Origin of the sequence: Vibrio penaeicida (assembly GCF_030689305.1) — a bacterium.
Lineage (GTDB): Bacteria > Pseudomonadota > Gammaproteobacteria > Enterobacterales > Vibrionaceae > Vibrio > Vibrio penaeicida_B.
In genome coordinates this window covers 173,015-230,685 of sequence record NZ_JAUYVM010000001.1, presented here as the reverse complement: position 1 = coordinate 230,685, position 57,671 = coordinate 173,015, and the positions used below count along the sequence as shown (strand labels likewise).

Genomic DNA, 57,671 nt, shown 5'->3' with positions numbered 1-57,671 from the left:
TAGAAGACATTATCGTGCTTGATTACGTCCCAACATATTAAACCATTGGCTCTTATGAGCATGAAAGAGGGGGGAGCTTGGTATTGTTACGTTACCAGCTCTACTCCGAAAGAAGTTCCTTTATTAGCAGAAGATTTTTCCAATAAACTTTCATTTTTGAACCGCGAAAACAGTTACGTTAAAAAACATTGACCAAAACGTGGTTATTTATAGAATGCATTCCCTAAGTTGTATTGATAATTTTAATTAAACAAATGAATCGAAATCTTTTTGCTGTCTCTCTGTTGATGTTCAGCAGTCAATTACCTTCTCTTGCTTACGCTAATTCTATTCTCTACGATTCCTGCGACCGAAATTCGCATGCTTATTCCACTACCAACTGCAATGAAGGCTCGAAGAAAGAAAATGGCTTCGAATACGAAGGATCCATATGGGAAAGCGATGAATCTGACGAACCACTTATCACGTTTATGGACCGAGGACGTTCTCCAACCGATAGCGATTGGGAAGCGATGGATATCGAAGATAAGGTACTGAACGAGCAAAGAAACGATTGTGCCCGTCGTGACGCTAATGATTGCATCATTTACGAGAATGATTAGGAAAGGGTGTTATCCCTCAACTGTATTGTGCCTACCTATTTTGCTTGGGAAATAAAATCGGCCGCTTAAATCGTTAAGATTCTCCGCGAATCCATCCAAGAGTTTGGGTACACTTTGTTTTTTCTCAAGGTGTACTCAAAACCATGACGACTCATCACGCAACAATTCGTTGGCAAAAATCGGAAAATCAAACGTTTACTGATAGCCAATTCAGCCGTGCACATTCTTGGGAATTTGACGGTGGACTATGCCTACAAGCATCTTCTTCTCCTTTAGTTATTCCTTCTCCTTTGTCAGATGAAACGGCCGTTGATCCAGAAGAGGCGTATGTTGCCACGCTTTCGAGCTGCCATATGATGGCTTTTTTGGCGATTGCCGCTAAGCGAAGATATGTGGTGGAGCATTACGAAGACAAAGCGTTCGGAACATTGTCGGAAGGTGAAGACGGAAAGCAGTGGATTAGTAACGTGTCATTAAACCCAACTGTGGCTTTTTCTGGAAGTAAAATCCCAACCCCAGAACAACTTCAAAAGCTGCACGCAATGGCTCACAAAAACTGCTTTATCGCGAATTCAGTGAAATCCAAAATCGAAATCCATTCGTAAGATATATACTCAAGCTACCTCAGCTCTGAGGTTATTTACCTTTTAATACTGTGTCGGGGAATCAATGAAAATTATCGGAGTGGCTTTATCCATACTATTTTTGAGTGGCTGTTTAGGTATGCCAGACAAAGTACAACCAGTGCAAGAATTTGCTGGTGAGCGATATTTAGGGAAATGGTATGAAATCGCGAGGTTGGATCATTCGTTTGAGCGTGGATTAGAGCAGGTAACGGCGGAATATTCTTGGCGCGACGATGGCGGTATTCGCGTTATCAATCGTGGTTATTCCCTTGAAGATAAAGAGTGGAGCCAAGCAGAAGGTAAGGCGTACTTTGTTGAAGGCGATGATCAAGGTTACTTGAAGGTGTCATTCTTTGGTCCGTTTTACGGTTCTTACGTGGTATTTGAACTGGAAAAAGAAGGATATGATTACGCTTTCGTTTCAGGACCAGATAACTCCTACCTTTGGTTGTTGTCTCGTACATCTGAAGTTAGCCAAGAGATTAAGGACAAGTTTGTAGAGATCTCTAAAGCAAAAGGTTTTAACACCAATGAGCTGATATTCGTGAATCAGCAACCTTTCAAATAGACCTATCTAATGCCGCCTCAAAGCATTTATACCTGAGCTGGATATATACCCAAGTGACTTCAAGATGCAGGATTCAGAGCCTCATATTTTGTTTCAATTCAAGCCTTTCCACTTCAAAATCAGGAACGCAGCGGAATGACAAGTCCTTTCCAAGTTCTTAGACGATGAAGTGGGGCAGAATATGGGCTCCCAAGGGCGAGTTTAACTGGCTTTCATACTGCGTTACCGATTCTTGATTTAGAACCACTAGATCTTCAAATCGATGCCTTGCCTGAAAGCCAGTTAACTCTCGCTGAACCTAGCATCTTGAGGATACTTGGGTATAAATGCGAGATGGCTCGGATGTTCCATTCAAGGTGCTCAATAGGCTCTTAAAATCGAAACACAAGTCAAACTACACATATTGAATTTGTGGCATATTTTTGTTCAAACCAGAATATGTATAGGCGAAAAATGGCTAAGTTATGGGTCAGTGCGTTAGGAGCAGCACTATTGCTGAGTGGGTGCTCCGATGCCAGCAAAATAAATCAGTGCCTCGGCTTCGATGCGCAAGACACAGTTTTTGTGATTAATGCTGACGACATTGGGATGCATCCCGATATGGATAAGGCTGTGTTTGAAATGTATGAGCAAGACATTGTTCAAACCTTTTCTTTAATGGTTCCAACACCAAATTTCAATTTCTCTGCACGTTATGCTATCAGCAATAAAGCACCAGTTGGCCTGCATCTAACACTGACCAACGAATGGCAAGAAGCCAACAGTTGGACGCCATTACTCAGTCAAGAAGAGGTCCCTTCGCTATACAACGAAAAAGGCTTCATGTGGCCAACGGGAGATGAACTCGCAGAGCACGCAAATATCAAAGACGTGCGCAAAGAACTGGAAGCGCAAATCGACCTCGCATTAGAAATGGGGCTCGATGTGACTCATCTAGACTTCCACATGCTGTATTGGGCATATCGAGAAGATTTCTGGGACGTCACCCTTAACATCGCAAAGCACTATAAACTGCCTATTATTGTTCAGCACCACTGGATGAGTCAGCGTGAGCAGCGGAGCCGAACCGCGACTCTGCAATGGAAAGGGTTCTTCTCTCCAGATGTTTTTTGGATGTATTACAATCCGACAGACAGGTTAATGGATGAAGGGTTAAGCCAAGTCCAATATCAAGAAATGTTTGAAGATGCCAAGCCAGCCCTTCATCACGTCGCGATTCACCCTGTACTTCGAACCGACAGTGCCAAGCAGCAATTCAGAGACGCTGAATTACGATTTGATGAATATCGCGTTTGGACCGATGGTTCGCTTAAAAAATCAATAAAAGAGAACAACATTCAATTTACGGATTATCGAGAGTTAAAAAAATTGATGACGGAAGGGAGTGACTGCTTAAAATAGCTTCTTCATTGACAGGTCAACCGATATGAAACGCCCATTGAATCAAATCAATGGGCGTATTGTTTTTATCTAAGGCTAACGCTTGTCTATTTGCCTTTTTCTATAAAAACTTAGCGGAAGAAGTTTATCGGCATTTCCAGCATTTTCCGTTGACCTTATTGCTAAACCAATCCGTGTTCGTTTTACCCCCAGATTCCGCCCATGTTTTTAAGTATGGGTATGCCACGGCAGCATCGGTATTTTCATTAGGATGCAGCCATTCACTTTGAACATCAAGCGCCCAAGGTAAGCCTGCAGATGTTTGGTAGAAGCGTTCTGCTACTGAATCAGAGTTATCGGCTCCAGATCCAAATAGGCTGGTATCTGCCAAATCGGTATTGGGTTGATTCATTAAATGTACTTCTGTTCCTCGGTTGTAAGTCGCATAAATAAAGGGGTTTATGATGGAGCTAGAGAACGACTCAAGTGCCGTGCTCAGCACAACCGAAACCCGATAATCGACGCCATCTCGCTCATCGGTGTTGTTGGTATTGAAGAAACTGAATGACCCATTGGAAGGCAGTATGTCGTGGATATTACTGAATGCAATGAAGACCATTTCGCCGCTATGTCCGATTTCAGGTGACAAGCTGGATTGGACCCCTGCAACAGTTTTCGTCATGCTCGATACATGGCTTGCTTCAATACCGCTAAGTGAAACGCCAAAGCCATTCGCTCGGCTAGCACCACGAGCGACAGCCTGCCCAATGTAATCGAAGCGCGTCATTTCATTATCGGCATTGGTATAGACTTCGTAAGCGTATCGCGTAACAAAATCGTTTAGGTCGTAATCGCCTTCATTTGGCCACTGATCCTCAAAGCTTAAAGTATACCAACCAGAGGTTGGGGTGCGGCTATAGAATGCTATTGTTGGGTCGTTTGGAGCGTAGTCTTCTGCATCCATTACTCCATCACCATCGGTATCACCAATGGTCGGCCACGTGATTTCTGCGACGCCACTGATCAAACCGTTACTGTCTACGGCATACACCTGCACTTTCCACTGTTCGTTAAGACTCGTTTCGCTTGAAGGTAAAGTTGCGCCCGAGTTGTTGGACTTGCCAGCGAATTCGTCATCAACGAAATACCCTTGCCCAACGTCTACAAACCAACGATAGACGTAAGACACGCTATCGCCATCTGGGTCGGCAGGCGTAGGTCCTGTCACAGTGACCACAAGATCTTCGTTAACGCCCGTTCCCGTATTTCGGCTCAGCGTCGGAGTATAGGGTGGATCATTTGGAATAATGATATAGGTGACGGTCATTAGGCTGTAATTCAACGTTGTTTTCCACGTTCTTCTCGCCATGTCGATATCAAGATCTACATCGATGATGCCATCCGATAAAGAGGCTACTGGAAGGTCAAACACCGTTGTAGACCAAGTTCGATTCGTTCCTTGCAAAAAGCCGGGCGAGAGCATGGAGCCATCGACAGAAATGCTGTCGTATTCCCCGTTTTCGCCATGGCTGGGCTCTGAATCAATATCGTAGGCGTAAATGGTGAGTGTTGATTCCGTAACCTGAGCTCCTGTTGGCAAAGAAATACTGTGTTGCCAAGAGTAATCTTGGTCTTTACCGCTGTAGATATCAAACCCGTAGCCAGAAGGTGCAACATAATGCGGTGACGTACTGTTTGCGTTGATTTTTTGAGTGATAGTGACGGAACCATCATTGTTAGTTACGGTGTTATCCTCCGACGCAGCGCCTAACGCAGAGGTACTGCATAAAGCTAGCGAGAGAAGAAACCACGCAGTTTGATGTGTTTTTCTAATGATCATAGCAGCCTCCTAATCCGTGCCTAATACAAGGTCGCAACCCACATTAATCTGATTCGTTAAATCTGAAATGGACGTCACGCTAGTGCAGTTTTCTCCATCCACCGTGGTTGTCACTTTGATGGATTGCCAGTTGGATGAAAGCCGAAGTTCACTTTGTATTTGACCCATTGAATCGGTTCTTCCAGTGAAGAATGGAATGGGATCTGCGCTGGATGATGTCATGCTGTAGATTTTTAAAATATGGTGCCCACGTATGCTGGCGTTAACCCCATCGACTTGAGTCATGTTGCTGACGACACTGAATGTGATTTGTTGGTTGGACGAGCCTTTCCAATCAAACCCACTAGGCACCGTAATATCTTTAAATTCTGAGCTTGAAATTGGTGCTGAAGGGGAGGGTGACCCAGAACTGCTACTATCGCCGCCTCCACCACCACATGCTGAAAGTATCAAGGTGGCTATGGTTACTGAAATGGCATTTTGTGTGATTTTCATCATTCACCCCGCTAGCTAGTATAGATTTTGGATTTATTACTAATAGTGACTGCAGCAAGCGGTGTGCCAAATTTAATAGCTTGAATTTTAATGTTTTTTATTTTATCGAGTTGGGTTTTGTCTAATTGAGAATCAATTTTGATGGTCAAAAAGCGAAGTGGAAAGGAGGGAAATACAGTAGGAGAGCTGCCAATTTGGCTATCGATAAATACCGACACCACACTCCTACATTTAGAACTAAAATTGAATTGCGATCTGTGGTTACTGAGTAGCAGCCTTAGCAAAATTACTTAGGGCTTGTTTCACTTTACCGATAACTTTTTCACACTTATCCAATCCATGACGAGTGTTGAGATAGTCAGGGCTATTGTAAGACAACCAATTTTCCCCTGCTTCGTCTTGCCAAATGAGCATTTTTTGCGGCAAGTCGATAGCAGCGGTTTGGCTGCATTTCATCAATGGTGTGCCGACTTTTGGATTACCAAAAATAACAAGACGGGTAGGTCTGAGTTCCATTCCCACTTTCTTTGCACCTTCATCATGTTTGATTTGGGTGAAAACGGTCATGCCTTTTTTCTCAAGAACAGCCACAAGGTTCTGAGTTGTTTGATCGACATTGTGATTGCTTTTTATGGTTACAAGGCCGTTTTCAGCAATAGCCGAGTAGGACAAAAGGCATGAAAACACGCCAATAGCGATGGTTTTTTTCATTTTGATTCCTCTGGAAGTAAGGTCAATATTATTGAGTGCATTGACGTTCCTCCAATTCCCCATTCAGAGAGAACAATCGTTTAGAAGAATAAGGCAGAACATAGGTTCTGCCAAGATTCAACCTATTGAATTCGCTTGATTCTTACTTTGGCGACAGCGCCTTGCCAGTCATAGGCAGACTGCGCAAGATCGGCTTCACCGTGGATACCTGGGCTTGGGTAAACATAGCCTTCATCAGTGTCAGCTGCAGCAGAGAATGGCGAACCGCCACAGTGAGGACCAGGAATATTAGCGCATAATTCATCGTTGGCTTCTGTGCCAGCATCGTATGCGTGCATTTGGTAGGTTACCGATTTACCTATGTACCTAGGCAGTCGTTTTCCGCGGAGTGATACCATTGTGTCATTGGTGGGAAGCAGCATAGAAATAAGGCTCAATCGGCTATGCGGGCGAGTTGATGTGATTTCAAATGACACACTTTGGCCATTGTTGAGTAAGCCCTCTGATGGAGAAGTAGAAGAGACATAATTGGAGTCATCAAGTTGAGCTTGCAATGGCGCGATATCTCCCCCTTCGGCGACTCGTTCCACATTATCAGAGACAGGCTCCCCGAGCTTAAAAAGTTGGTGCCTTGGTAAATGGGTCGCACCTAGAAAAGGAGTAAATGAAATGCCCTTTGTAAGGTTCGTTACCGTGACTTCGTAAACTCTTTCTTGATGGTAGTAATAAGAGTTGGCCAGCAATGAAGGAGAAAGACTAAATAGTGCTAAAGAGATGAGTGTTTTTGTTGTGTTTTTCATGCGAAAACCTCGCGTGTCGTTATTAAAGTCATAACGACTATACGCTCAGCCTTTGCTCGAATAACTCACAGAAAGCTCACAAATGCATCACAAATGATGCTCGCGCTATCATTCTTAAGCGCGAGCAGTTTAAGTTGCAAGTGTATTCAATCGCAAGTACACCTATTCTCAAGGTCGCTTAATCCTGAGGTTTTCAATCACAAGTACACTCTACCGCAGAAGGCTAGTTCGACTTTTTGGTTTCCCAGTGCGTAATAAAAGCGACGGCACCAATAATAATGGCTGCACCAAGCCATAGCCGACCCGGAGGAACCCAGCCAAATACCATCCACCCAGCCAACACGTTTAGAGGAAGTTTGGCGTGATCAAAGGGTTGTACAAACGATGCATCGGCAACGGCGTAAGCTTTCACAATTGCCCATTGCGCTAGCGCTGTCATCGCTCCCGCGGCAATCAACACTGCCCATAAATTCCACGTGCTAGGCATAGAAAAATCGGGTAGTGCCAACAATAGATTAAATGGGGTGATCAGCAAAAGAAGGTACACGACCATAGTAGAAGGTGGATCGTTCACTGATAACTTTTTCACCATAATGGAATAACATGCCCAGAAAAATGCAGCACCGACGGGCAATAGTGTCGCCCAGCTAAAGTCGTCTGCCCATGGCTCTAAAATAATCATGGCACCTGCAAAGCCCGCCAATGTCGCAAACCAGCGAGCAGCCCCCACTTTTTCTTTTAGAATCAGGCCTGAACCAACGGTGGCGAAAAGTGGTGATGTCATTAGCAGTGCGATGCCTTGCCAAATAGGGACAGGGTAAGCCAGTGCCCACAGCCAAAGTTGTATACCAATAACGGAGAGAAAAACACGCATTGCATGCCACCCAAAATGTTGAGTTTTGAGTGATTGGCGAATGCCTAGCGTTCTTAGATACGGGAGAATAACCAATAGCGCAATCCCATATTGGAGCAGCGCTACGGTGGTGGACGGAACGCCAAAGTTAATACTTGCGACTTGAGCAAGGCTATTAACAATGGCGAAAGCCATTCCGGCGGTAAGCATCCAAGACGCACCGCGTATAGGGTTATGTTGTTGAGTGTGCATAAAAGTGGTGAATAAAAATTGTGTTTTTAAATCATACGTTTTATTCACCATTAAGCCAACGCTTGTGACACGACAAATCTATTCAAAAAAATTGAATGAATTTGGTGCTGGTCGAATATAAAGGCTTAACCAAGCTAAGCGCATAAGGCTTGGCTTGTTATCACCTCTCGGGTTCAGCTTTTCGCCTTTCGGATTGAGCCAATAGTGCTTCTTGGTATTGTTGTTTCGACTCGCCTTTGTCTAATACCGATTTGAGTAACTGTTTCATGGTTTGAGGCGCTAATTCACCAACGGGTGCGTCTGTATCTAAATTGGTGGGGAAAGAGTAACCATCAGCCGAGGCTGTAAGAATGGCGTCTTTTTCCAATTCGTTCAGTGTTCCTGATTGCCAATGCACACTTAGGTTATCGAAGAGCGTTGACGATACCTTGGCTAAATCTACCGTTTCCATCGGTTTCGCAAACGCAGAGGATATTTGAAGTAAGTTGGCGCAGCGCTGCACGTCTTGTGTGTCGTTTTGTCCTGCTGCGTGCACGATGGCTGGGTTAAAAAAGAGGGCATCGCCTTTGGATAACGGCAGTTGCACACAGTGATCTTCGAAGTACTGTTGAAATATGGGTTCTCTGCACGAGATATATCCTAAAGAGTAGTGTTGAGAGTACGGTAAAAGCTTGGTTGGACCGCTCTCTAGCGGCATATCACTGTGTGCGATAGCTCCTTGCAGAGTCAGTAATGCCGACATTTGCTGAGCATGAACGGGATATTGGCTTAACGTATCTGCGTGTTGAAAACCAAGGTGGTAATCGCGATGAGACTGTTGTGCACGCCCCCCAGGACGAACAATATTGACCTGAGCGGTAACTTGGTAGTTTCCGCCAAGCCAAGACTCTGAAACCAATTTAAGCAAAGGGTTCTTGTAGTAATTGATGAATACCTCTGGGTTCGCCAACGCACTTTTTTGAAACACATTCCAGATACGCCCATTGGCTGTTGCCCCTGCTTGAGCGAAATGATCGCCTTCACCAAACCCTAGCTCTGACGCCAGAATGTCATTAAAAACATGGCTCATTGAATCGACAATTTGGGTATCTGAGAAAAAGTGTTTAATGACGACGATACCACCTCCCATCAGAAAAATACTCGCCAATTCATCTTTGATGGTGTCCCAGTTTTCGGAATCAATTTGATGCGCATCGTATATGACAATACCTTGATGCACTTCAGATGGCCATTTGAGCGCAAATTCTGAAGAGGGAACACGACTGGCGACAAAGTCTTCTAAGCTGATGTTGTCTTTGTTCGCAAACATTGGAAATTTAGAGTTCGAGTACATGGGGTTTCTCCTTTTCCCTAAGTAGTGTCTTACCGTTGTTTTGCTGTGTCCGATGGATATCTGTAACCCTTTGATTTTTTATTTTCCGCCAGATGTTATTGCGCATTCTTATGCAAATGTACGGTTGAATTCTAGCCAATCATCACACTTTTGGGAATCACTTTTTGAATTAACTGTTTCGTTTGTGCTTTGTGTGAAATATTTGTTTCTATCAAAGACAACCCGGCACATACCATCAAGTTGTGCAGCAATGTGGAGAAAAAATGGATGTCTGATTTACTTTCTAAACGGAAAAATCGGGACGAACAGAACCGTATCCAGCACATTACGCCTAAATCGGCAGGTTGGACGTACATTGGTTTTGACGTTGTGCAACTCACGAGTGGTCAAGCTCAAAGTTTTGAAGCCGCGGAAGGACAAGAAGTTTGTGTTGTGCTGGTTTCAGGCAAGGCAACGGCGACATTAGCTGGGGAGAGTTTGGGGGAGATAGGGGAGAGAATGTCGCCATTCGACAAGATCAGACCTTATGCAGTTTACCTTTCAAGCGGAGCTGGATGTACATTAAACGCACAAACAGATTTAGAGCTAGCAGTGTGCCGAGCTCCCGGAAAAGGCACGTATCCATCGCGACTGATTTCTCCTAAAGACATAGGTGCCGAGCATCGTGGCAATGGCCGAAATCAGCGGTTTGTGCATAACATTTTGCCCGACGATGAACCAGCAGACAGTTTGCTGGTTGTCGAAGTTTATACCGATGAGGGTCACACTAGTTCTTACCCCAGTCATAAGCACGATCAAGACGATCCGCCGAATGAAACTTTGCTTGAAGAGACGTACTACCACCGGCTGAACCCAGAACAAGGGTTTTGTTTTCAGCGAGTGTACACCGATGATCGTACCTTGGACGAATCCATGGCGGTTTATGACCGCGATGTCGTTCAGGTACCTAAAGGTTATCACCCTGTCGCGACCGTAGCCGGTTACGACAGCTATTATTTAAATGTGATGGCTGGCCCAATAAGACAATGGTTGTTTACATGGGAAAAAGACCATCAGTGGGTCAATACTGACGAATATAAAAAGATGGACTAAAACATGTTTAATATTGCTCTATTTGGTGCCGGGCGCATTGGTCAGGTGCATGCTGCCAACATTGCTTCACACCCAAAAACTAACCTTACGGCGATTATCGACCCTTATGAAAAGGGCGCTCGTATGTTGGCAGAGAAATACGACGCGCAAGTTATGTCGATACAGGACGCGATGGAAAATCCCAGTATTCACGCGGTTTGTATTGGCTCGGCAACGGATACCCATGCTGATTTGATTGAACTTGCAGCGAAATCAAACAAGGCTATTTTTTGTGAAAAGCCAATTGATTTAAGCCTAGAGCGAGTGCGTCAATGTCTTGAGACTGTTTCTGCCCATCAAGTACCGATGTTGGTGGGGTTCAATCGCCGCTACGATCCTCATTTTTCTGCGTTCCAGCAACAGTATTCTAAAGGAGCGATCGGTAAGGCTGAGTCGTTAGTGATTACGTCTCGCGATCCCGCTCCACCGCCAGTTGAGTATGTCAAAGTCTCTGGCGGTTTGTTTCGGGACATGGCAATTCACGATTTTGACATGGCGAGATTCATACTGGGAGAGGATCCCATTTCTGTGATGGCCCACGGCAGTTGTATGGTGGATGAAGAGATCGGAAAAGCAGGTGATATCGACACGGCGGTAACGGTTCTCTCTTTCCCTTCAGGTGCTACTGCAACGATCATCAATAGTCGTCGATCTGGATACAGCTATGATCAACGCGCAGAACTTCATGGAAGCGAAGGGATGTTGCGTGTAGAAAATTTGCCGGAAAACTTAGTTCAGCAATGGGATGAATCTGGTGTGCAATCAGCGAAACCTCAGCCGTTTTTTCTAGAAAGATACGAAAAAGCCTATCAAGTAGAATGGCAACATTTTGTGGATATTCTCGAAAGAAAAACCGCGCCTTTGTGTAGTGGACATGATGGCGAGATTGCTTTAGTGATAGCTGAAGCTGCCACCGAATCCATGCGTTCAGGGCAGCCTGTTTCGCTATAAGAGAGTCGTAAATAGAGACACTATGAAGCCAATGAAACGGCAATGGTCTGTGCGAGACACAGCGTTGCAGACTGAGCTCTAAAGCCGTCTACATTGGCTTCATTCACAACAAAACTTACATCAGAAAGCTCTGCAATGGGGCTGACTTGGCTGTCTGTAATTGTGACCTGTTTTGCACCTTTCTGTTTAGCAGAGTTTACCCAGTCGTGTGTTTCCTGAGCGTACGGGGTAAAGCTGATCGAAATAACCGCATCTTTTTCTGTGACCATCGCAAGCTGTTCATTGTACATGCCACCCAATCCATCAATCAGCATGACTCGTTTGCCTAAATGACGTAAGGCATACACAAAGTAAGACGCCACACTGAATGAACGGCGCATTCCGACAACATAAACACATTCTGCTTCGTCCAACAGTTTGACTGCTTTGTTCAAATCATCTTCTTCGATTTTGTTTGCCAGCTGCTCTAGCGCGTGGGCATTAGCGTGTGCGAAGGAATGCAAGCGAGAAATCGGCGTGCTTGGTTTAACTTCGTCTGGGGACATGGCTTTTACAAGCTTAACCCTATCGGAATAATTGCTGGTTTCTTCCACCATGTTTTGGCGATACAACTGCTTTATTTCATTGAAGCCACTGAAGCCCAATGCGTTGGCAAATCGAATCAGTGTTGAAGGAGGAACACCGGCGTTACTGGCAATAACGGCAACTGTGTCAAATGCCACATTATCAGGGTTATCCAGTAGATACTGACCCACTTGTTGAAGGCGTCGGCTTAAGCTGCCGTATTCCTTTCGGATACGATCTTGTAACTCATTGAGTGTTGTTGCGGGTTTCATGTAGTGTCCAGATAAGTGAAAGAGATAAGGAAAATTCCCTTCTTTATTTCAATGTTACTTTATTTGGAACAAACATTTCAATTTTACATGTCAAATTCGTGAGAGCTGCCTCGATGCCTTGTTCTTTGATTCCGGCGGTCATTGTGATTAGACCGATTTCCGGGGGGATGCTTGTGTTGGTGGGATGGTTACCCGGTATTCCTGCGCTGCTTTAGGTCAAGAAATGCTTTAGATCTGGATTTGCTATTGCTCTAGAACTTTTCAAGCATAACCAGTTGTAAGTAAAGAAGAGGGAGAGTTCATACCCAATCGAGCTCTCCAAACTCAATTCGGGCTAAAGGGTGATTGTTTTGTCTTTGAACACCAGTTTTTCTATATGGCTTAAGTGATTTTTACCATCTATGCGTTGTTGCTTGTCTTTAACGGTAACTGATCCGTCGCTATGCTTTTCGATTGTGTAAGCTGAAGCGTTTCCTGAAAAGAACACTTTGTTTGTTGCTTCGTTTCCAGTGATGTCATTGTCCATAGAATTGACGATAACATTCGAAGGGTTCGACCCCGTTAATGTAATGTTTTTAAGGTATTGAGAATGGTGAGTATAGGGAACGGATTCGTTAAAACGTAAACTAAAGTCACCAGTAAAACTTTCATCAATTCGAGCATTGTATGTGAGATAAGAGTGGAAGAATTTATTGTTCATTAATTCCGCACCAAGGGTGTCTTCTAGGGCAATTTCTTTACGACTTTTGGCGGTATAAATCCCCCACATTCCATGCGTATTGCTTTCCGACCAAGCCCCCCATAAGCCGTAGTAGGAATCAATGACTGAAGCGAGATATTCTTGTGACAGGCTGTTTTCTTCCGTCAGTTCTTTAATCCAGTTTCTTTGGTCAATACCACCTCCCCATAATCGGTGCGCTAAGGCGTAATATTGCGCTTGTCGTATTTCAGCTTGAAATTCTGGCAGTGCCCCCATGAATGTGTCTTCTTGATCAACACCGATTCCGTAGTCGTGAACCAAGTGCAGAATTTCTTCAAATGTCGCGTCTCGATGATCGTAGTCTTGAGTGGTGTACCACTTGTGCCCTTCAACTTGGATTTCATTTTGGTACAGCGGCTGACCACCTAAATCCGAGGCAGGGTTAGAACCATCGTCCTCACCATTCAGAAGCAAGAGTACTGCATTGTTATCTGCCATTTTGTTGGCGACTTGGGTTTTGTCTGATCCAAACTGTGAATTGGGGAGAGGGGTTAAGTAATGCTCTAAGACTGATCTCGCACGAACAATTTGATTGTCTGATAGCTTGTCTTGCGCGATCAGATGTATTGCTTTTCCATTTGGCGCAAGTACTTTTGTGTAGCGATTGAATTTCATTTCAACGCTGTAGGTTTCTGAAAGTGTGTCGGGTACATCTTCAATTCCTAGGCTTTTTGTCTCTTCAGAAAGAGGAATAAAAACGGCTGAGGCATTACTTGTGCTGTTACAGCCAGTTAAGTTAAACGTGATGGACGTGGCAAGCAAACTAGTAAGAACGAAACGCTTCATTTTTGTATCCCGCTGTGCACTTCGTCAGAGGCGAAGTTCTGGCTATGTGGTTATTTGTATCATTAGACCTTAGCATTTCATGAATTAACCGAATGTTGGGTAAGCGAATGTAAGGATGGACTTTCTAATTTTTCCTCTTGTGTTTATTACTCTTAAAGAATATTAAATTATCGTTTTTCGATAATTTAATGTTGATCTTCGATTCTTTACGATTTAGTATGCGCTTATCCAATCAGATGAGAGTCACCTAATGTCAAAGATCCAAAATCAAAGCCGCCGCGTGCGAATTCTATTTCAATGTTTGTTTGCGCTTACACCTGCTTTGGTGTGTTACTACTGGCTAACAGTAGATACGTCGTATGATTTTTTAACTTCAATGGGCATCATTGAAATGAGTTTCAAGGCGAACGACTTCACCTCCCAACCTTTGGCGCTTAGCACTCGGCTGTTCGCAATGGTTGCGAGTTTATTGTTGTGCAGCATTATTATGTATGCGCTGACGCTGTTAATTCGGCTGTTCAAGAACTACGAACGCGATGAAATTTTTTCGTTGGAGAATGCCAATTATTACCAAAAGCTAGGCTACAGCTTGTTTTATTGGGTCGGCGGCTCGGTCATCTATGGCGCAGTAACATCAGTGATTTTGTCGTTCAACAACCCACCGGGTGAGCGTGTACTTGCAGTCACTTTTCAAGGTTTGGATTTGCTGACGCTTATGTTTGGCTTTATCGTGGTGATCATTTCTTGGGTTATGAAAGAAGGTCATGCACTTGCAGACGAAAACCGTCATACGATTTAAGGGCTTATCATGTCGATTTGTATTAATTTAGATGTAATGATGGCCAAAAGGAAAATGCGATTAAAGACGCTGGCTCAAGAAGTTGGGATTACCGAAGCTAATTTGTCGGTGTTAAAAAATGGCAAAGCAAAAGCCGTACGTTTTTCAACGTTAGAAAAGTTGTGTGAAGTACTCGAATGCCAACCGGGTGATATCTTGGAGTATCAAGCAGAGCATTCAGAGTGATTTTCTAAGGTCGCAGGAAGGTTGGACAAGAATAAAGGCGTGAAGGGAGATTCACGCCTTTATTGTCTGAATGGGTATACGCCATTCAGCGCGACAAATATCTTAGGAGGTTAGCGCAACCCATTGGCTGTCTGAATCTCTTGAGTTTAATGCCGCAAACACAAAAGCCATGCCTTCAGCACCTTCTTCCACACGAGGATATTCAAGGCACAGTGGGTTAGGTTCCTCTCCTGATTCCAGTGCCACAATGTGATTCGCCAAATCAAAATACAAATTAGCGAATGCTTCTCGATAGCCCTCCGGATGCCCGATAGCAACATGAGATACCCTTTGTGCTTCAGGCAATAATCCTTTACCCCCTTTGGTTAAGGTATATGCAGGTGCATCTAACGGTCTAACAACTAATTCATTGGGCTGTTCTTGGTTCCACTCTATGCCACCTTTTGTGCCATAAATCGTGAAACTCAAGCCATGTACGCCACCAGCGGCAGCTTGAGTGACAAATAGCTGACCTCGCGCACGATTTGAATATCGCAATTGCGCTCCACAATAATCGTCTGCTTGACGCCCATCCACCAAGGCAGTGACATCAGCACTGATTTTTTCGGGGATCATTCCTGATACATAATTAAGCAAGTGATAGCTGTGGGTGGCAATGTCACCCAGTATCAATGAAGGACCTGCTAACTCAGGTTTCATGTGCCAATTAGACCCATCAAGTTCGCTGGGTGTTAGCTCAGCCAAATGCCCTTGGATATAATTGCTTTGAAGCATTTTTATGTCACCGATGACACCATCTTTTATCATTGCACGCGCTTGGCGCACCATCGCATAGCCCGTGTAGCCGTATGCGACGCAATAACACCTCTTACTTTGCTTGGCTTTGGCAACAAGATGGTTCGCTTCTTCTTCGTTCATTGTGAGTGGTTTCTCACACATTACGTGAAAACCCATTTCTAGAGCTTGAATGGATAAGGCGTAATGGGTGTTGTTGGGCGTCATGATTGCAATCACATCTGCACCATCTGCTCGGCTTTTTTCCTGTGAAAATAACGCATCAGGCGAAGCGTATCCGCGAACACCCAAAGATTCAGCGGCTTTCAAAGAACGGTCCGGGTTCGAAGAAAAAACACCGGCCACGACGTCAAATTCTTCGTGCATAGTGGCAGCACTTCGGTGAATAGACCCAATAAACGAATCGGGACCTCCACCAATCACAGCAAGCCTTAACCTTCGTCCAAGTTTTTGTATCGAGAGGCTCATATTCTTTCCTTTTATCTGCTAGGAGAAAGGTGCGTGCACGTTAGTCCTGTGCAAAAACTGTTTATTCTGGAGCAAGAAAAATCTAGTCAGGCGCAAGAAGAGCCTAGTCTGGTGCAAGAAGTGACAGGACGCGCACGACTTCTTCTTGAAGTGTAGGCATTGCAGCCAGAGCGAATCGACTTCTATCGAAATGTAAGTCTTCCTCCATCAACGCACGAACTTTGCACCCCATTGCCATCCTAAGCGTGGTCCCTACGTTAAATTTTGCCACTCGGGTCCTTTTGAGCTTTTGTAGATCATCAGAGTGAATTCCCGATGTGCCATGAATAACCAAAGGAATTGGCATGTCTTCTTCAATTTCTTGCAAACGCTTAAAATCAATAGGGCTGTCAGTTCGTGTTTTACGGTGCACATTTCCAACGGATACCGCTAGCGCATCGACGCCACTCTCTTTTGCGTACTGCCAAGCCTCGTTTGCTGAGGTGAGAATCGACTGAATATGATCTCGACCTTCTTCATAGGGTACGGATCCTAGCTCTCCTTCTAAAGAGACACCCAGTGACTTAGCCACTTTTGCTACTTGTTGGGTACGCGCCAAATTCTCAGAAAAAGGCAATTGAGAACCATCAAACATAACGGAGCTGAAACCCGCATGCATCGCCTGATAAACGATCGATTCTTCATAGCAATGATCAAGATGAACAACGACGGGAACTTGGCTTCTCTTGGCGATTGGAACCAGCATTCCTGCCATCACTTCTACGCCAGCCAGATCCACCATGTCTTTATTAACGGCAAGAATTACAGGTCGGTTAATGGCTTCCGCTCCCTGAACAATCGCGATAGCTTCTTCGATTCCAAAAACATTGCAGCAAGCGATAGCGCCTGAGCTGTCAGCCGCTTGAGGAAGTATCTCATTGAGTGATACGAGCATTTTGTTTTCTCTCCCTTTTATTTGAACTTCGCGACCATGTCTTTAATACCCGGAATGGTTTCCACTTGGTATTCATGGTTGGGGTCGAAAAATTGCACCAAAGATTTGCTGGTTTCGCCTACGATAATGGTGAAGTAATACATTTCATAACCCGGTGCCGCCACGCTTGGGTGATAGCCTTTGTTTATCGCGATAACACTGCCTGTTTTAACGTGATAAACCGGTCCTTGATCATCATGGTGCTCATATAAAAACTGCGCACCAAAGCCATGTCCGGGGTTGAAACGAAATTGGTAAACTTCTTCATAACGGCTTTCAGTAGGGAGCCTATCTTCATCGTGTTTATGTGGTGGAAATCCTGACCAGCCACCGGCACCAACGGTGAAGAGTTCACTCACGAGCAAGCGCCCACGGTTGTCGGCGTTTTTTTGACCAAGGATGTGTTTGATTTTACGGTGAGTTTTTGTGTCATCACTGCCATATTGCACTTTGTCTACGTCATCAGGTGTGACAGCAAAAGGCTCGAGTTCTGGGCGATCTTTATCGCCGTAATACCCGCCAGCAATCAGTACATCAGCAGAGTCGCTCATACAGGTAATGTTGGCTGTTGAGCCGACGGGTACATAGACTGCGGAAGGGTCGCCTTCCCAAACCGAATTTCGTTTTCCTACGCCCGGAAACGACTGCTCGTTGACCGATATGTCGCAAGTTCCTCCTGCTAACACAACCACACTTTCATAGTTATCTAAGCTGTATTGGTAGGATTCACCCTGCTTCAACGAGACTGGGTTGAAGTAACACAACGGGGTTGTGTCATCATTAACATCAATGACGGGTTCGTTTTTGTTATTAAATGGTGGAATATGCTTACCCATGACACGACTCCTTGTTGGTTAGCAGTGAAAATTGAGGGGAAAATGGGTGATTGTGTGATTGCATGAAGTCAAGCAGTTCAGGTAATGTCGACATCGCATCAGAACAGGTATTCCCAGTCACATTAATGGCGGCATTTGCACTGCCCATAGCGACGCAGTCTTGCAGGGGCTGCCCATGCAATAGCCCAAAAATCAATGCTCCTGCAAAAGCGTCTCCTGCTCCATAAGGCTTTTTCGCAATGACATTGAATATGCCTTGAGTTGTGCTGGTGAGATTTTTGTTGCTGTCGGAACCAAAGATTCTGCACCCATTTTCACCCGCTTTCGCAACCACTAATTCGGCTTGTTTGCATAAAATCTGGGCGGCAATGAGTGCCATCTCTTCGCTGTCTTTATGGTGAAGCGCACTGCCTTGCATAACTTGATACTCTTCTTCGTTCCCGATGACGACATCACTTATCGACGAGGCTTTTTGGTAACATTCGGAAGCTTCCTCTGCGCTTTGCCATGAATAAACTCGGTAATCTAAGTCAAGCACGACCTTACAACCATGCGCTTTGGCTAATTTCATCGCTCGTAAAGTCGATTCACGGGAAGGAGATTGCGACAGCGCCGTGCCTGATACAATCAGAGCTCGAACGGCTGAGAAATTAACGGCATCAACGTGATCAAAATTCAAGGCGAGGTCCGCAGCTAAGTTTCGGTATATAACCACTTCAGGATTAGGATCAAACTCGGCCAACGCGAGGCTGGTTCGATACTCTCCCTGAACGGTAAATAAATACGTTGTGCCGATGGAATGCGCATTTAGCGTGTCTTTTACGTATTGCCCAACCCCATCTTCTGAGACGCAACTTAAAACCGAAGAATGCGCCCCCAGTTTAGACAGCGCAAAAGCGATATTCGCAGGAGAGCCGCCTACCGCTTTGTGGAAGGTTGATGTGCTTCCTAGAGTTGATCCGAAGTCATTGGTATACAGATCCATTCCAGCTCGTCCGAGGCAAAGTGCATCAATAGGGCGATCATAATGCTCGGCCCAATCACTTAACCGTATTTCATTTTGGGTGTTGGTATTAGTTGTCATCGTAGCTCACCCATATTGCGCCTTTATCGGCAGACTCAACACAGGACTCGACAAACTTAACGCCACTGATACCTGCATCAATATCTGGGTACCAATGGGTGGAAAGAAAGTCGGTGTCTTTGCGTTCAAAGGCGTCGATAGCTAAGGCATAGCGGTGGTAAAGGTTTGCCCACGATTCAAAGAACCCCTCGCCGTGACCTCCGCCAATACGCGAACTGCTCACACCAGCCGCGTCGTTATGAAGGTATGGCATTCCTCGCTCCATGACTTGGGCAGGTTGCCCTTGAATTTCATAACGCAATTGGTTCGGATATTCATCCCACCACTCTATGCTGGCTTTTTCACCGACAATGCGGATTTTTTGCTGATGCATCGATCCAGCGTTAATTGCACTTGCCCACATAGTGCCTGTCGCACCATTGTCGAAATTCATTATGACGTGCGCGTTATCTTCGAGTGGCGAGCGCGATTCAATGAATGATTGCCTAGCACATAAAAGGGACGTCACTTTTAGTCCGGTGATCAGTTCCGCTAAGTAGAAAACATGAGTGCCACAATCTCCAATGATAAAGCTTGGTCCAGAAACCTCAGGGTTCATGCGCCATTTCGCTCCGGGGGAGTTTTTTTCCACTTCTACGTTGTGATACCCATGGGCAAATTGCATTTGAATAACGCGAACCGCGCCAATATCGCCCCTTTGCACCATTTCACGCGCCTGCTGAACCATCACATGACCGGTATACCCATACATAACAGCCAACATGCGGTTATTTTGATGGGCTATCGCTTTAAGCTCTTCTGCTTCAGTGGCATGAAAAGTCACTGGCTTTTCACAAATCACGTGCAACCCAACTTCTAATGCGGCTTTGGCGATTTCGTAGTGCGTTGCGTTTGGTGTGGCAATGGAGACGGCTTGAATACCATTTTCTTTTTTGGCTTCTTCTTCGAACATAACCTTATAGTTGGCGTAGCATCGGTCTTTTTCTAAGCCTAGGTTGGTGCCAAAGTCTACGCAGCGCTGGTGGTCAATATCTAATGCACCAGCTACAAATTGAAACAGACGATCCCGAGCGGCAGCAGCACGGTGCGAATGACCAATTTCACTGCCTCGACCGCCTCCAATGAGCCCCCATCGAATAGGGGCATCAAAGTGTTTTTCTTCATTAAACATCTGGCTACTCCTAAATGCCTCGACGTTGATGACGTCGACCTTCATCCCATTTCTTTTTAGCTTTAACAACGTCTTCTCGATCGGTTATTTCTGGCAGTCCAACTTCCCACCACGCATCAACCGACGACCAGAGCGTTGGGTCGATATCAACCACAAGAACGTAAGTTTGACTTGCTTCTTTTGCACGATTAAACGCGTCTTCAAAATCCGTCAGGCTGTCGACCTTTTCCGCAATAGCCCCTAAGCCTTGAGCGTGCTTAACAAAATCAACTCTAGGAAGCTCTGCTTCTTGTCTGATTGACGTGCAGTCTTTCAGTAAATTGTTAAAACTCTCGTTGCCCGTGTTGTTTTGAAGTTTGTTGATCACTGCAAATCCACCGTTATCACAAACGATCACAATCATTTTGTGACCCGTTAAAACGGAGCTGTAAATATCTGAATTGAGCATTAAATAAGAGCCATCACCGACGAGAACAATGGCGTCACTGTTATCCAGAGCCATTTTCGCACCCCAGCCGGCCGCTACTTCGTAACCCATGCAAGAGAAACCAAATTCAATATCTAACTGACCTGGTTGGCTCGCTTGCCAGTTCATGTTGAGTTCTGCAGGTAAACCACCTGCAGCGGTTATGACTCTGTCGTCAGGCGAAGCCAGCTGATTCACTTTGCCAATAACTTGTGCGTAGGACGGCGTGGCTGTTTCCGAAGGTCGGGTACGTTCTGCAACGATATCCAACCATTTCTGTCTCTCTTGGCGAGCGAAAATCGACCATGTTTTGTCCACATTCCAGTGGGTTAGCATCGGGCTAATCTGTTCGAGTGCTGCTTTGGCATCGGCTTGAATTGGGTATGAAAGGTGCTTAATAACGTCGAAACGGCACGTGTTAACACTGATCAACTTCATGTTCTCATCGCGAAAAACGGTCCAAGATCCTGTAGTGAAATCTTGTAAACGTGTACCGATAGCTAATACCAAGTCTGCTTGTTCGGCGATGTTATTTGCGCTGTCGGAGCCCGTCGCACCAATTGGTCCACAATTTAAGGGGTGTGAGGCTGGTAAGAGAGTTCGACCTGCAATGGTTTCAATTACGGGGATGCCATACTTTTCAGCAAACTCTTGAAGCTGCTGTTGCGCCTCGCTGTAAAACACACCACCTCCAGCCACTATTACCGGTTTCTTGCTCTGCTTAATCAGTGTGGCGGCAGATTCTAAGTCTTCGAATTCAGGCTGAGGGCGTCGAATTCGGTGTACTTTTTTCTCAAAAAACACTTCAGGGAAATCCCAGGCGTCACCTTGAGTATCTTGAGGTAGCGCCAAGAAAACCGGGCCGCAATCACCAGGATCCAGCAAAGTCGCCATAGCTTGAGGCAAAGAGGCGACTAATTGCGCAGGGCTGGTAATGCGATCCCAATAACGAGTTACGGGTTTGAATGCGTCGTTAACCGTTAGAGTCGGGTTATTGAAATGTTCGGTTTGCTGTAAAACCGGATCCGGTAAGCGAGAGTTAAAGGTGTCGCCTGATAAAAGCAATAATGGCAGCCGGTTGGTGTGAGCCACACCCGCCGCTGTAATCATGTTCGTGGCACCCGGTCCGACCGACGATGTAGCAATACCAATGCGTTTTCTCTTGTTAGCACGTGCATAGGCTATCGCCGCCAGCGCCATCGATTGTTCATTCTGCCCGCGCCATGTTGGGAACACATCCTGATTTTCTAGAAGCTGTTGACCCAAACAGGTCACGTTCCCATGACCGAAAATAGCAAACGCGCATCCAAATAAGGATTCTTCTTTACCATCTATTTCTATGTATTGCGCTGCCAAGTAGCGAACGAGCGCTTGAGCTGTTGTGAGTCTTACCGTTGTCATTTGTACACTCCTTGTCTACTCACTATTCGTATTGACCAAATAATAACCTCGCCCTGAAAATGTTTTCAATACATTTGTTGATTCTTTGATCGAAATGAGCTCAATTTGTGCGTAATTGAGATCCTGACAAACAAATATGATTGTTTTTTGTCCTGTTTGTGTTGACATAATGAAAACATTTCCATTATTGTGACTCAAATGTTAATTGAATGTGAATTTTGTATAGGAAGTGACATTGTGGAATTGAAACTTGCAAATGCCCCGTGTTCGTGGGGAATAGAATTTCCAGATAACCCCGATAACCCGTCTTGGCAAACGGTCTTAAATGAGATCAGTACTTCGGGGTATAAAGCAACAGAGCTGGGACCTTTAGGCTATTTGCCGCAAGAAAAAGAAACACTGGGAAAGGAGCTGTCAGAAAGAGGGTTAGAGCTTATAGCGGGTACGCTGTTTGTTCATTTTCATCGAATGGATACCCGACAAGCGATATTGGATCAAACCAAGACAGTGTGTCAGATACTGCAACAGCAAAATGCTAAATATTTGGTCATTATTGACCACGTTTCATCCCCCCGCACTGACCAAGCAGGTCAAGTAGAAACAGCGACACGTCTATCAGACGAAAGCTGGAATTACATGATGGATACGCTGAAGGAAGTAGGACGTATTTGCGCTGACTTCGGCATTGTTCCTACCTTACATGCTCACGCTGGAACCTTCATTGAATATAGAGATGAGTTAGATCGTGCCATGAACGATCTACCGCCAGACTTGATGTCGCTATGCGTTGATACAGGTCACTGCATCTACGCAGGGATGGACCCGTGTGAAGTACTTACTACCTATCAAGATCGAGTTAAATACCTGCACTTTAAAGACATAAATCCAGATGTTCACGAAGTCTCTGTTGCAAATGGCGTCGATTTTTACAAAGCCATTGGCAACAATATTTTCTGCCCATTGGGTGAAGGATGTGTCGATTTTGAAAAAGTAAAACAGACTCTGATTGAAATTGATTTCAAAGGATGGGTAACCGTCGAGCAAGATACTGATCCGAGTGCAAAGAGTGATGCAAAAACCGATGCGGAAAGAAGTCGGGTGTTCATTGAACAAACAATTTTATCCTGAAGCTTCCTACACTAAACAGGCAGTACAACAGGTAAATGCGCGAAATAAAATGTGGAGTTTTTTATGACAGGGAAAGTATCTGCAGAAGCGGCCTCAGCCGCTTCGAGCAACGATGAACGGGTTCGCAAGGTCTCTGTGCTGAACCGATTACTATCAAGACCAGAGTTGGGGGCTGTATCTGGGACAATATTGGTATTTCTATTTTTTGCCATAGTGGCATGGGACTCAGGCATGTTTAATGCCGATGGCATCATGAACTGGACAACGGTATCTGCCCAGCTTGGCATTATTGCTGTTGGTGCCTGTTTACTGATGATTGCTGGTGAGTTTGACCTTTCCATTGGCTCAATGATTGGTTTCGCCGGAATGATGATAGCCATACCCTCTGTTTATTGGGGATGGCCGGTATGGCTAGCCATTATATTTGCCTTTGTTGGTGCGATGGCGATTGGCTTTATTAACGGCTACATCGTTGTAAAAACGGGGTTGCCTTCTTTCATTGTTTCGCTGGCTTTCCTTTTCATCCTGCGTGGGTTAACCATTGCGTTATCCATTATGTTGACCAATAAAACCATCCTTTCCGGCGTGTCTGAAGTCGCAGAGGGAGATATTCTTGCCGCCGCCTTTGGGGGGGAAATAGGCATGGGATTTTTCCAGTGGTTAGCGGACGTCGGTTTGCTTGAAGTTTATAGCGATGGCTCGCCGATCGTGAGCGGCATACCCATGGTCGTGATCTGGTGGTTCATCATTACCATTATCGCTTCATTTGTCCTGCTAAGAACCAAGTTTGGTAACTGGATATTTGCTTCTGGCGGCGATGCCAACGCAGCGAAGAATGTGGGTGTACCAACTGAAAAGGTCAAGATTTCACTATTCATGTTCACTGCGTTCTGCGCAACGGTCTTTGCTGCATGTCAGGTGTTGGAGTTTGGCTCCGCCGCTGCTGACCGAGGGTTGCTTAAAGAGTTTGAAGCGATTATTGCCGCGGTTATTGGCGGTGCATTACTCACCGGGGGGTATGGCTCGGTGATTGGTGCATTTTTTGGCGCTTTGATATTTGGTGTCGTGCAAATGGGGATCTTTTTCACAGGCGTCGATTCTGATTGGTTCCGAGTATTTCTGGGTGTGATGTTACTGATTGCCGTTCTTTTCAATAATTTTATTCGCAAGAAAGTGACCAGCGCACGTTAATACGTTTTCAAGGAGCAATTTATGGATAAGTACATTCTCGAGCTTAAAAACGTCAGTCGCTATTTTGGTTCTGTGATTGCGTTAAAAGACATCGATATGAAAGTGAAAATGGGGGAAGTGCATTGTCTGTTAGGTGACAACGGTGCAGGTAAATCCACCTTAATCAAAACCTTAGCGGGCGTGCACAAACCTTCAGAAGGCGAGTTCTTAATGAACGGATCACCCGTGAGGTTTGACTCGCCTCGCGATGCTCTGGACGCAGGTATCGCGACGGTATACCAAGATTTGGCGTTAGTGCCTTTGATGAGCGTGACTCGAAATTTCTTTATGGGTCGGGAGCTCACTAAAAAATGGGGACCGTTTGAAATATTTGATACCAAACAAGCGAATGAAATTGCGCGTGATGGTTTGGCTGATATGGGGATAGATGTAAGAGACCCTGAACATCCGATCGGTACGATGTCGGGTGGTGAAAGGCAGTGTTTGGCCATCGCTCGTGCCATTCATTTTGGTGCCAAAGTACTGATTTTGGATGAGCCAACCGCAGCGTTGGGTGTTAAGCAATCTGCGAACGTTCTTAAAGTGGTCGCGAGGGCACGAGGTAAAGGTTTAGCGGTGATTTTAATTACCCACAACGTTCACCATGCTTACCCTGTTGCGGATCGATTTACGCTGCTAAATCGAGGAAAAAGTTTAGGTTCATGGAAAAAAGATGAAGTCTCTCGTGAGGAGATTCTGGAAATGATGTCAGGTGGCGAAGAGTTAGAAACGTTGGAAGCGGAATTGGCCGAGTTTGCACGCGCAGATGCCGTGTCGAGTGTGGGTTAGGCAACACATTCTGTCGACAAAAATACAACAGAAGTGGAAGAACTGGATGACTTTCACTTCATTCACAACACATGGAGATATCCGGATGAACAACCTATTGAGCAACATAGCGAAAAAGGCATCGGTATTGGCGTTAGCCATTTGCGGAAGTGCAATAGCATTCACGCCTTTAACTGCATCAGCGGAAGAGCGTTTTGTTTTAGTTAGCCACGCCCCCGATGCTGATTCATGGTGGAACACGATTAAAACCGCGATTAAAGAAGCGGGGCAAAACATGGATGTATCGGTTGAATACCGAAACCCGCCAACCGGTGATCTGGCTGACATGGCTCGAATCATTGAGCAAGCAGTCGCGTCAAACCCACAAGGGATCATCACAACGCTTGCCGACTACGATGTTTTAAAAGGCCCGCTAGAGAAAGCAAAGAAAAAGGGTATACCCGTGGTTACGATTAACTCTGGTACAAAAGAACAGAGTGAAAGTGTTGGTGCATTGTTGCATGTTGGTCAGCCGGAATATGATGCAGGATTTGGTGCAGGTAAACGTGCGAAAGCCGATGGCATTAAATCGTTCCTATGTGTAAACCACTACATCACCAACCCGGCTTCCGTTGAGCGTTGCCAAGGGTTTGCTGATGCGCTGGGTGTAGATTTAGATGGTCAGATGATTGATTCAGGGCAGGATCCAACAGGCATCGAAAAGAAAGTCATGGCGTACATGCGTAAAAACCCAAACATAGAAGCCATTCTGACTTTGGGTCCAACATCTGCTCACCCAACACTTCGTGCATTAGAGAAAAACCGTCAATTGGGTAAAATATACTTCGGTTCTTTTGACTTAAGTAATGAGATTGCGCAAGGCATTAAAGAAGGCAACATTAAGTGGGCAATCGACCAACAGCCATACCTTCAGGGATATCTACCTGTCATGGTACTGACTCTATTCAATCGCTATGGTGTTCTACCTTCAAACCACATCAATTCAGGTCCGGGCTTTGTAACCAAAGAGAACTTGGCGCTTGTTGAAAAACTGGCAGGTGAATACCGATAGTAACATCGCCACTTCTTTTGGCTATTGCCAACAAAAGCCAAGAGTGGTGGCAGGTTTGATATCAAGATTAAGGTTTAGGCTCACAGGGTGTCTGTTCGGTAGGGAGCAGGGTGCGCTAGTGTGACTGTTTTAGGGAGCAGTTGCATGTGTCGGAATGAATGGCGGATCGTTACATCCGGTTTGTGAGCCGTTTTAAATAAAGTAGTAAAGAAAAATACGAGCAAAAGATTTTGAAAACATTTTCAGTTAGACTCCAATGTCACGGTGTCACAAGGTAACAGTTAAGCTAGGTCACATATAACCTTAACCACGTGCTGTTCCTGTAATGTCGCCATGAAATGGAGCGAAATTTTCAACAGACCCCGATACACGCATCGAAAAATATGGAAGTTTGAATGGACGATAGTGAGAACAGCAAAAAGGTTGAGTCAAAAGTACGTAAAGTCACGGTTGTACATGTAGCCGAACGTGCTGGGGTTTCTTTGTCTGCCGTTTCAAGAGCCTTCAACCCTGAAGCCAGTATCTCTTCAAAGCTGAGAAATAAAGTCATGGCAGCAGCGGAAGAGCTGAATTACAAGCCAAACCGACTTGCGAGAGGCATTAAATCTCGTTCCAGCTTGATTGGCATTCTCGTTACCGATTTCAACAATCCATTCTATTTGCCAGTCCTTTCCCAATTCACAGAAGAAATTCAAAAAAGAAACTGCCATAGCCTGTTGATCAAAGTGACCGATGAAATGGATATCAAAGAAGCGGTTGAGCTGGTTATGGAATACAACGTAGATGGCTTGATTATCACTTCCGCTTCATTACCTGAAGCGTTGTCTGATGCTTGTAAGGCGCAAAATACGCCTGTCGTTATTTTCGGGCGAAACTCAGATGAGAACAGCGTTACCGTCGTGAGTTGCGACAACTTAGAAGCGGGCGGTATGGCTGCAGACATGATTTTGGATGCTGGATACAATCGACCTGCATTTGTCACTGGACCTGTCGGTACGTCGGCAACGGTCGAGCGTCAGAGAGGGTTTCTAAGTAAGCTAATATTGCGAGGTTGCGATAAATGGCAGATCGTTGAAGGTGGAGAATTCAGTTACGACGCTGGTTATGACGCGACTGTTCGTATATTTAATTCCAGTGAAAAACCCGATGCCTTGTTCTACGCTGACGACATAATGGCGTGTGGCGGTATGGATGCTATTCGATACGAATTTGGATTAAGAGTGCCAGAAGATGTCGGTATAGTTGGCGTGGATGACATAAGGCTCGCGAAAAGTCGTGCCTACAATTTGGCGACGATTAGGCAGCCATACGAAGAAATGATACAAAAGACGATAGGCACATTGTTTGATCACATCGCAGACTCTGAGTTACCACCGCAATCTATTACACTACCTTGTGAACCCGTTATTCGTGGTTCGATAAAGAAATAAAAGCTTATAAGTGATGGCTATTAGGCGCTGTTTCCAAGCACTTTTAGAGTACTGTTTTTAAGTCATTTTCGAGCCAATCTTACTGTTGGTTATATCAATTTATTTTTTATTTATATCCTTAATTATTAATACCTTACGCTATAATTTCACTTATCAAATAGCCGCAATAAATATGGCTTTACTCTCATAAATTTTTGAGAGTAATAATCATTTCATTCTGAATTTTAGAACAAAGCGTGATAACGGTACATCACGTCTTCTTCTTGTACTTATCCTCTGGGCATAATTCCCACTCAACGCGTTGAATTATAAATACTCTTGTCAATTCGAGGAAAAAATGAAAAGGACTCATATTCTTAAGCTGAGCACTATGGCTGCGGCTTTACTTAGTTGTGTTGCGACTGCAGCACCAATGGATCCAAATGATGACAATGCATACCGTCATTTCCCAGCCAGCGTATCGGCTGAGATAGAAAGTAAGTATTACCTGTATAAAGATTCGCACGCGAAAGATCTTATTTGGTATGTGCCCAAATCTGGTTACGTTTCCTACCGTGGTCGAGGAAATAACACTCGTCCAAACTTCAACGCATCTAGCTACGTACCAAGGTTCGGTACTTGGGCGGCACTTCGCCCTGGTGAAGCTCAAATCCGTATGGGTGGCGCATTCAATACGATGGGTCGTGTTGAAGATGTTAACTTCTTAAAGCTTGAAGCTGAGAAAGCGGGCTTTAAAGTTTCTCCTGCAGTAGTCAATCGCGGCACGGCGTTATTTGTTGTTGATGGCATTGATGCTAACGCAGATGGCCGAATTGACGTGCAGTGTGTGGACGAGCCTCTGACTATCACAGATGCGTTTGGTGAAACAGTCAGTGTCAATATCAATAAGTGTTCCGTGACTGCCATCGATGGTACTCAACAAGAAACCTCTATTGTAGAGAAAGCTTACGCTAAGGTACCAAGTGGTAGAACTAGCTCCTCTGTGAATGTTCCTTTCCAGTTAGTGACGTTGCCTGATAACGACATGACCAACGTCATTCAAGACGACCTCATGGTGGGTAACAGCTTAGCTCCATACTTTAGCCTTGTCGTTGATTGGGAGCTGGAAACAGAAAGAGCGACACGTGCTGCACGTATTACTGTCGACTGGAATCAGACATTCGAACAAGCGCATACATTTGCGGCTTACCACAACTACGCTTGTGTCGATATTGAAATCCAAGCGTTCTTTAAAAAGCTCGTTCAGGAAGGAAAGGGCGTTTACGTTGAATACTACAACCCTGAAACTGGGCAGTATGAAGAGAAAGCACCAAACCAAGCGGCATTCATAAAAGCAGTCGAAGGCATTCAAGCAGAGCTGCAAGCAGAGTTGTTTGATCAAATTCAAGAGTACAGCCAATCACAACTAGGGCAAGTAGACACTAGTACCAACGCTATGTGGACGTTACGCGCTAACTATGAGAAGCAAATCCTGAAACGTCACGAAACCAGAACCATTAACTGGAACCCTGGTATGTCAATGGAAACAGTACAAACTGAAATGAGTGTGGACTGTGTTGTTGGTGGATTCGGAATGCCTGTTGAATGGAGCACCGAAGTAGGTTGTCACGCGATTGTTGATGACGTCACTACGCCGTAACGGAGAGTAACTCTAGGTTATGGCTCTCGTCATAATCTGGATTATTGCTCTTTGTAACGCTAATGCAGTGTTTAGCCCACGAAGTTCGTGGGCTAATTCAAGGACTACCTATGATGAAATTGACTCATTTACTTGCTAGTGCCGCACTCGTTTCAGCAGTGTCGGCGCATGCTAGCGATTACACGCTGTCTTTGTTGGATTTTAATTCCACAATAGATAACGGCGACATCGTTTTCGCCCCATTTAAAAATACCACACGTGGCACTGGTTACGTTTGGTTTAGAGATTATGAATACGATTACCGGCTCCCTGTTGCAGGAGAGTATCGAACTAAAACACTAACGGTCAGCTTTGTTCCAAGAAGTGTTCAGAGCGGAGAATTTACAACTTTTGCTCGGGAAAACAACATCCGACCAAACAGAAAGACCATCGTTCCTGACGATGCAATTCTTTGTCAGCCTACTCAAGCGTTAACCGACTTGCTTACCACATTTGAGTACTCTTCTGTGTCAACACGTCAACCTGGTTACCCTAAATTGTGTAGCTTAGTGATTCGTTACAACACCAGCTTAGCCAAAGAAGCTCAATTACTTGAACTTATCGATACTAAGCAGCTAATGCATGCAAAGTTTTCGCTGTCAGACCCTGCTGATCAACCCGCACCTGGTGTGTTCATCGAAGTGCCAAGTATTGTCAATCAGTTGGTTGAACAAAAGGTACTGGAACACGATCTACCATTGCCACCTGAACCACCAGTACAACCGGACCCGCCAGTATCACCTGAGCCAACATCAGCCGATCAAGCGGAAACCAGCCCTCCTCATGTTGATATTGGATGGTATGGATTGAGTCAAGGTATTAACTTTTACTCTTCTCATGTTGATCCGACTTTGTTTGGCTTTGATGCAGGAACAACTGTAGATAAGTCGCTGCTGTTTCAACGTTGGACACAGTTCATAGACCTCTTTTTAGTGATAGACCAGCAGCCTGGATACTGGGTTATTCCAGAAAAAGCAGCATCGGAAAAGATCGTTATTTCAGAGCCTATGCCTTCAACCCCGTTCGTTGAGGTTATGTACTGATTTTCTATGCCTTTTCTTATTACCTACTTTAGTTGTATGTGGGTTCGTTGCGTTATAGTTTCCTTGCTAGGCGCAACGTTTTTACTGTCTTTCAATGGATACGCTCTTGAGTTGGATGATCGCACTTATAAAACGGCGATAGAACAAGAATGCCATGGCTGCCATTTTGATAACCGAATGAAACCCGTCGGAACTTTACCAAACGGTTCTCGAAAATGGACCGATCAAAAGTGCGTGGCGTGCCATACAGAAATTGACGAAATAGCGTACAACTACAGAAATAAGATCTCAGATCCACGATACGTCGCACTTCCAGTGAAGGACAAACGTCTTGAATCTATGGAGAAATACCCCCTTTCTTATTTACATGCACCCATATGGCCGATGTTTGAAAAACAAACGGTCAGAGTTAACCGAAAAACGTTAGCCAAATTCCTCAACGCCCCACATGGTACCTGTGACGGCAATAGCTGCAATGCCCCTAAAATGATGGCTTACACCAATATTTCTGAAGATGAAGTGATAGCGATCAATGAGCATTTGGGCGCCATACCCAATGAATCGAATTTAGAGGTGAAGGGCTCGATAAAGAAGGGAGAGGCGTTGTTTAAACAGAGTTGTTCTATGTGTCATGGCAATAGCCAGTTATCAGGCTATAACGCGAATGCGATGAGTTTGTTTTCTGCCGATTGGATCCACCAATATGCCAATGGTAAGGCGGTGGAAGGGAGAACCATGCCCAAATTACCAATCTCTCGTATCGATGCTCATGACCTTTATGCTTATTTTCAACACTCACGTTCTGAAAATGAAAAAGCCTTAGCCAAGGCTGTTTCGCAGGTATCGGCTGATTTCGAACAACTTCCGACAGGGAGTATTCCGCCTAAAGCGTTGACCTATATATGGAACCGTTTATGGCGAGATACGGGCTGTGTGCATTGTCATGGTATTGAGGGCAGGGCGAAAGAGGTCTTTAACATGGCTGGCAAGGAGAATATAGAGCAATGGCTAAGTGAAAGCGACCCGAGCATTTTATACCAACGGTTGGCTATACGGGAAAAAGAGAAAGAATTTGGTATGGGAGCGACTCCAGCAGGGATGCCTGCAACCGGGCGCCCGCTACCTAAACCACTCATTAAATTACTGGGTATCTGGATAAAGTCTGGTTGCCCAAATGAAAAGAACGAAAATATTTGCAAGGAAAAATGGAATCACCATGCGCAATAAAATCGTAAACATCCTTATTCAGAGCTTATTACTGATATCTGTTTTAAACAGTGGCGCAACCGCCGCTCCCATAGACCCTTCATTAAAAAATGTAGAAGCTGAATTTCCCGCAGATATTCTGCATAAGTTTTATCTTTACGGTGATACCGTAGACGCAAATCTAGTGTGGTTTGTGCCTAAATTTGGTTCGATCGCACGAGACAATACTGGGTTTAATCAACCAGAGTTTGATATCGGCAGTGCTTATAGCGAACATCCAAATTATTTCCCGGGAGAGGAGCTGGTTTGGTTCAGTGGCGCGTTTGATACTAGAGGATTTGAAAATGATATTGAGCACTTGTCTCAGGTCGCATCTCAAAAAGGGTATCGAATCTTAGCGGCACAACCCAAAGCCGCAGAGACGTATTTTGTGGTTGATGGTGTCGACGTACAAAGTTTAGATTTGGATTGTTCTGAAAGCATTAGTACGTCATATGGGGATTTTCCAATTTGCTACGTTTTTGATCAGCAAGGCCAAAAGCACCCCGCGGAATTTGTAGCAAAGTTAGAATCGACGCTGCCAGAAAACACTATGAGTGATTATGTCGGTTTTAGAGGAATAACGGTTCCTTTTTGGAAGGACACGTTAAAAGACTTAATGGGGTACGGCTTAGCGATCAATGACCCCTTCGTGGGACAAAATTGGGACGACAAAATTCAGGTAGTCACGGTGTGGGAGTTAGACACGCACTACAATCGACCTAGAGCGCGAATCAACATCAATTGGCCAGATCTAGTACACCGTTTTATTGAATTTCAAAAAGCACACCCTGCGTTACTGACGGTGAGTGACATCAAACACCAAATAAATTCATGGGTAAGAGTTGCTCTCGCGACACAAAACGCCCCTTTTTATCTCCACACTTTTAGTACAAACAATGATGTTAACTTGATTACTGATGCCGTATATAAAGTGTTGAGCAAGAGAAGACTGTTTGTTCCTCAGTGGGTGTTCACACGCCCTCCAATCAAGACAAATGTTTCTTCAAATGCCACTCGCAGTGAAAAGCGTTTAGTGCCTATCGCTAATGGTGGGATTACGTTTTTTGTACCCGCGATGGTAACAGCCAAGCCAGAACTTAGATTTGCGATTAATCGTTCTGCGGCAAACCAGCCAAGACAAGACATTGATTTACACTATGGTCCGAGTGTCCTTACCCTCAATCCACAAACTAACATGTACATTGAGTGCTTGCATGGCGGCTGGAATTTACCTGTTAGATGGGCGCGTACATCAGCGTGTTTGGATACACATTCCGATAACCAAGTTCGCCCACGCATCAGTTTAGATGCCATGAAAAAATTCATGCCTCCTCCTTTGAAGTAACCAATGGCGGCATGCGGAAAATGTACGTATGAATAGATCGTACTATTCAACTTATCGCATGCCGTTTCATTATTTTGGATGTTAACTTAGACGTACCGTTGACTTGGTTTTTTCTTCATTCGATTCTTTCCATCAATTCGATTTGATTACCAAATGGGTCGCGAAATTCAAAACGCTTAACACTGGGGATTTGAAAACTTTTTTTGATGATGAATCCGTTGGCTTCTAACGTCTTTTTATACATATCAAGATCATCGACTTCGTAGGCAATATGGGCAGACGTGAAAGCCCGGTAATTTTCATTTTCAATCGCAAAGTGGATGGCGACGTCACCAAGCCCTAACCAAATACTCCCATTACCTTCAAGAGTTTTGGGTTTTTTAATTTCGCTGAGTCCAAGCACGTTACAATAGAAGGCTTTGGCATCTTCTTGAGCGCCGCTCGGAATAGTAATTTGGATATGGTTGATTGCTTTAAGCATTCTTTTCTCGTTAGATTCAATTGAGAGTAATTTGTTGAGGGGTAAAGCGAGCGAGTAAAGTCGGGAGGTGCTCTGCGCCACAATCACGGGGGAGAAAGCGGCACAGAGCGTATTTTTAGTCCATTGTAGGCATTATGAAATCGCTTTTGTGTTTCTCAAGTCGGACACTGGTTGGCCAGCGAGTGGTGACGGTTTTCATTCTTGTATAGAAACGCACCCCATCATTACCGTGAACGTTCAAAGGTCCAAATATTGAGCGTTTCCATCCACCAAAGCTATGGAACGCCATTGGAACAGGAATAGGGACATTGACACCGACCATACCTGCCAAGACATCTTCACTGAACTGTCGTGCGGTTTCGCCGTCACGGGTAAAAATGGCCGTTCCGTTACCGTATTCATGGGCATTGATAAGTTGTAGTGCCGTTTGATAATCGGGTACACGAACAACAGACAAAACCGGTCCGAATATTTCTTCCTGATAAATGGTCATATCTGGCGTAACGTGGTCGAATAAAGTTGGACCAACAAAAAATCCGCTTTCATGCCCTTCCACACTGCAGCTTCTTCCATCTATTGTGAGTTCTGCTCCTTGCTCTTCACCTGAATCGATGTAACCAATGATCTTTTGTCGATGTTCTGCGGATATGACTGGCCCCATGTCGTTTTCTTTGCCATCTACTAGCCCAGGGCCTACTCGCATAGCCGCTATTTTGCTTGCTAGTCCTTCAATCAGTGCATTTGCGGTATCATCACCGACTGCGACAACCACTGAAAGCGCCATACAACGTTCACCTGCTGCCCCGAAACCTGCGCCGAGAATAGCGCTCGTCGCCATATCCATGTCGGCATCTGGCATCAGAATACAGTGGTTTTTTGCCCCACCAAGTGCTTGGCATCGTTTGCCATGGGCCGATGCGGTTGAGTAAATGTATTCTGCAATTGGAGTCGATCCAACAAAGCTAACGGCTTGTACCGACGGGTGAGTGAGCAAAACATCGACGGCTTCTTTGTCTCCATTAACCACGTTGAATACGCCATCTGGCAGCCCTGCCTGTTTCAGTAACTCAGCCAGCATCAATGCAAGTGAAGGGTCTTTTTCTGAAGGCTTTAGAACAAATGTGTTACCGGTCGCGATGGCTATGGGAAACATCCACATTGGGACCATCGCTGGAAAGTTAAAAGGTGTTATACCTGCACAAACGCCCAATGGCTGCATGATAGAGTGGCTGTCTACACCACTACCTACATTTGCCGAGCTTTCACCTTTTTGAAGATGTGGGATACCGCAGGCAAACTCGACCACTTCAAGACCACGCGTTAACTCTCCCATGGCATCGGAAAATACTTTTCCGTGTTCATTGGATATCAATTCTGCGAGTGTGTGGCTGTTTTCTTCAAGTAATACTTTGAACTTAAACATGACACGAGCACGGCGAAGTGACGGGGTTTTGGACCACATTGGAAAGGCGTTAGCGGCAGCTTCAATAGCTTCTTCGACTTCCGATGCTAGGCTAAGTACTACCTGTTTGGTCTGCTGCCCTGTGGCAGGGTTATACACTTTCCCAAATCTATCGGTTTGGCTTTCTACGCGCTGCCCGTTAATAAAGTTGTTAATGGTTTCCATAGTTTTTCTCCTGCTAGCGCATAAATTAGGAATGTCGCTGTTGCCAGACTGATACAAGCTGGTGGTAGTTATTCTTTACTTTTGAAATAAACGTTTCGTCGTCTATTTCACACTTTAGCCACTGTTTCGTGGGCTCTCCAAAGATGGAACGACCTACAGCAAATCCTTGTACATTTTTACTTTGAGCGGCATCTTGGAATCCTTTTGCAAGTTGATCCAATGGTGCATCTAGCCCAAGTAAAACAATGCCACGGCAATAGGGATCTTGCTGTTCAATAAGTGCATCGATGTCTTTCCAGCCTTGTTGCTCTATCGATGGCAATTTCCACCAGTCGGGCTTTATTCCTAAGTCATAAAGCTGTGAAAGCGCTGAGGTATATAGCTGACCTTCTTCCTCTGGTGAGCATGGCGCTGAGTCTTTAGGTAAAATGATTTCCAACAGCAATTCATGACCACTTTGGCAGCAAGCTTTGTAGATCTCCTGTAGATCTCGTTGTTGCTGAAGTTTGAGAGATTGCTCATCGTTTGGATGATAGAAAACCAAGCATTTAACGATATGCTCTTGTGGCCAGTTCACAAGTTGGCTACCGATATTGCCATGCTCAAGCATGAGAGGGCGTGAGGAAGGCTGCTCTATAGGGCGACCAATCCAAACCATCGAGTCATTATTCTCTTTAATCCCAGTAGCTTGGTTCAAAACATGCTGACCAAAAGTACCGTCGCAGAGAATACCGGATTTGCCTTGTAGCCCTGCTTCTTCGGTAGCTTGACAGTAAGTCTGCCAAATCAATGACTTAATGTAAGGGATGGTATCAATTTCGCGATTAGCTTCTAGCGCCATCTCTGCGAATTGAGCTCGGTGGTCAAACGCGAGAACACAGATATCTTTCCATTCTCTTGCTCGCTTTGTGACGCGATGGAGGTGATTCAGCTCGTGACTCACATCTGGGCGAGGAATGTTTTCGGCGTGCGTTATGTAATAGTCGAGCTCAGCTTTTGTTGGCATAGCTGGAGCACAGCCGTGTCGAGACACAACCAGAGCGCCACATGCGTTAGCGTAATTGCAGCGCTGCTCCCAAGATTCTCCGTTTAGATAACCACGCAACAGACCCGACATAAAAGCGTCGCCAGCACCAAGTACATTGAGGACATCCACTCTTACCCCTTTAACGGTAATGCCTTCATCTAAGGTTTCAGGAATATCTGTGGTAAAGACGCTGCAACCCATAGGGCCACGCTTGCAGACCAACTCTGCTTTAGAGTAGTTTCGAATCCCTTTTAATGCCTCAACGGTATCTGTGGATCCTCCTGCGATGTGAAATTCTTCTTCAGTCCCAACAATCAAATCAAAGTAGTGCAATACATCTTGAAGTGACTGGGTCACGCTATCTGATTCGATGAATCGAGTTTCACCATCACCTAAAGAGGTGAGCCCCCAAAGAACAGGACGATAATCGATATCCAATGCGGTTTTTACACCGTGTTTTCGAGCATAAGATAATGCAGTAAGTACAGCTTCACGTGAGTTAGGGTTTGAAAGGTGTGTACCAGTAATGGCTAAACATCGCGACGAAGCAATGTAGCTCTCGGAGACGTCATCTGACGTTATCGCCATATCGGCACAGTTATCGCGGTAAAAAATAAGTGGAAAGGTGTCTTCATCTTTTATGCCGAGTAGGACCAGTGCGGTCAGTCTGTCTTTGTCGGTAATTAAATGCGAAACATCCACACCAGCACGAATCAATTCTTCTCGAACAAATCGCCCCATATGTTCGTCACCCACTCGTGCCAACATGCCAGATTTTAGCCCTTGAATGGCCGTACCATAGGCGACATTTCCGGAAGAACCGCCTAAATACTTCGTAAAGGTTGACATGTCCTCTAAGCGAGCTCCTATTTGATCGCCATATAAATCGACGGCCACTCTGCCCATGCAGATAACATCGAGCTTTTTATCCACTTCTTTCATTCCTTGCTCCTGATACCTCGAACTCACTTATATTTCGTACTCACTTGCATCTATTGATGTCCTTCTTTGCCCTGAAGCGAAGTAATACATTGAATCAATTTATGAATGAAAGTGGCATATCGCAAATATAAATATTGAAATAAACATTTCATTTAATCTACATGTGAAATTTTTGAATCGCAAGATCTTTGTTGTTTTTTTGAACGGTCAAGAAGGGCTGTTAACAAAGCCAAGACGCAAATTGAACTCGAGAGAAATGAATTGAGCTGAAGAGAAACGGAAAATTGGCGTTCTATCCAAACCTGAATTTTCTTCTAAAGATGATTCTCAAGTGTCCGATAAATAAGAAATTAGTAAATAATCTAATCGAGTCAAAATATTGACAATGGTATGTAAGTCATACCTGTTGGTGTGTCGGATAAAATTCGCCATTAGATTGACGAGTTAGCATGAAAAACTTAGTCCTTGGTCGCTAGTAATTTACTAATCCTGTTGATAGATTGTGCCTGTAAAATATTTGTTAACACCAACTTTGGGTTGTGACAAATACGAGTTTGCAAAAGGAGGTTGGGAATATGCGAACGCTATCTGTTCATTTGAAAATTACACTGCTGGCTGGTCTCTGCCTGCTCTTTACATCGGTGAGCTTGATAGGTTTTTCAATCTACAATGCAACGGGCAACCAGAAGATTGTCATTGACCATAGTTCCCAATCCGTTATCGATAAATCTCAGCAAATCTTAGCTGGCATGGCCAAACTGAATGCTGCAGAAGTTCAAACTTATCTTGATGAAGCAACTTACCGCGCCGAAATGCTGGGTGAGAGTGCGTTATTTTTGCAGCGCAATGCATTAGAAAACTTTACTCCGAGTGAAGAACTGCGAACCGCGCTCAATGAAATGGTGAATAACACGGTAGTACGTTTTCCAACCGTGCGTGGAGCTTACCTTGTTTTTAACGAAGATGCGCTTGATGGAGAAGACAGTAACTATCATGGTGCAGACTATGTAGGCTCCAACGAAAAGGGGCGATTTGCCAGCTATTGGTCAATTTCTCCTGAAGATGAAACGCTTGTTTTTGGTGAGCCGCTAGAAGAAAGTAAATTGATGGATTCGTCTCAGGCTGAGCGCTTTCTATGCCCTATAAATTCCGGTCAAGCTTGCGTTACCTCACCACGAATTACCAGCAGCCAAAATGGTGATGTGTTGCAAACCTCACTGACTGTTCCACTTGTATCTGAAGAAGAAGTGGTTGGTTTCCTCGGCGTTGAATTATCTCTTAATGCTCTGATTGATACGGTGATGCAGTCGGATCAAGCCTTATTTGCAGGTAAAGGGCACATTACGATTCTGAGTTTAGATGGCACTTTGATCGCAACAGACGATTCGAGCGCAAAACTGGGCGAAAAATATCAAAGCAATAGGGTCAGTGCTTCTATGCTGGAGGGTTTCCTATTTTCGAGCGAAGTCCAAACCCAATGGAGTGCCGATAAACAGTGGCTCACGGTGTTTTCACCTGTCTCTGTAGCAAACCAAACTTGGGGCGTTATGTTAGAAGTGCCTCGCGAGAGCGTATTGGCCGACGCGACTCGACTTGATTCGGTTATAACTGAACTGGTTAATGGCTCCATTTCAAACGAATTGATGGTCGGTGTCGTGCTGGTTCTATTTGGCTTGGTGTTGATCGCTGGTCTTGCTACTCGCTTAGTGAAGCCTATTAAGGAAGTGGTCACTCGATTAGACGATATTGCTTCTGGGGAAGGGGACTTAACTCAGAGACTGGATGTCCAAACCCAAGACGAAATAGGTCAATTAGCGGCGGGCTTCAACAAGTTCTTAGATAAGTTGCAAGTGATCATCAAAGAGGTGGTCGCAACGACGCACGATATTTCTTCGACATCAGAACAATCGGGGCAAGCGGCATCAGTGACTCGCCAAAGCAGTGATGCGCAGTTTAAAGAGGTCGACTTGGTGGCCACGGCGTCTGAAGAAATGACGCAAACGGCGGGCTTGGTCGTTCAAAATGCCGAAATTGCGGTTCAAGCGGCAAACGAAGCCAATATGTCTGTCTCTCAAGGTAAAGAGGTGATTGGCGACTCTTCGGATGAAATGACGAAGTTGGTTGATAAAATGACCAGCGCAGTGCCAGTGGTTGAAGACTTAGCGAAGAATAATGCGGCCATTACCGAAATCCTTTCGGTGATTGAAGGCATTTCAGAGCAGACTAACTTGTTAGCGCTAAACGCTGCGATAGAAGCGGCGCGCGCAGGAGAGCAAGGGCGAGGCTTTGCAGTGGTCGCCGATGAAGTACGAAACTTGGCAAGCCGAACGCAAGATTCAGTAGGCGAAATCCGAGAAGTAATTGAAAAAGTACAAGTCGGGACCAAAAATGTTGTGAATGCAATTCAAGAAGGAAATGAACTGGCCGCACACACACATGATCAGGTTGATAAAGCGGTAAAAGAGCTTAATACAATCGATGAATCCATTGTGGCCATTGTGGACATGAACTCTCAGATTGTAAAAGCGGCGGAAGAGCAACAGTCGGTGTCTGGAGAGGTGAATCTCAACGTGTCTAATATTCGTGAGCTAAGTGCACAGATTTTGGAACAAGCAGAATCATCAGAAAGAATCAGTAAAGAAATTTCCGCAATATCTTCACGACAAAAAGACTTGGTCAACCAGTTTAAAGTGTAGGTTTGTTACCCATAAAATACTAAAGGGAGCATCATGCTCCCTTTTATTGTTTAACACGGTCGTTACTTTACTCGTGAGTAAACCAATATCCTCGATTGACGAAATCGCAAAGGATGTCGAGTGCTGTACCTGCATCACCTGAGTTATCAATATCATCCCAAATGATAACGTTTTGATCACACAGTGCATATATGAGCCCTTGCTGAGATTCTTCGACTGTAACAACGTCACCGTTTACATAAGCGGTGAGCGGGTTATTTTCGTGGTAATACGCTCGAAGACCGGAAACACGCTCAATAGCCCCACCTTCTTGTAAATAGCCCTGTAGCTCTTCAGGCGTCCATTTCTCCTCAGCAGAGACAATATCCAATTGATGGCGAGACTGGCTCACTAAGCAGCCAATGAACTTATCGAGTGTCGCTTCGTCGTTCAATGAGTTTTTAAGCATGGCTTTCAATTGATTGAGGTCTTTATCCTGAATGACCCCTTTTGTTTCTTGCGTTTCTTGAGCAGGGTTATGTAGATGGTGATCGCCCATATCATGAGCCAACACGTAATCCGCAAAATTGGAGAGAAGCTCCTGCTGCTTAGGAGAACGGTAACCGACAGAGTAACTCATAGAAGGTTCAAGTGCGTAGCCATCGTGTGGAAAGCCGGGTGGGATATAAAGAATGTCACCGGGTTCGAGCACGTCGTCGATTATCGGCTCAAACCCTTCAATTTGCCTAAGCACAGAGTGGCGACAAGTTTCTTTATATTGTCCTTCATCAAGCGCGCCAACACGCCAATGACGTTTCCCCAAACCTTGAACAATGAATACATCGTATTGGTCTATGTGAGGACCAACACCGCCACCTTGAACGGAGTAACTAATCATTAAGTCGTCAAACAACCAGTTTGGCATCGCATCGAATGCTTTAACAAGTTCAGCTGCTTCTGGGTGCCAATGATTGGCAGCTTGAACGATAAACGACCAGTTGGTTTCAGCCAGCTCCGCGAATTTTTCTTCAGGAAAAGGACCGTGTTCAGCTACCCAGTTGTCATCTAAATTGGAGACAAAGCGCGAATCAATTTCCTCTTCCATAGTTAAACCGGCTAATTCGTCCGGAGAAAGAGGGTCCGAAAAGTTAGAGAAACCACCTTTAATAATGGTTGGCTTTTTCTGCCAGTAATGAGTAAGAAATTCTTCTATTGAAAAGGAGAGCTGGTACATGGTGGATTCGCATCTTTAAAATTTGCCGACATTCTATACCTAAGTAACAGCATTAACTACACCCAAGTACCGTCAAGATGAAGAGCGGTAAGACAGAACAATCTTACCGCCAAAGGTATTTAGGGTCTGTTGACCTTTTGAGATGCTTTATTGGATTGAGTTGAAGAGGAAAAGTCGACGCTTTTCAGGTTACCTTTTTTCTGCTTTTGCTCTTTAGACGATTCTCGTTTTTTCAGGAGATACCTTGGCCGTTGTTTGGTCTCAATATATAACCGACCAACATATTCACCTATAATTCCTATTCCAATCAACTGGATACCACCAAGGAATACAATAGCGACAATCAATGTAGGGAAACCAGGGACAGGATTATCATTGATGAATTTATCTAAAATAATCCAACTGCCGTAACACAGAGACATAAAAGAAATAAAGAACCCGATGTAGCTCCATACTCTAAGCGGAAGAGTCGAGAAACTGGTTATCCCCTCTATGGCAAAGTTCCAAAGTTTCCAGCCGTTAAATTTAGATATACCGGCCGCTCGCTCATTTCGTGTGTATTCAACTATTTCAACTTTTCCACCAACCCATGAAAGAATACCTTTCATGAATAGGTTTCGTTCAGGGAGTTGTTTGATATGCTCGACGGTGTCGCGAGAAAGTAAGCGGAAGTCTCCGACGTTCTCTTGAATTTTTAAATCACTTATTCGGTTATGTATTTTATAGAACATCTCAGCGGTGTTTCTTTTTAATACACTGTCACTTGTTCTATCGACTCGTTTGGCGAGCACAACGTCTGCCCCTGCTTGCCATTTGTCGACCATTTCAGGGATTACGTCGATAGGGTCTTGGAGATCTACATCGATAGGAATGACGGCATCACCGGAAGCGTGCTCCAATCCAGCCATTAGTGCGGGTTCTTTGCCGAAGTTTCGAGTAAAGCTCAAAGAGATAACATTTTTATCGCTAACCGATAATGCTTCAATAATGCTTTCTGTAAGATCCGTACTTCCATCATTAATAAACAAAATTTCAATGTCATAGCGGTTAAGTTCGCTATTTTCTTTTACCGTTTTATAAAAGAGAGGAATGGCCTCTTCTTCATTAAAAACCGGAACTATCAAGGATATTTTAATGGTATCTCTCATCAACAAACCGAATAAGTTAATAATTAGATTTTAAACTAAGGCTTATTATGATGGGGTTTGGAGTAGCCTAAGTACATCGAAATTATGTAAGTAAAATTGTTAAGTTGAACAATGTCTCATTTAAATGTTCACTAGCTGAATCTTTCTCTACTTATTATAAATTAAGATCATTGTATTAATAATATTCTATTTAATTATATTCACTGAGTTGATAATTACTTTCATATCAGAAGTAATGATTTTTCGTATGTTATTTATTTAACTACTAATATAGTTTTCTCACTTTTATCGTGGTTTTTTATAAATAAATCATGCCTATATAGCGAAAAAGCTGCCCATTGGGCAGCTTCATATTTATAGTAATTAGCTCAATAAGAGGATGAGCCTATTGTTACCAAATGTAGCGGCGAGGGTTCGAGTTACCCCAAATTGTGTAGATTTCAGGAAAAATCATGTCAGTGTGCGTTTCTATCTCACCAATGGTTATACTATTTTCCCCTTGTGTACCAAACAGAATCACTTGTGAATTCTGGCGAATGCTGTGTACATCGGTTACGTCAACCATTGTTGTATTCATCGAAATCTTGCCCACTACTGGGACACGTTGACCGTTTATGATGACTTCTGCTTTGTTACCAAGGCTGCGGTTATAACCATCTGAATAACCAAGCGGTAGGTTGGCTAGAATGGTTTCGCGTTTTGTGACGAATGAACTGTCATACCCAACAGTGCTGCCAGCAGGCAGTCTATGCAAAGAAGCCACTTTTGTTTTGTAAGTAACGATAGAAGGGTACTCAGCATGTCCTGGAAGATCGCCATACAAAACGCCGCCTGGGCGCACCATATCAAACTGAGCTTCTGGTACGTTGAGTGACGTAAACGAGTTGGCAGCGTGTAGAGTAACATCCTCGCGATCAAGGTCAGAGTTCTCGATGATCCAAAGTGCGCTTTGCTCAAACTCAGCAGCTTTCTCTTTGATATAGTCCACTTCGTAGTTAGGGAAGTGAGTCATGATTCCTACGATTTCGACATTGTCAAAGTCCGTCATTTTCAACGCGTCGCGTTGCCCGCGTTGTGTAGACATATCTAAGCCGTTGCGACCCATTCCACCAGAATTCAGCGCGAGGTGAACATTAATTTCAGTATCAAAACGTTCTGCAATTCGTTCAATCTGACGGGCTTTAGAAACAGAGCCTACTAACTCCTCCACATCGTATTGAACCGCGTTAGCAATTTCTTTATTGCTTGCCGCACGTACACGAATTAATTGCCCATCAAAGCCAGATTCACGGACGATACGTGCTTCTTCATTACTTGCAATAGCAACACATGGAATGCCTTGGGCAAGGATAGTCGGCATTAGCCCTTGAATACCATTTCCGTAAGCGTCCGCTTTCATTACCGCACAAATGCTTGTACCTGCACTAACAAAAGTTCTGAACTGATTGATGTTGTCATTGAACTGAGACAGGCTTACTTCAAGCCACGCATTGCTGGTTTTGTATTCATTGCTGTATTCGCCTTCAATACCCGAAAGCAGTGGAGCACTTAGTGCTGGTGTTGAAATAGTGGTCGCGGTAGCAAAAGACAACGCTAAAAGGGTTAATTTAGTTTTCATGTTTTTTCTCCAAAGCAGCCCCCTCCCGAGTAAACGAGTGAATATAGGAGAGGGAAATTAAGTTGTAAGCTGGGCGAATTGAACGCCCAGTTTGAATCGGGTTACGTTGGGTCAATGGACCCAAGTAAAGAAAGAGTTACACCAGTCGGAATTTTGCCATTGACTGCTGTAGTGATTGAGACAGTTGCTCTAATTCAGCACATGATTGCGCGGTTTGAAGAGAGCCTTGTGCAACTTGTTCGGACGAGCTTTGCATGTTTTCAACGCGAACCGAAAGGTCACCAACTACCGCGGATTGCTGGCTACAAGCGCTGGCTATTTGGACACCCATATCAGAAATTTGAGTCACAGCATTCTGGATGTCACCCATAATATCTTGAACTTGATCACCCAGCCCTAAACACCTTGACGTGCTTTCTTGGCTGCCATCAGAAACTGTTTTAACTTTCTGAGTGCTGGCTTTAAATTCTTCAATGATCGTGCTGATTTCACCGGTAGAATCTTGTGTACGTCCAGCGAGTGAACGTACCTCTGAAGCAACAACTGCAAAGCCACGGCCACTCTCACCAGCGCGCGCTGCTTCGATTGCTGCATTAAGTGCAAGAAGATTCGTTTGCTCTGCGATATCTTGAATCACGTCGACAAAAATATGGATTTGTTGTGAGCGCTTTTCTAATTCAGCTACTGTTTCGCTTGAAAGGCGAATAGAGTCCGCGACTTCCATCATGGCATCGATCATCAGTTTCACTTGTTCGTTGCCATTCTTAGTCAGGTTCATCGCATCTTGTGTTTCTTGAGCTGATGTTTCTGTGTTTTTCGAAATATCATGAATGACAGATTCCATCTCTGTCATTGCAGATGATACTTGGTTGGTTTCTTTTTGTTGGTGTTGCATACCTTCCGCTGATTGACTTGAAATCATGTTCACTTCACCAGCAGAGTGGTTAACTTGAGAAACCGCAGAGGCAACTTGTTCAATTAGAGATTTAAGGTTGTTTTGCATGGATTCGACGGAAGTCGCTAGCTGGCCCAGTTCGTCTTTTCCGATGGCGTTGTGATCCAGTTTTTGCGAAAGATCACCGTCTGCGATGTCGTTAGCCAAGGTCGCGACAGCGGTAAGTGGACCACATATCACCTTAGTAAGAACAACGGTAACGATAAGCATGACAATAAGTGCCAGAGCGTTGCTTGTTAGGTTCTTCATCTCCAAGCCATCGATCTCAGAAAGAATCGTAGCTCTGTTACTCAACATTGCATCGTTCAGAATACGTTTCAATGTAGTGAAAGACCGGGACATTGACTCTGCTGTTGCTTGGTTATTGAGAACTAATTTTTGAGCTTGCAGGTTGTTATCGTCAACCAGTAACTCGTGGAATTGGTTGCTTTGCAGGATGTATTGATTCCAATCACTCATTAGTTGGTCAAACGTGTTCTGCTCTTCACCGGGCCAGACTGTTTTGCCGTAAGCTGCTAGGTTTTTTGATAGCTCTTTTTTCAGTAGCTCATTGCCTTGAATGTCGCTCAGAAGTTCCGCATGGTTATTATGAACCTTTAGCAGTTTGTACTGAGAAAGGCGCAATTCTAAGAAATCTTGTTGGAGTGACTCAACGGTCATGACCGCTGGTAGCGTGTCGTCTGCGTAGTTAAGCAGCTCGTTTTGAATGTGTTTTAAACCGTTCAGGAAAAAGACAGCAAAAATAATATTAATAACTGCAATCAAAGAAAATGACAAAGCAAGTTTTCTGCTGATTGCGAGATTTTTAAGAAACATAAATTCCTCTTTATTCTATGGCTCAGATTTGTGTTATGTATTTATTGTATTTCTATAACCATCCTTGATTTGGTGTGATTTATATCACAATAAATAATGTTTTGTACTGAATTTATATATTTAGTTACATTATTGAAAATGAGAATTCTTATAAAACAAATGGTTAACTTAATGCGCAACTATTCGTGTATGAAAAAAGAGCTATATGATCAAAAATTGAGCTTTTAATGGAATGTAATTAAATTAATTATATATATGGCTCAAATGTGAGACTTTAAGTGATAGGGAAGGTAGGGGTTAATGCGGGTTTTATATCGATTATCGGATGAATATAAAAGCTCGGTGAGTTCTGTAGGCAGAAAAAAACCAGCGAAGATTAACTCGCTGGTTTTGATATTCTTAGTATTATCTAAGTTATAGTTTGTCTGTTAACTCAATTGCTTGACCAATGTAGTTAGCAGGTGTCATTTCTTTCAAGCGTGCTTTTTCGCTTTCAGGAAGCTCTAAGCCATCGATAAAGTTACGCATTGCTTCACCGTCGATACGCTTACCACGAGTGAGTTCCTTTAACTTCTCGTAAGGCTTTTCGATGCCGTAGCGGCGCATTACCGTTTGTACTGGCTCTGCCAATACTTCCCAGTTTTGATCAAGCTCTGCTAGTAATGCTTCACGGTTTACTTCTAACTTGCTAATGCCTTTTAGAGTCGACGTATAAGCAATGATTGCGTAACCCACGCCAACACCCAAGTTACGAAGTACAGTCGAATCTGTTAGATCACGCTGCCAACGAGAGATAGGCAGTTTCTGAGCTAGGTGATTGAATACTGCATTTGCTAGACCCAAGTTACCTTCAGAGTTTTCGAAGTCGATTGGGTTAACTTTGTGCGGCATCGTTGAAGATCCAATCTCACCAGCAATAGTCTTCTGCTTGAAGTGACCCAGTGCAATGTAGCCCCATACGTCGCGATCGAAATCGATCAGAATAGTATTGAAACGAGCGATTGCATCAAATAACTCTGCAATGTAATCGTGCGGCTCGATCTGCGTAGTGTATGGGTTCCACGTCACATCTAAAGATTCAGTGATGAACTCTTCACTAAACTTGTGCCAGTCCAGTTCTGGGTAGGCAGAAAGGTGCGCGTTGTAGTTACCTACTGCGCCGTTGATTTTAGCCAAGATTTCAACATTGGCGATTTGCTTGTATTGACGCTCCATGCGGTAAGCAACGTTCGCCATTTCTTTACCCATCGTTGATGGGGATGCTGGCTGACCGTGCGTACGAGAAAGAAGAGGAATGTCGCGGTACTCTTCAGCAAGGGCTTTAATCGCATCAATGATGTTTTTAATTTCAGGAAGGATAACAGTTTCACGCGCTTCTTTAAGCATTAGAGCATGGGAAGTGTTGTTAATGTCTTCTGAAGTACAAGCGAAATGAATGAATTCATTTACTGCATGAAGCTCTGGTACACCTGCAACTTTTTCTTTCAGGAAGTATTCAACAGCTTTAACGTCGTGGTTAGTTGTGCGCTCAATTTCTTTGATGCGTGCAGCGTCTTCTTCGCTGAAGTTTTCTGCTAGCTCGTCCAAGAATTTATTTGCTTCAGCGCTGAATGCAGGGACTTCTGCAATAGCATCTGTTGCTGCAAGCTTCTGTAACCAACGGATTTCAACGATTGAACGATACTTTAGGAGGCCATACTCACTAAAGATACTGCGTAACGCAATCGTTTTACTTCCGTAGCGGCCGTCTACCGGTGAAACAGCAGTCAATGCTGACAGTTCCATGTTATTCTCCTGAATATCTGAGTGATTTGTTAAGTTAGATTCGTGCCAGCAAAATTTGGGCTTGCTCGAGCATGCTCTTGCGACCAAAAATTAAGTGGCGACGCTTACCGCCTGTTTGACGCCAAAGTACGGCACATCGAATGCCTGAAAGCAACAGAGCACGGACTTTGTGTTGGTTGGCGGTTTGCTGTAATACTGAAGGGGTGCCAGTAACTTGAATACGAGGACCAATCGGGCTGACTACATCCAAGTAAATGCTGGCGAGATTACTGATCATGTTGTCATCGAACAGATCAAAATGTTCGGTTTGGCGTTGAGCCATTTGAATGCGATCGCCCAATTGAGATAAGGCGTCACGGCGGGCACTTAGCTTACGCTCCAGTGCCATCAAAGAGATCAGATAGCGAGTCACTTCACTGCCAGCAGGCGTGCTGTCGATGCCTTTTTCTAGGCATTCCAACCCGATCTTTAGGTTTGATTCATCCCCGAATACTTCAATCGTGTTGTTAGGGGTGGTGTTCAAAATGGCTTTAATAGAGGTTTCAAACGCGTCTTTATCACAGTGACCTTCTTTCGCGATATCTTGCATCAGCGCTACTGCTTGGCACATGCCAGCAAAAGCGATGGTACGGTCATAAAGTGTATTAGCCACGTAAGTGCTCCTTAATTATCAAATACGTTTTTCTATGATGCCGCCGCCCAAACAGACTTCGCCTAAATAAAAGACAGCCGATTGTCCAGGTGTTACAGCAACTTGCGGTTCATCAAAAATGACTTTTATGGTTTCGTCATTAACCGGGATGATAGTACAAGGAATATCTTGTTGGCGATAGCGCGTTTTCACCGTACAGGACATTGGTTGTTTGATCACTTCGCGATCGACCCAATGAAGCTGTGACGCCATTAACCCAGTGGATTTGAGAAGTGGGTGATCAGCGCCTTGAACCGCAATGAGTACATTACGTTTTAGATCTTTCTCTGCAACATACCAAGGGTCTTCGTTTCCACCGCCGCCTTTTTGTCCACCAATATGCAAGCCTTTACGCTGCCCTAAAGTATGGTACATCAAGCCTTGGTGCTCACCAATAACGCGTCCTTCAGGTGTTTCAATTTTACCAGGCTGCGCAGGTAAGTATCGAGAGAGGAAGTCGGTGAACTTACGTTCGCCTATAAAACAAATACCGGTCGAGTCTTTTTTCTTAGCAGTGATCAAGTCTTGCTCTTCTGCAATACGTCGTACTTCAGGCTTCTCTAGTTCGCCTACAGGAAACAGGCTACGAGAAATTTGTTCTGAGCTTAATGTATAAAGGAAGTAGCTTTGGTCTTTGTTGCCATCCAAGCCTCGAAGCATCTTCGGCTGTTCGCCTTCTGCTGTAGGGAAGGTACGACGAACATAGTGACCCATGGCAATGTAGTCCGCTTCCAGAACCTCATCGGCAAATTCTAGAAATGCTTTGAACTTGATTTCTTTGTTGCAGAGAATATCTGGATTGGGAGTGCGCCCGGCTTTGTATTCTGCTAAGAAGTACTCGAAAACGTTATCCCAGTACTCCGCAGCAAAGTTGATAGTGTGTAGGTGGATACCCAATTTGTCACAAACAGCTTGTGCGTCTGCCAAGTCTTCCGCTGCGGTGCAGTATTCCTCATTATCGTCTTCTTCCCAATTCTTCATAAACAGGCCTTCAACTTGGTAGCCTTGTTGCTTCAGAAGGTAGGCGGAAACAGAGGAGTCAACACCGCCGGACATACCGACGATCACTTTCTTTTGGCTGTTATCTGACATTGTTTTTACCACATAAATTACTTGGGGGCAGATTCTAACAGAAAGAATTTGCTGGATACAGATCCGAGAGTTAAATCACAAAAAGCAATGGGTGTACTTGCTGAAATCTTCATCAATATCTCGAAATGGCGACCTATACGGAGACGTACTTCCATTCACCTGGTTGTAAGTCGCCTACGTTCCAATCTCCCATGGAATAACGGATCAAGCGAAGAGTAGGGAAGCCTATATTGGCTGTCATACGGCGTACTTGACGATTTCTGCCTTCTACAATGGTAATGGCAAGCCAAGTCGTTGGAATAGAGGCGCGAAAGCGAACGGGTGGGTGGCGTTCCCATACATTGGGCTCAGGCATGATGTCTACTTGTGCGGGCAATGTCATGCCATCTTTCAATTCGACACCTTTTCTTAGCTTTTCGAGATCTTCCTCTGCTGGCGAGCCTTCGACCTGAACCCAATAGGTTTTAGGGGATTTTGATTTTGGCTGCGTCAATCGGGCTTGCAAGATTCCGTCGTTAGTAAGCACCATAAGGCCCTCACTGTCTCTGTCTAGCCTACCTGCCGCATACACTTCCTTTACTGATATATAGTCCGCTAGCGTTTTTCTTCCTTCGCCATCTGTAAATTGGCTTAGCGTGTCAAACGGTTTATTAAACAGAAGTACCTTACGTTCTTCTGCGGACACACTGTTGGGTTTATGAGGTGTTTTTTGTGATTTTTTTGATCGAACTTTGGCATTTGTTTTAAAAGATGCTGTGCGAGAAGCACCAGAACTCTTTGATTTTACGCTGCGAGAGCGAAAAGACATGTTAACTACCTTGCAAAAATGTAAACGAACTGTGGGTGAAAGTTTAACTTCATTTGTGATTAGGCTATGATTTGCGCGCCAAAAAACAGGAATCACGAACTGAATGATAGACTAAACAATCAGAGTTGTTTAGTTTTACGTGAGTACGGTATCCGCTACAGGATACAGACGCTACACCCTTTCCATTATTACGATAAATGAGGATGTGTACGTGATACCAAACCAGTGCTTTCTGTTTGGTCAGAATTACCGGTACAGGTAATCGGTTGAACTAGAATAGAAACACTATAGAGTCAATGACTCTTAAAGGAGTTTGGGAAAACAATCGCGGTCAGCCATAGGAGGATGTAGTACGGACTGACTGGCGATACATTCATGCAGACCTATTTCTCATCCAATAGAGACTGTCAGATATATAGGGAAATTTCATGCCAACAACTAAGCCTACTATAATTTATACAATCACTGATGAAGCGCCCGCTTTGGCAACTTATTCGCTACTGCCTATTATCCGCGCGTTTACTTCATCATCTGATATCAACGTCGAAACAAGAGATATCTCACTAGCAGGGCGCATTATTGCTAACTTCCCTGATTACTTAACGGAAGAGCAACGTATCGGCGATGCTCTAACTGAGCTAGGTGAGCTGGCAAAAACGCCTGAAGCGAACATCATTAAACTGCCTAACATTTCCGCATCGGTACCTCAGTTACAAGCCGCGGTTAAAGAGCTTCAAAGCAAAGGCTACGCACTTCCAAATTACCCGGAAGAGCCAAAAACAGACGAAGAAGCAGCCGTTAAAGCGGTCTATGACAAAATCAAAGGCAGCGCCGTTAACCCAGTTCTACGTGAAGGTAACTCTGACCGTCGTGCGCCTGCTTCTGTTAAAAATTACGCAAAGAAAAACCCGCATTCAATGGGCGCTTGGAGTGCAGACTCTCAATCTCACGTTGCTAGCATGAGCGACAGCGATTTCTTTGGTAGCGAAAAATCAGTCACTATTGATGGTGCAACGAGCGTACGTATTGAATTCGTTGGCGCTAACGGTGACATCGATGTACTAAAAAGTGAATTTCCTTTGCAAGACAAGGAAATCATTGATGCTTCTGTAATGAACAAAGCGGCATTGGTTTCGTTCTTCGAGAAAGAAATTGAAGAAGCAAAAGAGCAAGACGTTCTACTTTCTCTTCATATGAAAGCAACCATGATGAAGGTTTCGGATCCGATCATCTTTGGTCACGCTGTTCGCGTTTACTACAAAGACGTTTTCGAAAAATACCAAGAAGTGTTTGAACAGATTGGTGTTGATGTAAATAACGGTATTGGCGATGTGTACGCGAAAATCACGTCACTACCAGAAGCGCAACAAGAAGAAATTAAAGCAGCGCTGCAAGCGGTCTATGCGACTCGCCCAGCCCTTGCAATGGTTGACTCTGACCGCGGCATTACCAACCTACATGTACCAAGTGATGTGATTGTTGATGCTTCTATGCCAGCAATGCTTCGTTCTTCTGGTCAAATGTGGGGACCAGATGGCAAGCTAAAAGACACGAAAGCGATGATCCCAGATCGTAGCTACGCAAGTGTTTACCAAGCCGTTATTGATTTCTGTAAAGAAAATGGTGCTTTCGACCCAACAACAATGGGCAGCGTGCCAAATGTTGGTTTGATGGCGCAAAAAGCGGAAGAGTATGGTTCGCACGATAAAACATTTGTTCAGAAAGCATCAGGTCAAGTACGTGTTGTTGATACGGCAGGTAACGTGCTAATTGAACAGGATGTTGAAGAAGGCGACATCTTCCGTATGTGTCAGGTGAAAGATGCACCGATTCAAGATTGGGTGAAATTGGCGGTTAACCGTGCTCGTGCTACTGGTGTTCCTGCTGTTTTCTGGCTTGATGAGAACCGTGCTCACGATGCGCAGCTAATCAAGAAAGTTAATGCTTACCTACCTGAACACGATACTTCTGGTTTAGAAATTAAGATCCTAGCCCCACTTGAAGCGACTCAATTCTCTTTGGTTCGTATTAAAGACGGTCTAGATACTATTTCTGTAACGGGTAACGTACTTCGTGATTACCTAACTGACTTGTTCCCAATTTTAGAGCTGGGTACTTCTGCAAAAATGTTGTCTATTGTTCCGTTGATGAACGGCGGTGGTCTATTTGAAACAGGCGCTGGTGGTTCTGCACCTAAGCACGTTCAACAAGTAGAAAAAGAAAACCACCTACGTTGGGATTCATTAGGCGAATTCCTTGCACTAGCAGCATCTCTTGAGCACTTGAGCACGGTAGCGGACAACAAGAAAGCACAAGTTCTTGCTGATGCTCTGGATAAGGCAACAGGAGAGTTCCTAGACAAGAACAAATCACCTTCACGTAAAGTGGGTGAGCTAGATAACCGTGGTAGCCATTTCTACCTAGCGTCATACTGGGCGAAAGCATTGGCTGAACAGTCAGACGATGTAGAGTTGTCTGCGCAATTTGGTCCTATTGCGAAGCAAATGGCTGAAGGCGAAGAAACGATCGTTAAGCAACTTAACGATGCCCAAGGCGTTGCGGGTGAGCTTGGTGGATATTTTGCACCTGTCGATGCGAAAGCATCTGTACTAATGCGTCCGAGCGAATTGTTGAACAGCATTGTTGACGCAGTATAAGGCGAAGAGATAGAGAGGCTGTAATCCGATGTATTGCAGCCATTTATTTAAAGCTTTTCTCCAAACTCCGTTTAACGTTGTTTGGGTATAAAAACAAAGAAACCCGCGTAAGCGGGTTTCTTATACTCCGAATTTCGATTATTTGGCAGGTTCGCCTTCAATTGGAATTACAGAGCTCGCATGGAAGCCTTTTGGACCCTGCTCAACTTCGTAGTTGACTGGTTGTCCAGCTTTAAGAGTACGGTATCCGTCCATTTTTATTGTTGAGTAGTGTGCGAAAATATCGCCCTCTTCTCCTTCCGGACAGATAAACCCAAATCCTTTGGCGTTATTAAACCACTTCACTGTACCTGTAGCCATGCTATACATCCCTCATGCATTTTTTAGTAACTGATGTTGTTTACGTCGACGCAGCTGTATCTATCAATATTGTTGCATCATACTGCTATGGCTATCAATTCAGCAATTGCTAAAATTTTAGCCACCAAGAACACAATTTAGTCAATGAATGAGCTCAGTCAATAGTTTGCAGTAATAAAATCTAACAATTTGACAAAGATTTCATTTTTGAGATTAACAAAATTATAACTAGAGTGCATATTGACAATAATGTTGTTGTGGATATTTAAAGTGATATTTTCCTCAATAAAAAATCTCTCTAAAGTTTGAATAACTCCAATAGCAATGTTTTATTTGCAGGGATACAATTGGTGCATTAGTCTTAAGTAGAGGGTGAAATTTGAGTAACATCCTTGAGTCTCAATCCTCCTAAAAACCGACAAAAAAATGAGCAAGCAATATCAATGGGTCACTCCAGACTCGGATTTACTGGAGAAAGAAAAAACACAAGTAAAACCACCGGCTATGTACAACGTTATTCTCAACAATGACGATTACACGCCAATGGATTTTGTGATTGAAATACTCGAACGTTTCTTTTCAATGGATATAGAAAAAGCAACACAAGTGATGCTCAAAGTGCATTACGATGGGAAAGCAATTTGTGGCACTTACACTGCCGAAGTTGCGGAAACAAAGGTGGCGCAAGTCACTGTGCACTCGAAAGAGAATGAGCATCCGCTGTTATGTACAATGGAGCAGGCATAAAGCTTGCTTGAGCAACATAGGTTGTTCTTTTGGGGAGGTACTTATGCTAAATAAAGAACTAGAGTCGAGCCTTAATAGTGCTTTTGCTCGTGCGAGAGACAAACGACATGAATTCATGACCGTTGAACATCTGCTCCTCGCGCTACTCGACAACGACGCTGCAAAAGAAGCACTAAAAGCATGCCAAGCTGATCTGGACGTTCTTCGCCAGGAGCTTGATACATTTATCGATCAAACAACACCTCTCATTCCAGAAAACGATGAGACAAGAGAAACTCAACCTACTCTAAGTTTTCAACGCGTATTGCAACGTGCTGTTTTCCACGTCCAGTCTTCAGGGCGTAGTGAAGTAACGGGTGCGAATGTATTGGTTGCTATCTTTAGCGAGCAAGAGTCTCACGCGGCTTATCTACTCAAGAAAAATGACATTAGCCGCTTAGATATCGTTAACTACATTTCGCATGGAATCAGTAAATCACCGCAAAATAACGGTGAAGAAGATTCGTCTTCTAATGTATTTGGTGAAGAGTCTTCATCGGAAGATGGCAACTCTGAAGAACGATTAGAGAACTTTGCAACTAATCTAAATCAGATTGCAAAACAAGGGCATATCGATCCGCTTATTGGTCGAGATAAAGAACTTGAGCGTACGATACAAGTACTTTGCCGACGCCGTAAAAATAACCCACTGCTGGTTGGTGAGGCGGGCGTAGGTAAAACGGCAATTGCTGAAGGGCTGGCTTGGAGAATCGTAGAAGGTCAAGTACCAGAAGTGATCAAAGACAGCGTTATCTACTCTTTGGATATCGGCTCTTTACTTGCTGGTACTAAGTACCGCGGTGACTTTGAAAAACGCTTCAAAGCAATACTTAAGCAATTAGAAAAAGAAGAAGATGCGATTCTGTTTATCGATGAGATTCACACTATCATCGGGGCAGGTGCCGCTTCAGGTGGGCAAGTTGATGCCGCTAATTTGATCAAACCACTTCTTAGCAGCGGCAAGCTTCGTTGCATCGGTTCCACAACGTATCAAGAATACAGCAATATTTTTGAAAAAGAGCGTGCGCTTTCACGCCGATTCCAGAAGATCGATATCGTAGAACCTTCGTTGGACGATACGACTAAGATTTTGATTGGTCTTAAGCCTAAATACGAAGCTCACCATGAAGTTCGCTACACCAAGCAGGCTTTACGTGCTGCGGTAGAACTTTCAGCGAAATACATCAATGAGCGTCATTTGCCCGATAAAGCAATAGACGTAATTGATGAGGCAGGTGCGCGCAGTCGTCTGGCTCCGGCAAGTCGCCGTAAGAAGACGGTGGGTGTTTCCGATATTGAGAATATGGTTGCCAAAATGGCTCGCATTCCGGAAAAATCCGTTTCTTCTTCAGACAAAGATATCCTGCTGAATCTTGATGAAAAAATGAAGATGTTGGTGTTTGGTCAAGATCCAGCAATCGAAGTATTGAGCGAAGCAATCAAGCTTACTCGAGCAGGATTAGGCGCGGATAACAAACCTGTTGGTTCGTTCTTGTTCGCTGGTCCTACTGGTGTTGGTAAAACTGAAGTAACGGTTCAGCTTTCCAAACTATTGGGCGTTGAGTTGTTGCGCTTTGATATGTCTGAGTACGGTGAACGTCATTCTGTGAGCCGATTGATTGGTGCACCTCCTGGTTACGTCGGTTATGACCAAGGTGGCTTGTTGACTGATGCTGTGATTAAACATCCTCACTCAGTTGTATTGCTTGATGAGATTGAAAAAGCACACCCAGATATCTTTAACCTGCTGCTGCAAGTTATGGATAACGGTACGCTAACAGACAACAATGGACGCAAAGCGGATTTCCGTAATGTGATTCTGGTTATGACAACCAACGCTGGCGTTGCCGAGACGGTTAAGAAGTCTATCGGCTTGATTCAGCAAGATCATAGCCATGATGCAATGGGTGAAATTAAGAAAGTATTCACTCCTGAGTTCCGTAACCGTTTGGATAACATCATTTGGTTTAACAGCCTAGATGAAAGTGTGATTCACCAAGTCGTCGATAAGTTTATTGTTGAGCTTCAAGCGCAGCTTGATTCACGTGGTGTTTCCATGGAAGTGTCAGAAGATGCTCGTCACTGGTTAGCACACAAAGGCTACGACAAAACCATGGGTGCAAGACCTATGGCTAGGGTGATTCAAGAGAACCTCAAGAAGCCGCTTGCCAATGAGTTGCTGTTTGGCTCGTTAGTTGATGGGGGAACCGTTAAGGTAACTCTAAAAGATGACGAGTTGGTGTTCCATTATGAGAACAAGAAAGAAGCAGTTCCTCATTAATTGAACGAAAATTGTTAACTCTAAATGCGCCTGTAAGGGCGCATTTTTTATTCCCCAATCCTTTCTGCTTTTCTTTCCTCCTCGTTGCGTTTTTTAAACCTTCTCCCATTGTTTAAAAACTTCATGCGTCTTTAATCCAACCTTTATGTTTTTTATGTAACGCTTGAGGTAACGATAAGAAAAATAAGGAATTCCTTATGCGTTGGCTTTACATATGTATGATGGGTTTTGTTCTTGCCGCTTGCGGTGGAAATAAAACACAGGTGGTTTTGGCTCCAGAAAATTTCTCAGGCATCGTTGAAAGAATCAAAAACAACCAAGCAAACAGCATCCACGCCTTAGTGGTTTGGCAGGACAATGAAAAGCTGGTTGAAATTTTTCGAGAGGGTGGAGGGCGATATGGTCATATTCAGACTTCAAATATGCCAGTTGGTCGTGATGCGCTCCACAATGTTCATTCGGTGACAAAATCATTTGTCGCAACGCTCATTTTCATGGCTATTGATGAGGGGCGGTTAGCCAGTCTCGATGTCCCTGTTTTTAGTTTATTTCCTGAATACCAAAACAAAGATACGCAAGAAAAAATGGCGATAACGGTGAGGCATGTACTCAATATGTCTACGGGTTACGCACTTAATGAACACGCGATGCCTTACGGTATTGGAAACCCATTTCAGAGGCACTATGCAGCAAAAGATTTGAAAGAAATGTTTCTGAATACGACGTTACGGTTTGAGCCAGGAAGTCAATTCTGTTACAGCGGGCTATCTACGATTGGGCTTTCAAAAGTGATAGAGCGTATCTACGATAAGCCATTTGCGACGGTTATGCGCGAGAAGCTATTTGAACCACTTGGGATCAGCAATTATCGGTGGATCAATCAATTGGGCTCAGGAGAGCCGGGAGCGGATTGGGGGTTGATGACTGACAGCGAATCCATGGGCAAATTTGGACTGATGTTGCTAAATAATGGTCAATGGGAAGGCAAACAAATTATTGACTCTGAATGGGTTCAGTTGATCAAAAAGAGCGAGTTTAATCGAGGTGTCTTAGGTTATGGAATGCATTTTTGGCAGCTGCCCCAACATTCATCGGCTTATGCTGCAATGGGGCATGGAGAGCAATACATCATTGTTATACCTAGTAAAAGGGCCGTTATTGTTACCACGGGGGGCAATTACAACCGAAGCCATCAAATTCTCGACTTAGCGCAGCAGGTTTCCCAATTGTTATGACTTGGATTTCCTGGTGGCAAACGCAAAAAACGGAGCATAGTGCTCCGTTTTTTGTGTGTCTCGAAAATTAACGAGCGCGGAAGACGATACGGCCTTTAGACAAGTCGTATGGAGTCATCTCAACAGTTACTTTGTCACCTGTAAGAATACGGATGTAGTTCTTACGCATTTTACCGGAGATGTGTGCAGTTACTACGTGACCGTTTTCAAGTTCAACACGGAACATAGTGTTAGGAAGAGTGTCAAGAACCGTGCCTTGCATCTCAATTACGTCTTCTTTGGCCATTTAATCCTCTTTAGAAATTTGGCTGAAATTTTCAACGAACGAATTTTGCCGTTAAAACAATAAAAAGTAAAGTTGCGGCGTAT

The 57,671-nt window shown here is 44.3% G+C and carries 51 protein-coding genes (1 of these 51 cut by a window edge); 23 read left to right on the top strand and 28 right to left on the bottom strand.

Annotation, left to right across the window (positions count from 1 at the left end):
* From Q8W40_RS00970 to Q8W40_RS00950, 5 genes are all read left to right on the top strand, one after another.
* A protein-coding gene (locus tag Q8W40_RS00970) for a Dabb family protein (protein WP_305395495.1) crosses the window boundary here: on the top strand, positions 1 to 41 show its end. Its footprint begins 262 nt before the window's first position; the window shows 41 of its 303 coding nt (coding positions 263-303); its start codon lies beyond the left edge, outside the window; the stop codon is at positions 39 to 41.
* A gap of 213 nt (positions 42 to 254) precedes the next feature.
* Complete coding sequence (locus Q8W40_RS00965) at positions 255 to 602, top strand: hypothetical protein (RefSeq protein ID WP_305395494.1); 348 nt, start codon at positions 255 to 257, stop codon at positions 600 to 602.
* A gap of 143 nt (positions 603 to 745) precedes the next feature.
* Complete coding sequence (locus tag Q8W40_RS00960) at positions 746 to 1,207, top strand: OsmC family protein (RefSeq protein ID WP_305395493.1); 462 nt, start codon at positions 746 to 748, stop codon at positions 1,205 to 1,207.
* A 64-nt stretch (positions 1,208 to 1,271) separates the two neighbouring features.
* Positions 1,272 to 1,796 carry a lipocalin family protein gene (locus Q8W40_RS00955; RefSeq protein ID WP_305395492.1) on the top strand — a complete coding sequence of 175 codons (525 nt, stop codon included), beginning with the start codon at positions 1,272 to 1,274 and terminating at the stop codon, positions 1,794 to 1,796.
* Positions 1,797 to 2,249: 453 nt separating this feature from the next.
* Complete coding sequence (locus tag Q8W40_RS00950; RefSeq protein WP_305395491.1) at positions 2,250 to 3,197, top strand: polysaccharide deacetylase family protein; 948 nt, start codon at positions 2,250 to 2,252, stop codon at positions 3,195 to 3,197.
* 124 nt (positions 3,198 to 3,321) lie between these two features.
* Here the strand turns inward: Q8W40_RS00950 and Q8W40_RS00945 are convergent, their stop codons facing one another.
* The 7 genes from Q8W40_RS00945 to Q8W40_RS00915 all read right to left on the bottom strand — a co-directional run bounded on the left by Q8W40_RS00945 (position 3,322) and on the right by Q8W40_RS00915 (position 9,460).
* Positions 3,322 to 5,010, bottom strand: a complete 1,689-nt coding sequence (locus tag Q8W40_RS00945; RefSeq protein WP_370693356.1) for an LruC domain-containing protein — start codon at positions 5,008 to 5,010, stop codon at positions 3,322 to 3,324.
* Between the two features lie 15 nt (positions 5,011 to 5,025).
* Positions 5,026 to 5,514 (bottom strand): hypothetical protein, encoded by a 489-nt coding sequence (locus Q8W40_RS00940; protein WP_305395489.1) that lies wholly within the window; start codon positions 5,512 to 5,514, stop codon positions 5,026 to 5,028.
* Between the two features lie 8 nt (positions 5,515 to 5,522).
* Positions 5,523 to 5,729, bottom strand: coding sequence for a hypothetical protein (locus Q8W40_RS00935; RefSeq protein WP_305395488.1), 207 nt, complete (start codon positions 5,727 to 5,729; stop codon positions 5,523 to 5,525).
* Between the two features lie 43 nt (positions 5,730 to 5,772).
* A complete protein-coding gene (locus Q8W40_RS00930; protein ID WP_305395487.1) occupies positions 5,773 to 6,222 on the bottom strand; it encodes a DUF302 domain-containing protein in 450 nt (149 codons plus the stop codon).
* Between the two features lie 122 nt (positions 6,223 to 6,344).
* On the bottom strand, positions 6,345 to 7,022 hold the full coding sequence (locus tag Q8W40_RS00925) for a spondin domain-containing protein (protein WP_305395486.1): 678 nt from the start codon (positions 7,020 to 7,022) through the stop codon (positions 6,345 to 6,347).
* A 223-nt stretch (positions 7,023 to 7,245) separates the two neighbouring features.
* Positions 7,246 to 8,127 (bottom strand): DMT family transporter, encoded by an 882-nt coding sequence (locus Q8W40_RS00920; protein WP_126606082.1) that lies wholly within the window; start codon positions 8,125 to 8,127, stop codon positions 7,246 to 7,248.
* A gap of 160 nt (positions 8,128 to 8,287) precedes the next feature.
* A complete protein-coding gene (locus tag Q8W40_RS00915; RefSeq protein WP_305395485.1) occupies positions 8,288 to 9,460 on the bottom strand; it encodes a phytanoyl-CoA dioxygenase family protein in 1,173 nt (390 codons plus the stop codon).
* 267 nt (positions 9,461 to 9,727) lie between these two features.
* On the opposite strand from Q8W40_RS00915, the gene iolB reads away from it, so the two are divergent.
* Both iolB and iolG read left to right on the top strand, forming a co-directional pair.
* Complete coding sequence (iolB, locus tag Q8W40_RS00910; protein WP_305395484.1) at positions 9,728 to 10,552, top strand: 5-deoxy-glucuronate isomerase; 825 nt, start codon at positions 9,728 to 9,730, stop codon at positions 10,550 to 10,552.
* 3 nt (positions 10,553 to 10,555) lie between these two features.
* Positions 10,556 to 11,542, top strand: a complete 987-nt coding sequence (iolG, locus tag Q8W40_RS00905) for an inositol 2-dehydrogenase (protein WP_305395483.1) — start codon at positions 10,556 to 10,558, stop codon at positions 11,540 to 11,542.
* Between the two features lie 20 nt (positions 11,543 to 11,562).
* On the opposite strand, the gene Q8W40_RS00900 is transcribed toward iolG, so the two are convergent.
* Together Q8W40_RS00900 and Q8W40_RS00895 are read right to left on the bottom strand one after the other, a co-directional pair.
* Complete coding sequence (locus Q8W40_RS00900; RefSeq protein WP_305395482.1) at positions 11,563 to 12,378, bottom strand: MurR/RpiR family transcriptional regulator; 816 nt, start codon at positions 12,376 to 12,378, stop codon at positions 11,563 to 11,565.
* A gap of 334 nt (positions 12,379 to 12,712) precedes the next feature.
* A complete protein-coding gene (locus Q8W40_RS00895; protein WP_305395481.1) occupies positions 12,713 to 13,924 on the bottom strand; it encodes a hypothetical protein in 1,212 nt (403 codons plus the stop codon).
* Positions 13,925 to 14,174: 250 nt separating this feature from the next.
* Between Q8W40_RS00895 and Q8W40_RS00890 the strand changes: the two genes are divergently transcribed.
* Entirely contained in the window at positions 14,175 to 14,723 is a 549-nt protein-coding gene (locus Q8W40_RS00890; RefSeq protein WP_305395480.1) for a DUF2975 domain-containing protein, read from the top strand.
* Between the two features lie 9 nt (positions 14,724 to 14,732).
* A complete protein-coding gene (locus tag Q8W40_RS00885; protein WP_305395479.1) occupies positions 14,733 to 14,948 on the top strand; it encodes a helix-turn-helix domain-containing protein in 216 nt (71 codons plus the stop codon).
* A gap of 102 nt (positions 14,949 to 15,050) precedes the next feature.
* On the opposite strand, the gene Q8W40_RS00880 is transcribed toward Q8W40_RS00885, so the two are convergent.
* From Q8W40_RS00880 to iolD, 6 genes are all read right to left on the bottom strand, one after another.
* The gene (locus tag Q8W40_RS00880) at positions 15,051 to 16,211 is read right to left on the bottom strand and encodes a Gfo/Idh/MocA family protein (RefSeq protein WP_305395478.1); all 1,161 of its coding nucleotides are present in this window, start codon (positions 16,209 to 16,211) and stop codon (positions 15,051 to 15,053) included.
* A gap of 103 nt (positions 16,212 to 16,314) precedes the next feature.
* On the bottom strand, positions 16,315 to 17,145 hold the full coding sequence (locus Q8W40_RS00875; protein ID WP_305395477.1) for a class II fructose-bisphosphate aldolase: 831 nt from the start codon (positions 17,143 to 17,145) through the stop codon (positions 16,315 to 16,317).
* A 17-nt stretch (positions 17,146 to 17,162) separates the two neighbouring features.
* A complete protein-coding gene (locus Q8W40_RS00870) occupies positions 17,163 to 18,020 on the bottom strand; it encodes a 5-deoxy-glucuronate isomerase (protein ID WP_305395476.1) in 858 nt (285 codons plus the stop codon).
* Positions 18,013 to 19,104 carry a 5-dehydro-2-deoxygluconokinase gene (gene iolC / locus Q8W40_RS00865; protein WP_305395475.1) on the bottom strand — a complete coding sequence of 364 codons (1,092 nt, stop codon included), beginning with the start codon at positions 19,102 to 19,104 and terminating at the stop codon, positions 18,013 to 18,015. The genes Q8W40_RS00870 and iolC overlap by 8 nt, the downstream gene beginning before the upstream one ends.
* A complete protein-coding gene (locus tag Q8W40_RS00860; RefSeq protein ID WP_305395474.1) occupies positions 19,094 to 20,275 on the bottom strand; it encodes a Gfo/Idh/MocA family protein in 1,182 nt (393 codons plus the stop codon). The genes iolC and Q8W40_RS00860 overlap by 11 nt, the downstream gene beginning before the upstream one ends.
* A 10-nt stretch (positions 20,276 to 20,285) precedes the next feature.
* Positions 20,286 to 22,142 carry a 3D-(3,5/4)-trihydroxycyclohexane-1,2-dione acylhydrolase (decyclizing) gene (gene iolD / locus Q8W40_RS00855; RefSeq protein ID WP_305395473.1) on the bottom strand — a complete coding sequence of 619 codons (1,857 nt, stop codon included), beginning with the start codon at positions 22,140 to 22,142 and terminating at the stop codon, positions 20,286 to 20,288.
* 237 nt (positions 22,143 to 22,379) lie between these two features.
* Between iolD and Q8W40_RS00850 the strand changes: the two genes are divergently transcribed.
* The 9 genes from Q8W40_RS00850 (at position 22,380) to Q8W40_RS00810 (ending at position 33,084) form a co-directional block, all read left to right on the top strand.
* Positions 22,380 to 23,270 carry a TIM barrel protein gene (locus Q8W40_RS00850; RefSeq protein ID WP_305395472.1) on the top strand — a complete coding sequence of 297 codons (891 nt, stop codon included), beginning with the start codon at positions 22,380 to 22,382 and terminating at the stop codon, positions 23,268 to 23,270.
* A 63-nt stretch (positions 23,271 to 23,333) separates the two neighbouring features.
* Positions 23,334 to 24,461: an ABC transporter permease gene (locus Q8W40_RS00845; RefSeq protein WP_305395471.1), complete on the top strand. Its 1,128-nt coding sequence runs from the start codon at positions 23,334 to 23,336 to the stop codon at positions 24,459 to 24,461.
* A 21-nt stretch (positions 24,462 to 24,482) separates the two neighbouring features.
* Positions 24,483 to 25,289: an ATP-binding cassette domain-containing protein gene (locus Q8W40_RS00840; RefSeq protein ID WP_101112268.1), complete on the top strand. Its 807-nt coding sequence runs from the start codon at positions 24,483 to 24,485 to the stop codon at positions 25,287 to 25,289.
* Between the two features lie 85 nt (positions 25,290 to 25,374).
* On the top strand, positions 25,375 to 26,340 hold the full coding sequence (locus tag Q8W40_RS00835) for a sugar ABC transporter substrate-binding protein (RefSeq protein WP_305395470.1): 966 nt from the start codon (positions 25,375 to 25,377) through the stop codon (positions 26,338 to 26,340).
* Between the two features lie 395 nt (positions 26,341 to 26,735).
* Entirely contained in the window at positions 26,736 to 27,770 is a 1,035-nt protein-coding gene (locus Q8W40_RS00830; RefSeq protein ID WP_305395469.1) for a LacI family DNA-binding transcriptional regulator, read from the top strand.
* 337 nt (positions 27,771 to 28,107) lie between these two features.
* Positions 28,108 to 29,409 carry a hypothetical protein gene (locus tag Q8W40_RS00825; protein WP_305395468.1) on the top strand — a complete coding sequence of 434 codons (1,302 nt, stop codon included), beginning with the start codon at positions 28,108 to 28,110 and terminating at the stop codon, positions 29,407 to 29,409.
* A gap of 110 nt (positions 29,410 to 29,519) precedes the next feature.
* On the top strand, positions 29,520 to 30,491 hold the full coding sequence (locus tag Q8W40_RS00820) for a hypothetical protein (RefSeq protein WP_305395467.1): 972 nt from the start codon (positions 29,520 to 29,522) through the stop codon (positions 30,489 to 30,491).
* A gap of 6 nt (positions 30,492 to 30,497) precedes the next feature.
* Complete coding sequence (locus tag Q8W40_RS00815; protein ID WP_305395466.1) at positions 30,498 to 31,718, top strand: c-type cytochrome; 1,221 nt, start codon at positions 30,498 to 30,500, stop codon at positions 31,716 to 31,718.
* Positions 31,708 to 33,084: a hypothetical protein gene (locus tag Q8W40_RS00810; RefSeq protein ID WP_305395465.1), complete on the top strand. Its 1,377-nt coding sequence runs from the start codon at positions 31,708 to 31,710 to the stop codon at positions 33,082 to 33,084. The genes Q8W40_RS00815 and Q8W40_RS00810 overlap by 11 nt, the downstream gene beginning before the upstream one ends.
* Positions 33,085 to 33,199: 115 nt before the next feature.
* On the opposite strand, the gene Q8W40_RS00805 is transcribed toward Q8W40_RS00810, so the two are convergent.
* The 3 genes from Q8W40_RS00805 to Q8W40_RS00795 form a co-directional block, all read right to left on the bottom strand.
* On the bottom strand, positions 33,200 to 33,565 hold the full coding sequence (locus Q8W40_RS00805) for a VOC family protein (RefSeq protein ID WP_305395464.1): 366 nt from the start codon (positions 33,563 to 33,565) through the stop codon (positions 33,200 to 33,202).
* Positions 33,566 to 33,680: 115 nt separating this feature from the next.
* On the bottom strand, positions 33,681 to 35,192 hold the full coding sequence (locus Q8W40_RS00800; protein WP_305395463.1) for a CoA-acylating methylmalonate-semialdehyde dehydrogenase: 1,512 nt from the start codon (positions 35,190 to 35,192) through the stop codon (positions 33,681 to 33,683).
* Positions 35,193 to 35,217: 25 nt separating this feature from the next.
* A complete protein-coding gene (locus Q8W40_RS00795) occupies positions 35,218 to 37,161 on the bottom strand; it encodes a bifunctional 5-dehydro-2-deoxygluconokinase/5-dehydro-2-deoxyphosphogluconate aldolase (RefSeq protein ID WP_305395462.1) in 1,944 nt (647 codons plus the stop codon).
* Between the two features lie 575 nt (positions 37,162 to 37,736).
* On the opposite strand from Q8W40_RS00795, the gene Q8W40_RS00790 reads away from it, so the two are divergent.
* Positions 37,737 to 39,857, top strand: coding sequence for a methyl-accepting chemotaxis protein (locus Q8W40_RS00790; RefSeq protein WP_305395461.1), 2,121 nt, complete (start codon positions 37,737 to 37,739; stop codon positions 39,855 to 39,857).
* Positions 39,858 to 39,924: 67 nt separating this feature from the next.
* On the opposite strand, the gene Q8W40_RS00785 is transcribed toward Q8W40_RS00790, so the two are convergent.
* From Q8W40_RS00785 to Q8W40_RS00750, 8 genes are all read right to left on the bottom strand, one after another.
* Positions 39,925 to 41,070: a cupin domain-containing protein gene (locus tag Q8W40_RS00785; protein WP_305395460.1), complete on the bottom strand. Its 1,146-nt coding sequence runs from the start codon at positions 41,068 to 41,070 to the stop codon at positions 39,925 to 39,927.
* A 119-nt stretch (positions 41,071 to 41,189) separates the two neighbouring features.
* The gene (locus Q8W40_RS00780) at positions 41,190 to 42,218 is read right to left on the bottom strand and encodes a glycosyltransferase family 2 protein (protein ID WP_305395459.1); all 1,029 of its coding nucleotides are present in this window, start codon (positions 42,216 to 42,218) and stop codon (positions 41,190 to 41,192) included.
* 391 nt (positions 42,219 to 42,609) lie between these two features.
* A complete protein-coding gene (gene alr / locus Q8W40_RS00775; RefSeq protein WP_305395458.1) occupies positions 42,610 to 43,836 on the bottom strand; it encodes an alanine racemase in 1,227 nt (408 codons plus the stop codon).
* Positions 43,837 to 43,972: 136 nt separating this feature from the next.
* Positions 43,973 to 45,607, bottom strand: a complete 1,635-nt coding sequence (locus tag Q8W40_RS00770; protein ID WP_305395457.1) for a methyl-accepting chemotaxis protein — start codon at positions 45,605 to 45,607, stop codon at positions 43,973 to 43,975.
* A 414-nt stretch (positions 45,608 to 46,021) separates the two neighbouring features.
* Positions 46,022 to 47,392 carry an adenylosuccinate lyase gene (purB, locus tag Q8W40_RS00765; RefSeq protein ID WP_305395456.1) on the bottom strand — a complete coding sequence of 457 codons (1,371 nt, stop codon included), beginning with the start codon at positions 47,390 to 47,392 and terminating at the stop codon, positions 46,022 to 46,024.
* 34 nt (positions 47,393 to 47,426) lie between these two features.
* Positions 47,427 to 48,044 (bottom strand): high frequency lysogenization protein HflD, encoded by a 618-nt coding sequence (gene hflD, locus Q8W40_RS00760; RefSeq protein ID WP_101112282.1) that lies wholly within the window; start codon positions 48,042 to 48,044, stop codon positions 47,427 to 47,429.
* An 18-nt stretch (positions 48,045 to 48,062) separates the two neighbouring features.
* The gene (gene mnmA, locus Q8W40_RS00755; protein WP_305395455.1) at positions 48,063 to 49,175 is read right to left on the bottom strand and encodes a tRNA 2-thiouridine(34) synthase MnmA; all 1,113 of its coding nucleotides are present in this window, start codon (positions 49,173 to 49,175) and stop codon (positions 48,063 to 48,065) included.
* 133 nt (positions 49,176 to 49,308) lie between these two features.
* Positions 49,309 to 49,983: a pseudouridine synthase gene (locus tag Q8W40_RS00750; protein ID WP_305395454.1), complete on the bottom strand. Its 675-nt coding sequence runs from the start codon at positions 49,981 to 49,983 to the stop codon at positions 49,309 to 49,311.
* A gap of 428 nt (positions 49,984 to 50,411) precedes the next feature.
* Here Q8W40_RS00750 and Q8W40_RS00745 point away from each other — a divergent pair, with 428 nt between their 5' ends.
* The gene (locus Q8W40_RS00745; protein WP_305395453.1) at positions 50,412 to 52,640 is read left to right on the top strand and encodes an NADP-dependent isocitrate dehydrogenase; all 2,229 of its coding nucleotides are present in this window, start codon (positions 50,412 to 50,414) and stop codon (positions 52,638 to 52,640) included.
* A 138-nt stretch (positions 52,641 to 52,778) separates the two neighbouring features.
* On the opposite strand, the gene cspD is transcribed toward Q8W40_RS00745, so the two are convergent.
* A complete protein-coding gene (cspD, locus tag Q8W40_RS00740; RefSeq protein ID WP_167404702.1) occupies positions 52,779 to 53,000 on the bottom strand; it encodes a cold shock domain-containing protein CspD in 222 nt (73 codons plus the stop codon).
* 426 nt (positions 53,001 to 53,426) lie between these two features.
* On the opposite strand from cspD, the gene clpS reads away from it, so the two are divergent.
* The 3 genes from clpS (at position 53,427) to Q8W40_RS00725 (ending at position 57,302) form a co-directional block, all read left to right on the top strand.
* Positions 53,427 to 53,747: an ATP-dependent Clp protease adapter ClpS gene (gene clpS / locus Q8W40_RS00735; protein WP_101112287.1), complete on the top strand. Its 321-nt coding sequence runs from the start codon at positions 53,427 to 53,429 to the stop codon at positions 53,745 to 53,747.
* Positions 53,748 to 53,790: 43 nt separating this feature from the next.
* Positions 53,791 to 56,067: an ATP-dependent Clp protease ATP-binding subunit ClpA gene (clpA, locus tag Q8W40_RS00730; protein ID WP_101112288.1), complete on the top strand. Its 2,277-nt coding sequence runs from the start codon at positions 53,791 to 53,793 to the stop codon at positions 56,065 to 56,067.
* Positions 56,068 to 56,264: 197 nt separating this feature from the next.
* Positions 56,265 to 57,302 (top strand): serine hydrolase domain-containing protein, encoded by a 1,038-nt coding sequence (locus Q8W40_RS00725; RefSeq protein WP_305395452.1) that lies wholly within the window; start codon positions 56,265 to 56,267, stop codon positions 57,300 to 57,302.
* Positions 57,303 to 57,369: 67 nt separating this feature from the next.
* Here the strand turns inward: Q8W40_RS00725 and infA are convergent, their stop codons facing one another.
* A complete protein-coding gene (gene infA / locus Q8W40_RS00720) occupies positions 57,370 to 57,588 on the bottom strand; it encodes a translation initiation factor IF-1 (protein ID WP_001040192.1) in 219 nt (72 codons plus the stop codon).
* Between the last annotated feature and the right edge of the window lie 83 nt (positions 57,589 to 57,671).

What these genes read in the sequence shown, in the direction of transcription:
- iolB (WP_305395484.1), top strand. Translation starts at nt 9,728, where the DNA reads ATGTCTGATTTACTTTCTAAACGGAAAAATCGGGACGAACAGAACCGT.
- Q8W40_RS00860 (WP_305395474.1), bottom strand. Translation starts at nt 20,275, where the DNA reads ATGTTTAATGAAGAAAAACACTTTGATGCCCCTATTCGATGGGGGCTC.
- Q8W40_RS00825 (WP_305395468.1), top strand. Translation starts at nt 28,108, where the DNA reads ATGAAAAGGACTCATATTCTTAAGCTGAGCACTATGGCTGCGGCTTTA.
- Q8W40_RS00750 (WP_305395454.1), bottom strand. Translation starts at nt 49,983, where the DNA reads ATGTCTTTTCGCTCTCGCAGCGTAAAATCAAAGAGTTCTGGTGCTTCT.
- iolC (WP_305395475.1), bottom strand. Translation starts at nt 19,104, where the DNA reads ATGACAACTAATACCAACACCCAAAATGAAATACGGTTAAGTGATTGG.
- Q8W40_RS00940 (WP_305395489.1), bottom strand. Translation starts at nt 5,514, where the DNA reads ATGATGAAAATCACACAAAATGCCATTTCAGTAACCATAGCCACCTTG.
- iolG (WP_305395483.1), top strand. Translation starts at nt 10,556, where the DNA reads ATGTTTAATATTGCTCTATTTGGTGCCGGGCGCATTGGTCAGGTGCAT.
- Q8W40_RS00725 (WP_305395452.1), top strand. Translation starts at nt 56,265, where the DNA reads ATGCGTTGGCTTTACATATGTATGATGGGTTTTGTTCTTGCCGCTTGC.
- cspD (WP_167404702.1), bottom strand. Translation starts at nt 53,000, where the DNA reads ATGGCTACAGGTACAGTGAAGTGGTTTAATAACGCCAAAGGATTTGGG.
- Q8W40_RS00770 (WP_305395457.1), bottom strand. Translation starts at nt 45,607, where the DNA reads ATGTTTCTTAAAAATCTCGCAATCAGCAGAAAACTTGCTTTGTCATTT.
- Q8W40_RS00810 (WP_305395465.1), top strand. Translation starts at nt 31,708, where the DNA reads ATGCGCAATAAAATCGTAAACATCCTTATTCAGAGCTTATTACTGATA.
- Q8W40_RS00875 (WP_305395477.1), bottom strand. Translation starts at nt 17,145, where the DNA reads ATGCTCGTATCACTCAATGAGATACTTCCTCAAGCGGCTGACAGCTCA.
- Q8W40_RS00955 (WP_305395492.1), top strand. Translation starts at nt 1,272, where the DNA reads ATGAAAATTATCGGAGTGGCTTTATCCATACTATTTTTGAGTGGCTGT.
- Q8W40_RS00870 (WP_305395476.1), bottom strand. Translation starts at nt 18,020, where the DNA reads ATGGGTAAGCATATTCCACCATTTAATAACAAAAACGAACCCGTCATT.
- alr (WP_305395458.1), bottom strand. Translation starts at nt 43,836, where the DNA reads ATGAAAACTAAATTAACCCTTTTAGCGTTGTCTTTTGCTACCGCGACC.
- Q8W40_RS00960 (WP_305395493.1), top strand. Translation starts at nt 746, where the DNA reads ATGACGACTCATCACGCAACAATTCGTTGGCAAAAATCGGAAAATCAA.
- Q8W40_RS00745 (WP_305395453.1), top strand. Translation starts at nt 50,412, where the DNA reads ATGCCAACAACTAAGCCTACTATAATTTATACAATCACTGATGAAGCG.
- Q8W40_RS00800 (WP_305395463.1), bottom strand. Translation starts at nt 35,192, where the DNA reads ATGGAAACCATTAACAACTTTATTAACGGGCAGCGCGTAGAAAGCCAA.
- Q8W40_RS00885 (WP_305395479.1), top strand. Translation starts at nt 14,733, where the DNA reads ATGTCGATTTGTATTAATTTAGATGTAATGATGGCCAAAAGGAAAATG.
- infA (WP_001040192.1), bottom strand. Translation starts at nt 57,588, where the DNA reads ATGGCCAAAGAAGACGTAATTGAGATGCAAGGCACGGTTCTTGACACT.
- Q8W40_RS00915 (WP_305395485.1), bottom strand. Translation starts at nt 9,460, where the DNA reads ATGTACTCGAACTCTAAATTTCCAATGTTTGCGAACAAAGACAACATC.
- Q8W40_RS00820 (WP_305395467.1), top strand. Translation starts at nt 29,520, where the DNA reads ATGATGAAATTGACTCATTTACTTGCTAGTGCCGCACTCGTTTCAGCA.
- Q8W40_RS00925 (WP_305395486.1), bottom strand. Translation starts at nt 7,022, where the DNA reads ATGAAAAACACAACAAAAACACTCATCTCTTTAGCACTATTTAGTCTT.
- Q8W40_RS00890 (WP_305395480.1), top strand. Translation starts at nt 14,175, where the DNA reads ATGTCAAAGATCCAAAATCAAAGCCGCCGCGTGCGAATTCTATTTCAA.
- Q8W40_RS00840 (WP_101112268.1), top strand. Translation starts at nt 24,483, where the DNA reads ATGGATAAGTACATTCTCGAGCTTAAAAACGTCAGTCGCTATTTTGGT.
- clpA (WP_101112288.1), top strand. Translation starts at nt 53,791, where the DNA reads ATGCTAAATAAAGAACTAGAGTCGAGCCTTAATAGTGCTTTTGCTCGT.
- Q8W40_RS00900 (WP_305395482.1), bottom strand. Translation starts at nt 12,378, where the DNA reads ATGAAACCCGCAACAACACTCAATGAGTTACAAGATCGTATCCGAAAG.
- purB (WP_305395456.1), bottom strand. Translation starts at nt 47,392, where the DNA reads ATGGAACTGTCAGCATTGACTGCTGTTTCACCGGTAGACGGCCGCTAC.
- Q8W40_RS00780 (WP_305395459.1), bottom strand. Translation starts at nt 42,218, where the DNA reads ATGAGAGATACCATTAAAATATCCTTGATAGTTCCGGTTTTTAATGAA.
- Q8W40_RS00795 (WP_305395462.1), bottom strand. Translation starts at nt 37,161, where the DNA reads ATGAAAGAAGTGGATAAAAAGCTCGATGTTATCTGCATGGGCAGAGTG.
- Q8W40_RS00845 (WP_305395471.1), top strand. Translation starts at nt 23,334, where the DNA reads ATGACAGGGAAAGTATCTGCAGAAGCGGCCTCAGCCGCTTCGAGCAAC.
- Q8W40_RS00880 (WP_305395478.1), bottom strand. Translation starts at nt 16,211, where the DNA reads ATGAGCCTCTCGATACAAAAACTTGGACGAAGGTTAAGGCTTGCTGTG.
- Q8W40_RS00920 (WP_126606082.1), bottom strand. Translation starts at nt 8,127, where the DNA reads ATGCACACTCAACAACATAACCCTATACGCGGTGCGTCTTGGATGCTT.
- clpS (WP_101112287.1), top strand. Translation starts at nt 53,427, where the DNA reads ATGAGCAAGCAATATCAATGGGTCACTCCAGACTCGGATTTACTGGAG.
- Q8W40_RS00805 (WP_305395464.1), bottom strand. Translation starts at nt 33,565, where the DNA reads ATGCTTAAAGCAATCAACCATATCCAAATTACTATTCCGAGCGGCGCT.
- mnmA (WP_305395455.1), bottom strand. Translation starts at nt 49,175, where the DNA reads ATGTCAGATAACAGCCAAAAGAAAGTGATCGTCGGTATGTCCGGCGGT.
- Q8W40_RS00815 (WP_305395466.1), top strand. Translation starts at nt 30,498, where the DNA reads ATGCCTTTTCTTATTACCTACTTTAGTTGTATGTGGGTTCGTTGCGTT.
- iolD (WP_305395473.1), bottom strand. Translation starts at nt 22,142, where the DNA reads ATGACAACGGTAAGACTCACAACAGCTCAAGCGCTCGTTCGCTACTTG.
- Q8W40_RS00950 (WP_305395491.1), top strand. Translation starts at nt 2,250, where the DNA reads ATGGCTAAGTTATGGGTCAGTGCGTTAGGAGCAGCACTATTGCTGAGT.
- Q8W40_RS00830 (WP_305395469.1), top strand. Translation starts at nt 26,736, where the DNA reads ATGGACGATAGTGAGAACAGCAAAAAGGTTGAGTCAAAAGTACGTAAA.
- Q8W40_RS00790 (WP_305395461.1), top strand. Translation starts at nt 37,737, where the DNA reads ATGCGAACGCTATCTGTTCATTTGAAAATTACACTGCTGGCTGGTCTC.
- Q8W40_RS00835 (WP_305395470.1), top strand. Translation starts at nt 25,375, where the DNA reads ATGAACAACCTATTGAGCAACATAGCGAAAAAGGCATCGGTATTGGCG.
- Q8W40_RS00930 (WP_305395487.1), bottom strand. Translation starts at nt 6,222, where the DNA reads ATGAAAAAAACCATCGCTATTGGCGTGTTTTCATGCCTTTTGTCCTAC.
- Q8W40_RS00965 (WP_305395494.1), top strand. Translation starts at nt 255, where the DNA reads ATGAATCGAAATCTTTTTGCTGTCTCTCTGTTGATGTTCAGCAGTCAA.
- Q8W40_RS00895 (WP_305395481.1), bottom strand. Translation starts at nt 13,924, where the DNA reads ATGAAGCGTTTCGTTCTTACTAGTTTGCTTGCCACGTCCATCACGTTT.
- Q8W40_RS00785 (WP_305395460.1), bottom strand. Translation starts at nt 41,070, where the DNA reads ATGTACCAGCTCTCCTTTTCAATAGAAGAATTTCTTACTCATTACTGG.